Annotated in this window: 58 protein-coding genes and 1 riboswitch (2 of these 59 running past the window's edge); of the genes, 34 read left to right on the top strand and 24 right to left on the bottom strand. The window is 62.3% G+C overall.

Annotated elements, in window-relative coordinates; translation table 11 throughout:
- From rpoB to CWE16_RS09920, 12 genes are all read left to right on the top strand, one after another.
- Positions 1-3,097 carry the 3' portion of a DNA-directed RNA polymerase subunit beta gene (rpoB, locus tag CWE16_RS09870; RefSeq protein ID WP_131595095.1) on the top strand. It extends 197 nt beyond the left edge of the window, so only the last 3,097 of its 3,294 coding nucleotides appear in the window; the start codon falls outside the window, past its left edge; it ends in the stop codon at positions 3,095-3,097.
- Positions 3,098-3,146: 49 nt separating this feature from the next.
- Positions 3,147-5,051 (top strand): DNA-directed RNA polymerase subunit gamma, encoded by a 1,905-nt coding sequence (locus CWE16_RS09875; RefSeq protein ID WP_131595097.1) that lies wholly within the window; start codon positions 3,147-3,149, stop codon positions 5,049-5,051.
- A 49-nt stretch (positions 5,052-5,100) separates the two neighbouring features.
- Positions 5,101-9,195 (top strand): DNA-directed RNA polymerase subunit beta', encoded by a 4,095-nt coding sequence (locus tag CWE16_RS09880; protein ID WP_131456773.1) that lies wholly within the window; start codon positions 5,101-5,103, stop codon positions 9,193-9,195.
- A 71-nt stretch (positions 9,196-9,266) separates the two neighbouring features.
- A complete protein-coding gene (locus CWE16_RS09885; protein WP_131456776.1) occupies positions 9,267-9,419 on the top strand; it encodes a high light inducible protein in 153 nt (50 codons plus the stop codon).
- On the top strand, positions 9,416-10,471 hold the full coding sequence (gene rlmN / locus CWE16_RS09890; protein WP_236629696.1) for a 23S rRNA (adenine(2503)-C(2))-methyltransferase RlmN: 1,056 nt from the start codon (positions 9,416-9,418) through the stop codon (positions 10,469-10,471). The genes CWE16_RS09885 and rlmN overlap by 4 nt, the downstream gene beginning before the upstream one ends.
- 29 nt (positions 10,472-10,500) lie before the next feature.
- Complete coding sequence (locus CWE16_RS09895) at positions 10,501-12,267, top strand: sodium:solute symporter family protein (RefSeq protein ID WP_131595099.1); 1,767 nt, start codon at positions 10,501-10,503, stop codon at positions 12,265-12,267.
- A gap of 33 nt (positions 12,268-12,300) precedes the next feature.
- The gene (locus tag CWE16_RS12365) at positions 12,301-12,426 is read left to right on the top strand and encodes a hypothetical protein (protein WP_255417779.1); all 126 of its coding nucleotides are present in this window, start codon (positions 12,301-12,303) and stop codon (positions 12,424-12,426) included.
- Between the two features lie 16 nt (positions 12,427-12,442).
- Positions 12,443-13,249 carry a HEAT repeat domain-containing protein gene (locus CWE16_RS09900; protein ID WP_131595101.1) on the top strand — a complete coding sequence of 269 codons (807 nt, stop codon included), beginning with the start codon at positions 12,443-12,445 and terminating at the stop codon, positions 13,247-13,249.
- A gap of 88 nt (positions 13,250-13,337) precedes the next feature.
- Positions 13,338-13,541, top strand: coding sequence for a DUF2997 domain-containing protein (locus CWE16_RS09905; RefSeq protein ID WP_131456782.1), 204 nt, complete (start codon positions 13,338-13,340; stop codon positions 13,539-13,541).
- Positions 13,541-13,933, top strand: a complete 393-nt coding sequence (locus CWE16_RS09910) for a DUF1257 domain-containing protein (RefSeq protein ID WP_131456784.1) — start codon at positions 13,541-13,543, stop codon at positions 13,931-13,933. The genes CWE16_RS09905 and CWE16_RS09910 overlap by 1 nt, the downstream gene beginning before the upstream one ends.
- 18 nt (positions 13,934-13,951) lie before the next feature.
- Positions 13,952-14,353 (top strand): ferredoxin, encoded by a 402-nt coding sequence (locus CWE16_RS09915; RefSeq protein WP_131595103.1) that lies wholly within the window; start codon positions 13,952-13,954, stop codon positions 14,351-14,353.
- A complete protein-coding gene (locus CWE16_RS09920) occupies positions 14,350-15,555 on the top strand; it encodes an aldo/keto reductase (protein ID WP_131595105.1) in 1,206 nt (401 codons plus the stop codon). Before CWE16_RS09915 ends, CWE16_RS09920 begins: the two co-directional genes overlap by 4 nt.
- Here CWE16_RS09920 and rsmG read toward each other — a convergent pair.
- Positions 15,552-16,304, bottom strand: a complete 753-nt coding sequence (gene rsmG / locus CWE16_RS09925; RefSeq protein WP_131595107.1) for a 16S rRNA (guanine(527)-N(7))-methyltransferase RsmG — start codon at positions 16,302-16,304, stop codon at positions 15,552-15,554. The two genes, CWE16_RS09920 and rsmG, sit on opposite strands and share 4 nt — an antisense overlap.
- A gap of 58 nt (positions 16,305-16,362) precedes the next feature.
- Here rsmG and CWE16_RS09930 point away from each other — a divergent pair, with 58 nt between their 5' ends.
- From CWE16_RS09930 to CWE16_RS09940, 3 genes are all read left to right on the top strand, one after another.
- Complete coding sequence (locus tag CWE16_RS09930; protein WP_131595109.1) at positions 16,363-16,884, top strand: J domain-containing protein; 522 nt, start codon at positions 16,363-16,365, stop codon at positions 16,882-16,884.
- The gene (locus CWE16_RS09935; protein WP_131595111.1) at positions 16,826-17,092 is read left to right on the top strand and encodes a DUF3143 domain-containing protein; all 267 of its coding nucleotides are present in this window, start codon (positions 16,826-16,828) and stop codon (positions 17,090-17,092) included. The genes CWE16_RS09930 and CWE16_RS09935 overlap by 59 nt, the downstream gene beginning before the upstream one ends.
- 166 nt (positions 17,093-17,258) lie before the next feature.
- The gene (locus CWE16_RS09940) at positions 17,259-17,438 is read left to right on the top strand and encodes a hypothetical protein (protein WP_236629682.1); all 180 of its coding nucleotides are present in this window, start codon (positions 17,259-17,261) and stop codon (positions 17,436-17,438) included.
- A 36-nt stretch (positions 17,439-17,474) separates the two neighbouring features.
- On the opposite strand, the gene CWE16_RS12170 is transcribed toward CWE16_RS09940, so the two are convergent.
- The 5 genes from CWE16_RS12170 to CWE16_RS09960 are packed head-to-tail and all read right to left on the bottom strand — an operon-like array spanning position 17,475 to position 20,913.
- Positions 17,475-17,630: a hypothetical protein gene (locus CWE16_RS12170; RefSeq protein ID WP_164498758.1), complete on the bottom strand. Its 156-nt coding sequence runs from the start codon at positions 17,628-17,630 to the stop codon at positions 17,475-17,477.
- Positions 17,627-18,304, bottom strand: a complete 678-nt coding sequence (gene bioD, locus CWE16_RS09945; protein WP_131595114.1) for a dethiobiotin synthase — start codon at positions 18,302-18,304, stop codon at positions 17,627-17,629. Before bioD ends, CWE16_RS12170 begins: the two co-directional genes overlap by 4 nt.
- On the bottom strand, positions 18,301-19,062 hold the full coding sequence (locus tag CWE16_RS09950; RefSeq protein WP_131595116.1) for a methyltransferase domain-containing protein: 762 nt from the start codon (positions 19,060-19,062) through the stop codon (positions 18,301-18,303). The genes bioD and CWE16_RS09950 overlap by 4 nt, the downstream gene beginning before the upstream one ends.
- On the bottom strand, positions 19,059-19,781 hold the full coding sequence (locus tag CWE16_RS09955) for an alpha/beta hydrolase (protein ID WP_131595118.1): 723 nt from the start codon (positions 19,779-19,781) through the stop codon (positions 19,059-19,061). Before CWE16_RS09955 ends, CWE16_RS09950 begins: the two co-directional genes overlap by 4 nt.
- On the bottom strand, positions 19,774-20,913 hold the full coding sequence (locus CWE16_RS09960) for an aminotransferase class I/II-fold pyridoxal phosphate-dependent enzyme (protein ID WP_131595314.1): 1,140 nt from the start codon (positions 20,911-20,913) through the stop codon (positions 19,774-19,776). The genes CWE16_RS09955 and CWE16_RS09960 overlap by 8 nt, the downstream gene beginning before the upstream one ends.
- A gap of 64 nt (positions 20,914-20,977) precedes the next feature.
- On the opposite strand from CWE16_RS09960, the gene CWE16_RS09965 reads away from it, so the two are divergent.
- Both CWE16_RS09965 and CWE16_RS09970 read left to right on the top strand, forming a co-directional pair.
- Positions 20,978-21,904: a bile acid:sodium symporter family protein gene (locus CWE16_RS09965; protein ID WP_131595120.1), complete on the top strand. Its 927-nt coding sequence runs from the start codon at positions 20,978-20,980 to the stop codon at positions 21,902-21,904.
- A 10-nt stretch (positions 21,905-21,914) separates the two neighbouring features.
- Positions 21,915-24,689, top strand: coding sequence for a DEAD/DEAH box helicase (locus CWE16_RS09970; protein WP_131595122.1), 2,775 nt, complete (start codon positions 21,915-21,917; stop codon positions 24,687-24,689).
- On the opposite strand, the gene fumC is transcribed toward CWE16_RS09970, so the two are convergent.
- From fumC to CWE16_RS09990, 3 genes are all read right to left on the bottom strand, one after another.
- Positions 24,690-26,087 (bottom strand): class II fumarate hydratase, encoded by a 1,398-nt coding sequence (gene fumC / locus CWE16_RS09975; protein ID WP_131595123.1) that lies wholly within the window; start codon positions 26,085-26,087, stop codon positions 24,690-24,692. It lies immediately after the preceding gene.
- 113 nt (positions 26,088-26,200) lie between these two features.
- Entirely contained in the window at positions 26,201-27,496 is a 1,296-nt protein-coding gene (purB, locus tag CWE16_RS09985) for an adenylosuccinate lyase (RefSeq protein ID WP_131595125.1), read from the bottom strand.
- A 68-nt stretch (positions 27,497-27,564) separates the two neighbouring features.
- Entirely contained in the window at positions 27,565-27,705 is a 141-nt protein-coding gene (locus CWE16_RS09990; protein ID WP_236629683.1) for a hypothetical protein, read from the bottom strand.
- A 222-nt stretch (positions 27,706-27,927) separates the two neighbouring features.
- Here CWE16_RS09990 and CWE16_RS09995 point away from each other — a divergent pair, with 222 nt between their 5' ends.
- The gene (locus CWE16_RS09995; protein ID WP_131595316.1) at positions 27,928-28,743 is read left to right on the top strand and encodes a TlyA family RNA methyltransferase; all 816 of its coding nucleotides are present in this window, start codon (positions 27,928-27,930) and stop codon (positions 28,741-28,743) included.
- A gap of 9 nt (positions 28,744-28,752) precedes the next feature.
- Here the strand turns inward: CWE16_RS09995 and CWE16_RS10000 are convergent, their stop codons facing one another.
- The 3 genes from CWE16_RS10000 to CWE16_RS10010 all read right to left on the bottom strand — a co-directional run bounded on the left by CWE16_RS10000 (position 28,753) and on the right by CWE16_RS10010 (position 29,673).
- A complete protein-coding gene (locus CWE16_RS10000) occupies positions 28,753-29,091 on the bottom strand; it encodes a P-II family nitrogen regulator (protein ID WP_131456815.1) in 339 nt (112 codons plus the stop codon).
- Between the two features lie 36 nt (positions 29,092-29,127).
- The gene (locus CWE16_RS10005; protein WP_131595127.1) at positions 29,128-29,355 is read right to left on the bottom strand and encodes a hypothetical protein; all 228 of its coding nucleotides are present in this window, start codon (positions 29,353-29,355) and stop codon (positions 29,128-29,130) included.
- A gap of 69 nt (positions 29,356-29,424) precedes the next feature.
- Positions 29,425-29,673 carry a DUF4278 domain-containing protein gene (locus tag CWE16_RS10010; RefSeq protein ID WP_330848554.1) on the bottom strand — a complete coding sequence of 83 codons (249 nt, stop codon included), beginning with the start codon at positions 29,671-29,673 and terminating at the stop codon, positions 29,425-29,427.
- Positions 29,674-29,703: 30 nt separating this feature from the next.
- A riboswitch (Glutamine riboswitch) is annotated at positions 29,704-29,779 on the bottom strand.
- 114 nt (positions 29,780-29,893) lie between these two features.
- On the opposite strand from CWE16_RS10010, the gene queF reads away from it, so the two are divergent.
- Positions 29,894-30,304: a preQ(1) synthase gene (gene queF / locus CWE16_RS10015; RefSeq protein WP_131595129.1), complete on the top strand. Its 411-nt coding sequence runs from the start codon at positions 29,894-29,896 to the stop codon at positions 30,302-30,304.
- On the opposite strand, the gene CWE16_RS10020 is transcribed toward queF, so the two are convergent.
- The 7 genes from CWE16_RS10020 to CWE16_RS10050 all read right to left on the bottom strand — a co-directional run bounded on the left by CWE16_RS10020 (position 30,276) and on the right by CWE16_RS10050 (position 38,292).
- Entirely contained in the window at positions 30,276-31,571 is a 1,296-nt protein-coding gene (locus CWE16_RS10020) for a cytochrome c biogenesis protein ResB (protein ID WP_131595131.1), read from the bottom strand. The two genes, queF and CWE16_RS10020, sit on opposite strands and share 29 nt — an antisense overlap.
- 49 nt (positions 31,572-31,620) lie before the next feature.
- Positions 31,621-32,289, bottom strand: coding sequence for a cytochrome c biogenesis CcdA family protein (locus CWE16_RS10025; RefSeq protein ID WP_236629698.1), 669 nt, complete (start codon positions 32,287-32,289; stop codon positions 31,621-31,623).
- A gap of 68 nt (positions 32,290-32,357) precedes the next feature.
- Complete coding sequence (locus CWE16_RS10030) at positions 32,358-33,557, bottom strand: FtsW/RodA/SpoVE family cell cycle protein (protein ID WP_236629684.1); 1,200 nt, start codon at positions 33,555-33,557, stop codon at positions 32,358-32,360.
- Between the two features lie 163 nt (positions 33,558-33,720).
- Complete coding sequence (locus CWE16_RS10035; RefSeq protein WP_131456829.1) at positions 33,721-33,921, bottom strand: phycobilisome linker polypeptide; 201 nt, start codon at positions 33,919-33,921, stop codon at positions 33,721-33,723.
- Between the two features lie 5 nt (positions 33,922-33,926).
- Positions 33,927-34,415: an allophycocyanin subunit beta gene (apcB, locus tag CWE16_RS10040; protein ID WP_131456831.1), complete on the bottom strand. Its 489-nt coding sequence runs from the start codon at positions 34,413-34,415 to the stop codon at positions 33,927-33,929.
- Positions 34,416-34,457: 42 nt separating this feature from the next.
- Positions 34,458-34,943, bottom strand: a complete 486-nt coding sequence (locus CWE16_RS10045; protein ID WP_131456833.1) for an allophycocyanin — start codon at positions 34,941-34,943, stop codon at positions 34,458-34,460.
- Between the two features lie 316 nt (positions 34,944-35,259).
- Positions 35,260-38,292 carry a phycobilisome rod-core linker polypeptide gene (locus CWE16_RS10050; RefSeq protein WP_131595137.1) on the bottom strand — a complete coding sequence of 1,011 codons (3,033 nt, stop codon included), beginning with the start codon at positions 38,290-38,292 and terminating at the stop codon, positions 35,260-35,262.
- Positions 38,293-38,456: 164 nt separating this feature from the next.
- On the opposite strand from CWE16_RS10050, the gene CWE16_RS10055 reads away from it, so the two are divergent.
- From CWE16_RS10055 to CWE16_RS10115, 14 genes are all read left to right on the top strand, one after another.
- Positions 38,457-39,662: a class I SAM-dependent methyltransferase gene (locus CWE16_RS10055; protein ID WP_131595140.1), complete on the top strand. Its 1,206-nt coding sequence runs from the start codon at positions 38,457-38,459 to the stop codon at positions 39,660-39,662.
- 101 nt (positions 39,663-39,763) lie between these two features.
- On the top strand, positions 39,764-40,099 hold the full coding sequence (locus CWE16_RS10060) for a hypothetical protein (RefSeq protein ID WP_131457105.1): 336 nt from the start codon (positions 39,764-39,766) through the stop codon (positions 40,097-40,099).
- Between the two features lie 22 nt (positions 40,100-40,121).
- On the top strand, positions 40,122-40,850 hold the full coding sequence (gene atpB / locus CWE16_RS10065; RefSeq protein WP_131456836.1) for a F0F1 ATP synthase subunit A: 729 nt from the start codon (positions 40,122-40,124) through the stop codon (positions 40,848-40,850).
- 153 nt (positions 40,851-41,003) lie between these two features.
- Positions 41,004-41,252 carry an ATP synthase F0 subunit C gene (gene atpE / locus CWE16_RS10070; protein ID WP_006911576.1) on the top strand — a complete coding sequence of 83 codons (249 nt, stop codon included), beginning with the start codon at positions 41,004-41,006 and terminating at the stop codon, positions 41,250-41,252.
- Between the two features lie 86 nt (positions 41,253-41,338).
- Positions 41,339-41,803, top strand: a complete 465-nt coding sequence (locus tag CWE16_RS10075; RefSeq protein WP_131595142.1) for a F0F1 ATP synthase subunit B' — start codon at positions 41,339-41,341, stop codon at positions 41,801-41,803.
- Complete coding sequence (locus tag CWE16_RS10080) at positions 41,803-42,324, top strand: F0F1 ATP synthase subunit B (protein ID WP_131595144.1); 522 nt, start codon at positions 41,803-41,805, stop codon at positions 42,322-42,324. The genes CWE16_RS10075 and CWE16_RS10080 overlap by 1 nt, the downstream gene beginning before the upstream one ends.
- A complete protein-coding gene (atpH, locus tag CWE16_RS10085; protein WP_131456842.1) occupies positions 42,324-42,872 on the top strand; it encodes an ATP synthase F1 subunit delta in 549 nt (182 codons plus the stop codon). The genes CWE16_RS10080 and atpH overlap by 1 nt, the downstream gene beginning before the upstream one ends.
- 58 nt (positions 42,873-42,930) lie before the next feature.
- A complete protein-coding gene (atpA, locus tag CWE16_RS10090; RefSeq protein ID WP_131456844.1) occupies positions 42,931-44,451 on the top strand; it encodes a F0F1 ATP synthase subunit alpha in 1,521 nt (506 codons plus the stop codon).
- Positions 44,452-44,464: 13 nt separating this feature from the next.
- Positions 44,465-45,415, top strand: coding sequence for a F0F1 ATP synthase subunit gamma (locus tag CWE16_RS10095; RefSeq protein WP_131456846.1), 951 nt, complete (start codon positions 44,465-44,467; stop codon positions 45,413-45,415).
- Positions 45,416-45,512: 97 nt separating this feature from the next.
- Positions 45,513-46,220, top strand: a complete 708-nt coding sequence (locus CWE16_RS10100) for a putative 2OG-Fe(II) oxygenase (RefSeq protein WP_131595146.1) — start codon at positions 45,513-45,515, stop codon at positions 46,218-46,220.
- Between the two features lie 38 nt (positions 46,221-46,258).
- Positions 46,259-46,594: a 2Fe-2S iron-sulfur cluster-binding protein gene (locus tag CWE16_RS10105; RefSeq protein WP_131595148.1), complete on the top strand. Its 336-nt coding sequence runs from the start codon at positions 46,259-46,261 to the stop codon at positions 46,592-46,594.
- 23 nt (positions 46,595-46,617) lie between these two features.
- Positions 46,618-46,779 (top strand): hypothetical protein, encoded by a 162-nt coding sequence (locus CWE16_RS12175; RefSeq protein WP_201737991.1) that lies wholly within the window; start codon positions 46,618-46,620, stop codon positions 46,777-46,779.
- Complete coding sequence (locus tag CWE16_RS10110) at positions 46,776-47,855, top strand: DUF3326 domain-containing protein (protein ID WP_131595150.1); 1,080 nt, start codon at positions 46,776-46,778, stop codon at positions 47,853-47,855. Before CWE16_RS12175 ends, CWE16_RS10110 begins: the two co-directional genes overlap by 4 nt.
- Entirely contained in the window at positions 47,855-48,319 is a 465-nt protein-coding gene (locus CWE16_RS10115; RefSeq protein WP_131595152.1) for a YchJ family protein, read from the top strand. The genes CWE16_RS10110 and CWE16_RS10115 overlap by 1 nt, the downstream gene beginning before the upstream one ends.
- Positions 48,320-48,340: 21 nt before the next feature.
- Here CWE16_RS10115 and ald read toward each other — a convergent pair whose 3' ends face one another.
- Genes ald through CWE16_RS10140 form a run of 5 tightly spaced genes read right to left on the bottom strand, consistent with a single transcriptional unit; the run spans position 48,341 to position 54,192 of the window.
- Positions 48,341-49,480 carry an alanine dehydrogenase gene (gene ald, locus CWE16_RS10120; RefSeq protein ID WP_131456856.1) on the bottom strand — a complete coding sequence of 380 codons (1,140 nt, stop codon included), beginning with the start codon at positions 49,478-49,480 and terminating at the stop codon, positions 48,341-48,343.
- Positions 49,481-49,508: 28 nt separating this feature from the next.
- Positions 49,509-51,224 (bottom strand): NAD+ synthase, encoded by a 1,716-nt coding sequence (locus tag CWE16_RS10125; protein ID WP_131595154.1) that lies wholly within the window; start codon positions 51,222-51,224, stop codon positions 49,509-49,511.
- A 6-nt stretch (positions 51,225-51,230) separates the two neighbouring features.
- Entirely contained in the window at positions 51,231-51,821 is a 591-nt protein-coding gene (locus CWE16_RS10130) for a nicotinate-nucleotide adenylyltransferase (RefSeq protein WP_131595322.1), read from the bottom strand.
- The gene (locus CWE16_RS10135; protein ID WP_131595156.1) at positions 51,818-53,182 is read right to left on the bottom strand and encodes a GTP-binding protein; all 1,365 of its coding nucleotides are present in this window, start codon (positions 53,180-53,182) and stop codon (positions 51,818-51,820) included. Before CWE16_RS10135 ends, CWE16_RS10130 begins: the two co-directional genes overlap by 4 nt.
- Positions 53,179-54,192 (bottom strand): CNNM domain-containing protein, encoded by a 1,014-nt coding sequence (locus CWE16_RS10140; RefSeq protein WP_131595158.1) that lies wholly within the window; start codon positions 54,190-54,192, stop codon positions 53,179-53,181. Before CWE16_RS10140 ends, CWE16_RS10135 begins: the two co-directional genes overlap by 4 nt.
- An 11-nt stretch (positions 54,193-54,203) precedes the next feature.
- Here CWE16_RS10140 and CWE16_RS10145 point away from each other — a divergent pair, with 11 nt between their 5' ends.
- Positions 54,204-54,607, top strand: the 5' end (the start) of a protein-coding gene (locus CWE16_RS10145) for an aminopeptidase P N-terminal domain-containing protein (protein ID WP_131595160.1). Its footprint extends 958 nt past the window's final position; 404 of the gene's 1,362 nt are visible here — the first part of the coding sequence; its start codon is at positions 54,204-54,206; its stop codon lies beyond the right edge, outside the window.

Genomic DNA, 54,607 nt, shown 5'->3' on the forward strand with positions numbered 1-54,607 from the left:
CCACGATGTGGAAGAGGCCAAGCGTCGTGATGCGACCTTCGCTTCACAGATGTATGTCACCTGCCGGTTGGTCAACAAAGAGACCGGTGAAATCAAGGAGCAGGAGGTTTTTATCGGGGAGCTGCCCCTGATGACCGAGCGCGGCACTTTCATCATCAATGGTGCCGAGCGCGTGATTGTGAACCAGATCGTGCGCAGCCCCGGCGTCTATTTCAAAGATGAAATGGATAAGAACGGGCGTCGCACCTACAACGCCAGCGTGATTCCTAATCGTGGCGCCTGGCTGAAGTTCGAGACCGATAAGAACGACCTGCTGCATGTCCGGGTCGATAAAACCCGCAAGATCAACGCGCACGTCCTGATGCGTGCCATGGGTCTTTCGGATAATGATGTGATCGATAAGCTCCGTCATCCGGAGTACTACAAGAAGTCGATTGAGGCCGCCAACGACGAAGGGATTAGCTCGGAGGATCAGGCTCTGCTTGAGCTTTATAAGAAGCTTCGCCCCGGTGAGCCCCCCTCGGTCAGTGGTGGTCAGCAGCTGCTGCAGACCCGCTTTTTCGATCCCAAGCGCTACGACCTCGGTCGCGTCGGTCGCTACAAAATCAATAAAAAGCTCCGCCTCACGATTCCCGATGCGGTCCGTACCCTCACCCACGAGGACGTGCTCTCCACTATCGATTACCTCATCAACCTCGAGCTCGATGTCGGCGGGGCCAGCCTTGATGACATCGACCACCTGGGCAATCGCCGCGTGCGCTCGGTTGGAGAACTCCTGCAAAACCAGGTGCGTGTGGGCCTGAACCGCCTCGAACGGATCATCAAGGAGAGGATGACTGTCGGAGAGACCGACTCCCTCACTCCTGCCCAGCTGGTCAATCCCAAGCCCCTGGTGGCGGCGATCAAGGAGTTCTTCGGCTCCAGCCAGCTGAGCCAGTTCATGGATCAGACCAATCCCCTCGCTGAGCTCACCCACAAGCGCCGGATCTCGGCCCTGGGCCCAGGCGGTCTGACCCGAGAGCGCGCCGGCTTTGCCGTGCGTGATATCCATCCCTCTCACTACGGCCGTCTCTGCCCGATTGAGACACCGGAAGGTCCCAACGCCGGTTTGATCAATTCCCTGGCCACCCACGCTCGGGTGAATGAGTACGGGTTCATCGAGACCCCCTTCTGGAAGGTTGAGAACGGCGTGGTTCTCAAGCAGGGAGATCCCATCTATCTCTCCGCTGATCTGGAGGACGAGTGTCGTGTCGCCCCTGGTGACGTGGCCACCGATTCAGACGGTCGCATCCTCGCCGATCTGATCCCAGTGCGTTACCGCCAGGACTTTGAGAAAGTCCCCCCGGAGCAGGTCGACTACGTGCAGCTTTCACCTGTCCAGGTGATTTCTGTGGCCACCTCCCTGATCCCCTTCCTGGAGCATGACGACGCCAACCGTGCCCTGATGGGCTCGAATATGCAGCGGCAGGCCGTGCCTCTGCTCCGACCCGAGCGCCCCCTTGTGGGAACCGGTTTGGAAACCCAGGTGGCACGCGACTCCGGCATGGTGCCGATCTCCCGGGTCAACGGCACGGTCACCTTCGTCGATGCCACCGCGATTGTCGTGCGCGACGAGGAGGGAACGGATCACACCCATTTCCTGCAGAAGTATCAGCGTTCCAACCAGGACACCTGCCTCAATCAGCGACCGATCGTGCGTCAGGGTGATCCGGTGATCGTCGGTCAGGTGCTGGCTGATGGCTCTGCCTGTGAGGGCGGCGAGATCGCGCTCGGCCAGAACGTGCTGATCGCCTACATGCCCTGGGAGGGGTACAACTACGAGGACGCGATTCTCGTGAGTGAGCGTCTGGTCAATGACGACCTCTACACCTCGGTGCACATCGAGAAGTACGAGATCGAAGCACGCCAGACCAAGCTCGGCCCTGAAGAGATCACCCGCGAGATTCCCAATGTTGCTGAGGAAAGCCTCGGCAATCTTGACGAGATGGGCATCATTCGCATCGGCGCCTTTGTGGAGAGCGGCGACATCCTGGTGGGCAAGGTGACTCCGAAAGGTGAGTCAGATCAGCCGCCGGAAGAGAAGCTGCTGCGTGCGATCTTCGGGGAGAAGGCTCGCGACGTTCGCGATAACTCCCTGCGCGTTCCCAGCACTGAGCGCGGCCGCGTCGTGGATGTTCGTATCTATACCCGTGAGCAGGGGGATGAGCTGCCCCCGGGCGCCAACATGGTGGTGCGGGTGTATGTGGCGCAGCGTCGCAAGATCCAGGTTGGCGACAAGATGGCTGGCCGCCATGGCAACAAGGGCATCATCAGCCGCATCCTTCCTCGGGAGGACATGCCCTATTTGCCCGATGGCACTCCGGTGGACATCGTGCTCAACCCCCTGGGTGTGCCGAGCCGCATGAATGTCGGACAGGTGTTTGAGCTCTTGATGGGTTGGGCCGCCTCCAATCTCGACTGTCGGGTCAAGGTGGTTCCCTTCGATGAGATGTATGGAGCTGAGAAATCTCAGCAGACCGTGGAGGCCTTCCTGAAGGAGGCTGCGAGCCAGCCCGGTAAAGACTGGATTTACAACCCGGATGATCCTGGCAAGCTGCTGCTCCGTGATGGACGCACCGGTGAACCCTTTGACCAGCCTGTTGCAGTGGGCTATTCCCACTTCCTGAAGCTCGTTCACTTGGTGGACGACAAGATCCACGCTCGCTCGACGGGTCCTTACTCCCTGGTGACCCAGCAGCCCCTTGGTGGTAAGGCCCAGCAGGGTGGTCAGCGTCTGGGTGAGATGGAGGTGTGGGCGCTCGAGGCCTACGGCGCCGCCTACACCCTGCAGGAACTGCTCACGGTTAAATCCGATGACATGCAGGGCCGCAATGAGGCGCTCAACGCCATCGTCAAGGGCAAGCCGATCCCCCGTCCTGGTACCCCGGAATCCTTCAAGGTGCTGATGCGCGAACTTCAGTCCCTCGGACTGGACATCGCGGTCTTCACTGATGAAGGCAAGGAAGTGGATCTGATGCAGGACGTGAATCCCCGCCGGAGCACGCCCAGTAGGCCCACCTATGAATCCCTCGGCGTCGCGGATTACGACGAGGACTGACGGACCGAACGATCGAACCGACAGACCCCCTCTCTTCCCTTAACCGTCAATGACCAACAGCAACCTCCGCACCGAGAACCACTTCGATTACGTCAAGATCACGCTCGCGTCCCCCGATCGGGTGATGGAGTGGGGTCAGCGCACCTTGCCTAATGGACAGGTGGTGGGTGAGGTCACCAAGCCTGAAACCATCAACTACCGCACGCTGAAGCCCGAGATGGACGGGCTGTTTTGCGAAAAGATCTTTGGACCGTCCAAGGACTGGGAGTGCCATTGCGGCAAGTACAAGCGGGTGCGCCACCGCGGCATCGTTTGTGAGCGCTGCGGCGTTGAGGTGACCGAGAGCCGGGTGCGTCGTCACCGCATGGGCTTCATCAAGCTGGCTGCTCCGGTGTCCCACGTTTGGTACCTGAAGGGCATCCCGAGCTATGTGGCCATCCTTCTCGACATGCCCCTGCGGGATGTGGAGCAGATCGTCTACTTCAACTGCTATGTGGTGCTCGATCCGGGTGATCACAAGGACCTCAAGTACAAGCAGCTGCTGACCGAGGACGAGTGGCTGGAGATCGAAGATGAGATCTACGCCGAGGATTCTGAGATTGAGAACGAGCCCGTTGTGGGCATCGGTGCTGAGGCTCTCAAGCAGCTGCTCGAAGACCTAGAGCTTCAGGCCGTCGCTGAGCAGCTACGCGAGGAAATCGCCGGTAGCAAAGGCCAGAAGCGGGCCAAGCTGATCAAGCGCCTGCGGGTGATCGACAACTTCATCGCCACCAACGCCCGTCCGGAGTGGATGGTGCTGGATGTGATCCCTGTGATCCCGCCAGATCTGCGACCCATGGTGCAGTTGGATGGCGGCCGTTTCGCCACCTCTGACCTCAACGACCTTTACCGCCGCGTGATCAACCGGAACAACCGGTTGGCGCGTCTTCAGGAAATCCTCGCCCCCGAAATCATCGTCCGCAACGAAAAGCGGATGCTCCAGGAGGCGGTCGATGCCTTGATCGACAACGGTCGCAGGGGCCGCACAGTGGTTGGTGCGAATAACCGACCGCTGAAGTCCCTCAGCGACATCATCGAAGGCAAGCAAGGTCGCTTCCGTCAGAACCTCCTTGGTAAGCGCGTCGACTATTCAGGTCGTTCCGTGATCGTGGTCGGTCCGAAGCTGAAGATGCACCAGTGCGGTTTGCCTAAGGAGATGGCAATCGAGCTGTTCCAGCCCTTCGTCATCCATCGCCTGATCCGCCAGAACATCGTCAACAACATCAAGGCGGCCAAGAAGCTGATCCAGCGTGCAGACGATGAGGTGATGCAGGTCTTGCAGGAGGTGATTGAGGGGCACCCGATCCTGCTCAACCGAGCGCCCACCCTGCACCGACTCGGCATCCAGGCTTTCGAGCCGAAGCTTGTTGATGGCCGTGCCATTCAGTTGCACCCGCTCGTTTGTCCGGCCTTCAACGCTGACTTCGACGGTGACCAGATGGCTGTGCATGTGCCTCTGGCCATTGAGGCTCAGACCGAGGCGCGCATGCTGATGCTTGCCAGCAACAACATCCTGTCTCCTGCTACGGGCGAGCCGATCATCACGCCGTCCCAGGACATGGTGCTTGGCGCCTACTACCTGACGGCACTACAGCCCGATCAAAAGCCTGTGGACTTTGGTGATCGCTCCCGCACCTTCGCGGGCCTCGAGGATGTGATTCATGCCTTCGAAGACAAGCGCATTGGTCTGCACGACTGGGTTTGGGTTCGCTTTAGCGGTGAAGTTGAAGACGACGAAGAGCGTGATGAACCCTTGAAGAGTGAGACCCTCAGCGATGGAACCCGCTTTGAGCAGTGGAGTTTCCGGCGCGACCGTTTCGATGAGGACGGTGCCCTGATCAGTCGCTACATCCTCACAACCGTCGGACGCGTGGTCATGAACCACACGATCATCGACGCGGTGGCGGCCACCTGACGCCCTTTTTCGCAACGACTTTTCCCCGATTCTCGAACCGAGCGCTGTCATGACCTCCACCCCTTCCAAATCCCGTAAGTCTTCCGGTAAGGCCGCTAAAGGCAAGCAGGCAGCTCCTGCTGCTGTGACTCCCCCTTTGGCCAAGACCCCACCCCCGTTCCGCAACCGGGTGGTGGATAAGAAAGGCCTCAAGCAGCTGGTGGCCTGGGCCTACAAGACCCATGGCACTGCCGCCACCGCTGCAATGGCAGACCAGCTCAAGGATCTGGGCTTCCGCTATGCCACTCAGGCGGCCGTTTCAATCTCTGTCGACGACCTCAAAGTCCCTGAGGCCAAGCAGGATCTGCTTGGACAGGCCGAGGAGTTGATCACCGCCACCGAGGAGTCTTATCGCCTCGGGGAGATCACGGAGGTTGAGCGTCATACCAAGGTGATCGACACCTGGACGGAGACCAATGAGCGTCTGGTGGATGCGGTCAAGAAGAACTTCAACCAGAACGACCCCCTCAACTCGGTCTGGATGATGGCCAACTCAGGCGCCAGGGGAAACATGTCCCAGGTGCGTCAGCTGGTGGGCATGCGCGGCCTGATGGCTAACCCGCAGGGGGAGATCATCGACCTCCCAATTCGTACCAACTTCCGCGAGGGGCTGACGGTCACCGAATACGTGATCTCTTCCTATGGAGCCCGTAAGGGTTTGGTGGATACGGCACTGCGGACGGCTGACTCGGGCTATCTCACCCGCCGTCTGGTGGATGTGGCTCAGGACGTCATCGTGCGTGAGGACGACTGCGGCACCACGCGTTCGATCCTCGTTAAAGCGGAGGATGGTCGTTATGGCAGCCGTCTGATCGGACGTCTGACTGCCGATCAGGTGCTCGACGCTGAAGGAACGGTGCTGGCGGAGCGCGACACCGAGATTGATCCGCCTCTGTCCAAAACATTTGAGAAGGCCGGTGTCGCTGCGGTCAGCGTGCGTTCACCCCTCACCTGTGAAGCCAATCGCTCCGTTTGTCGTAAGTGCTACGGCTGGGCCTTGGCCCATAACGAGCTGGTGGATCTCGGAGAAGCGGTGGGAATCATTGCGGCTCAGTCGATTGGTGAACCCGGAACCCAGCTCACGATGCGCACCTTCCACACCGGTGGTGTGTCTACGGCCGAGACCGGTGTGGTGCGTTCGAAGCTCGAGGGCACGGTTGAATTCGGTGCCAAGGCTCGGGTTCGTCCGTACCGCACCCCCCATGGTGTGAACGCCCAACAGGCAGAGGTGGACTTCACCCTCACGATTCAGCCCAGTGGCAAGGGCAAGCCCCAGAAGATCGAGATCACCAACGGTTCGCTCCTGTTCGTCGACAACGGCCAGGTCATCGCCTCTGATGTGACCGTTGCTCAGATTGCCGCTGGTGCGGTCAAGAAGAGCGTTGAGAAAGCCACCAAAGACGTGATCTGTGATCTCGCCGGTCAGGTGCGTTATGAGAAAGCAATTCAGCCCAGGGAGGTCACCGACCGTCAGGGCAACATCACCCGCAAGGCCCAGAGGTTGGGTCGCATGTGGGTGCTGGCAGGTGATGTCTACAACCTGCCCCCCAACGCACACCCTGTGGTCAAGCCTTCCGCCCCGGTCCACGAGGGCCAGGTGCTCGCTGAGGCCAGCCAGGCCAGTGAGTATGGCGGCGATGTGCGTCTGCGCGACTCCCTCGGTGATTCCCGTGAGGTTCAGATCGTCACCACGGCGATGACTCTCAAGGACTTCAAGCTTCTGGGAGAGTCCACCCATGCTGGAGAGATCTGGCATCTCGAGGCCAAGGACGGCACCCGCTATCGCCTCAACACCATTCCTGGAAGCAAGATCGGTTCCGGTGAAGTGGTGGCTGAACTCGCCGATGATCGCTTCCGTACCCAGACCGGTGGCCTGGTGCGCTTTGCTCCAGGGCTGGCAATCAAAAAAGCCCGCTCCGCCAAGAACGGATATGAGGTGAGCAAGGGCGGGACCATGCTGTGGGTCCCTCAGGAAACCCATGAGATCAACAAGGACATCTCCTTGTTGATGATTGAGGACGGCCAGTGGATCGAGGCTGGCACTGAGGTTGTGAAAGACATCTTCAGCCAGACCGCCGGCATCGTCACGGTCACTCAGAAGAACGACATCCTGCGCGAGATCATTGTGCGCAGCGGTAGCTTCCACCTCTGCTCCGACAAGAAGGCCCTTGAGCGATTCGAGGGTGATGGAGTGATGGTGAATCCCGGCGAAACGATCGCTAAGGGCATCAGCAGCGATGCCATGGTGTTTGTGCAGTCGGTGGAAACCCCGGAGGGCATGGGCCTTCTGCTCCGCCCTGTTGAGGAATACACCATTCCCAATGAGGCTCAGCTTCCTGAGCTCAGCCATGTCAAGCAGGCCAAGGGGCCCTACCTGGGGCTAAAAGCCAGCCAGCGACTCGCCTTTAAGGATGGCGAGCTGGTGAAGTCTGTGGAAGGTGTGGAGCTCCTTCGCACCCAGTTGATGCTGGAAAGTTTTGACACCACTCCGCAGATGACCGTGGACGTTGAGGCTGTGCCCGACAAGCGCGCCAAGACGATCGAACGTCTTCAGCTGGTGATTCTTGAAAGCATCCTGGTGCGTCGTGACACCATCTCCGACTCCAGCCATGGTTCGACTCACACCGAGCTGCAGGTGGAGGACGGCCAGTCGATCAAGGCTGGTGACGTGGTGGCTACGACTCAGATTCTCTGCAAGCAGCAGGGTGTGGTGCAGATGCCTGAAGAGCAGGATGGCGAACCGGTTCGTCGTCTGATCGTCGAGCGAGAGGAGGACACCACAACCCTCACGGCTAAGGGATCCGTCTTGGTCAGCGTGGGGCAGAGAGTTGTCGATGGTGACGAGATTGCTGCAGGTCAGCCGGCTGGTTGCTGCGGTGAGGTGGAGGCCGTGAATGGCAGCAGCATCACCCTCCGACTCGGCCGCCCCTACATGATCTCGCCCGATTCCCTTCTGCACGTGCGTGATGGTGACCTGGTGCAGCGGGGAGACGGTCTCGCCCTCCTGGTGTTCGAGCGGCAGAAGACCGGTGACATCGTTCAGGGTCTTCCCCGGATTGAGGAATTGCTGGAAGCCCGTCGACCACGGGAATCGGCGATTCTCTGCAAGAAGCCTGGCACCGTTGAGATCAAGCAGGGTGAGGACGATGAATCCACCACCGTCACAGTGATTGAGGCGGATGATGCGATTTCTGAATATCCGATCCTGCTGGGCCGCAACGTGATGGTCAGCGATGGTCAACAAGTGCATGCCGGTGAGCTGCTTACCGATGGGCCGATCAACCCACATGAGTTGCTGGAATGTTTCTTCGAGGATCTGCGCAGCCGCAAGCCGCTGATGGAGGCCGCCCAAGAGGCGATTGCCAAACTGCAGCACCGCCTCGTCAATGAGGTTCAGAACGTCTACAAATCACAGGGCGTTTCGATTGACGACAAACACATCGAGGTGATCGTCCGTCAGATGACCAGCAAGGTGCGGGTCGAAGATGCTGGAGACACCACCCTGCTTCCTGGCGAGCTGATCGAGCTGCGTCAGGTGGAAGACACGAACCAAGCCATGGCGATCACCGGTGGAGCTCCAGCGGAATTCACCCCTGTGTTGCTCGGTATTACCAAGGCTTCGCTCAACACCGACAGCTTCATTTCGGCGGCCTCCTTCCAGGAGACCACCCGGGTTCTTACGGAAGCAGCCATCGAAGGCAAGAGCGACTGGCTGCGCGGTCTCAAAGAGAACGTGATCATCGGTCGCTTGATCCCCGCAGGCACCGGTTTCAGCGGCTTCGAAGAGGAGCTGCGGGCTGAGGCTGGTCCACACCCCGACATTCTGTCCGAGGACCCTGCTGGTTACCGACGCATGCAGAATCTGAGGCCTGACTACACCGTGGAGATGCCCGCTGCCCCTGCAGCCAGCGCCTCTGCAGTGCTCGATGATCCCAGTGAGGAAGATCTGGAAGCCACCCGCAGTCGTCATGGCATCGATGCCGCGGCCAGCAACTTCGCGGCATTCGCCCGTCCCGCTGCTGACGATGAGCTGGCGGAGGAGCAGGTGGTCGATGCTGAGGCCCTCGAGGGTCTGCAGGAAGAGGGGCTGCTCAGCGATGAGTGATCCCTCTGCCCTGAAGGTCCACAGCTGTCGGATCAGCGCCATCAGACTCAATGTCGCTGCAGACCATGGTCATGCTTGAGCCCACCTTGATTCCGAAACGCCGTAAGCCCCGCTACGGCTTTCACCTCCATACGGAACGGCTCAATGGCCGTGTGGCCATGCTTGGGTTTATTGCTTTGTTGGCGGTGGAATTCAAGCTGGGCCACGGTCTACTGACTTGGTGAGCTCGACTCCGGAGCCGGTGGCCCTTCTGGGCCGCAGCGCCGCAGATCTTGAGCAGTGGGCTGTCGACCAGGGGCAGCCGGCTTTTAGGGGGCGGCAGCTCCATGACTGGCTTTACGCCAAGGGAGCCCCTGATCTGGCCTCGATCACGGTGCTCCCGAAGGCCTGGCGAATCGCTCTCGAGGAGCAAGGTGTCACCGTCGGTCGTCTTAAGGAGCAGGACCGACGGATTGCTACTGATGCCACCACCAAGTTGCTGCTGGCCACCAACGACGGTGAGTTGATTGAAACGGTTGGCATCCCCACAGACCAACGGCTGACGGTTTGTGTCTCCAGTCAGGTGGGCTGCCCCATGGCCTGTCGTTTCTGCGCCACCGGGAAGGGGGGCCTCCAACGCTCCCTCGCCACCCACGAAATCGTCGATCAGGTGCTCAGTGTTCGCGAGGTGATGGATCGCCGTCCCTCCCATGTGGTGTTCATGGGGATGGGAGAACCCTTGCTGAATATCGACGCCGTGCTGGGCGCGATTCGCTGTCTTAATGACGACCTCGGGATCGGTCAGCGCCGGATCACCGTGAGCACTGTGGGGGTGCCGCGCACCTTGCCGCAGCTGGCTGAACTGGCGATGAGTCGCCTGGGTCGGGCCCAGTTCACCCTTGCCGTGAGTCTGCATGCGCCTAATCAACGGCTGCGAGAGGAGCTGATCCCCACCGCCCATGCGTACCCCTACGACGCCCTGCTTGATGACTGCCGCCATTACCTGGCGGTCACAGGACGACGCGTCAGTTTCGAATACATCCTTCTCGGCGAGCTCAACGATGCCACGAGTCATGCCGCAGAACTTGCTGACCGGGTTGGTGGCTTTCAGAGCCATGTGAACTTGATCGCCTACAACCCCATCGACGAAGAGGATTTTCAGCGACCCTCCCCTGAGCGGATTGCTGCATTTCGGCAGGTTCTCGAACGCCGTGGTGTGGCGGTGAGTCTGCGGGCCAGTCGGGGGCTCGATCAGGATGCGGCCTGCGGACAGTTGCGGCGGAATCGCACCACTTGATCGAGACTGCCGCCATCCGGCAGGGCTCCATGGCGGCAATTGACTGGCTGATCCTTGTTCTTTATCTGGCGGGGACCCTGGTTCTCGGCCTCTGGCTGGCCCGACGCAATCGTGGAGAGGACGATTACTTCGTGGCCGGTCGCAGCCTCAGTGGCTGGCTGGCTGGGGCCTCGATGGCTGCCACCACCTTCTCCATCGATACGCCCCTCTATGTGGCGGGTCTCGTGGGTACCCGTGGGCTGGCGGCCAACTGGGAGTGGTGGGGATTTGGTCTCGCCCATGTGGCGATGGCCGTGGTCTTCGCGCCGCTTTGGCGGCGCAGTGGTGTGCTGACTGACGCCGCCTTTACAGAGCTGCGCTACGGCGGGCCAGCCGCCGCCTGGTTGCGGGGGATCAAAGCCTTCCTGCTAGCGCTTCCGGTCAACTGCATCGGCATCGGGTATGCCTTCTTGGCGATGCGCAAAGTGGTGGAGGCGCTGGGGATCGTCGCGGATCAGCCGATTCCTGCCTTCGGTGGCCTCTCTGACACTGTGCTGCTGTTGGCGGTTGTGGCAGGCCTTGTGCTCACTTACACCGCCGCCGGTGGTCTCTGGGCTGTTGTGGTCACTGATTTTGTGCAGCTTCTGCTGGCCTTGCTGGGGGCCCTGGCGGTTGCCTGGGCTGCAATCCATGCCGCCGGGGGGATGGATGCACTTCTGAGCAGTCTCGATGCCCTCGGCCGTCCGGAACTGCTGTCGCTGGTGCCTTGGCGCTGGACGGATGCAGGCCTCGACTGGATTGGCGGTGCCGGAATCAGTGTGTCCACGTTTTTGGCCTACCTAAGCGTGCAGTGGTGGAGCTTCCGCCGAAGTGATGGCGGCGGTGAGTTCATCCAGCGCATGCTGGCCACGAAGGATGAACAGCAGGCGCGCCTCGCCGGTTGGGTGTTCTTGGTGGTCAACTATCTCGTTCGGAGCTGGCTTTGGGTGTTGGTGGCGCTTGCCGCGCTTGTGCTTCTGCCGGACCAAAGCGACTGGGAGCTGAGCTATCCCGCTTTGGCGGTTCAGTACTTGCCGCCGGTTGTGCTCGGCCTCGTGGTCGTGTCATTGGTGGCCGCTTTCATGAGCACGGTGAGCACTTCCGTGAACTGGGGGGCCAGTTATCTCACCCATGACCTCTACCAACGTTTTATCCGGCCGGAGGCCTCCCAGCGGGAGCTGCTGTTGATCGGGCAACTGATGAGTGTGCTGCTGGTGGTGCTTGGCGTGATCACCGCTCTCATCAGCGATAGCATCGGCACGGTGTTCCGTTTGGTGATCGCCATTGGGACCGGGCCAGGGGTCGTGCTTGTGCTGCGTTGGTTCTGGTGGCGGATCAACGCCGCCGCTGAGCTGGCTGCCATGCTCTGCGGCTTTTGTGTTGGCCTCAGCACTTCGGTGGTGCCTGTGCTGCAGATCTCGGATTACGGCTCGCGCTTGATGGTCACCACAGCCCTGACTGCCGTGGTCTGGGTGGTGGTGATGCTCAGCACCCCACCCGAAGCAGCAGCGGTCCTCGAGCGCTTCGTGCAACAGGTGCAGCCCCCCGGGCCCGGTTGGCGCCGTTGGCGTCGACCCGATGCCAGCGATGGAGGCGAGTCTCTACCAGCCCTACTCTTCCGTTTCCTTTTGAGTAGTGGCGTGCTCTTCGGCGCCCTGCTCGGATCGGGCGCGTTCCTGCTGCATCAGCAGCTCAGCGGTTGGATCGGGCTGATTGTCACGGTGGTTTGCCTGACGTTGCTGCTGCGTTCGGGCCGCCGTAGGTCTCTGGCCGTCTGATCGCCACCCAGAATGGCCGAAAGCGTTTGTTCCGTGAGTTTCTTTCGCACCACCCTGCTGCCCCTGATGATCGTGGGCTTGTTCGCCTTGGCTTTGTTCGCCGTTAGTGCGCGCATCTGGCTGCCGGGCGACATGCTGGCCCCGGCTCCGGTGGGCTGAGCGTACGATCGGCGCCATGAGCGAGCGATTCACTCCAGACGGTGATGAGGGCCTGGTCAACCTGGCCATCGATCCGGATGTGCTTGCCCGTGAACTGGCTGCGGAGCTGCTCGGCGATCCTCTCGACGAGATTGATCTCGATGATCCGCAGGAGGAAGCTCTCCATGCCGCCCGTGAATGTGATCAGGGGCTGGCCTGGTTGCAGCAAGGCCATGAAGAACGTCTTCAAGGGTTACGCGTGTTCTGTGAGCACCGCGACCCCCGAGCCGTCCCCCTGTTGCTGCCTCTGCTCAGCCAGGCCTGTCCAGTTGTGCGGATGAGCGCGGTCTACGCGCTTGGCCGCAACCCCTCCCCTTCCGCAGTTGAGCCGCTCCTGCAGCTGCTCCAGGTGGACAGCAATGCCTACGTCCGCAAAGCGGCAGCCTGGAGCCTGGGCAATTACCCCGATGCCCCGGTCCTTAACCCCCTGATCCGCTCGTTGCAGGTGGATGTGGCCTCCGTCCGGCTCTGGGCGACCGTGGCCTTGGCTGAAGCTGGAATGACCTCCCCTGCGAAAGCGGATCTTGCTGCAGGACAGCTCCTGATCAGCCTGCGGATCGATAGTGAGCCTGTAGTCCGGAGTAACTGCATCTGGGCGCTCGGTCGCCTTGTGGAGCAGCTCGTTGAGCCGCGTCGGGCTGATGTGATCGAAGCGTTCGTGAACGCCTTGCTCCATGATCAGGAGACTTCCGTCCGCGATGAGGCACGGACGGCTCTGGAGCAACTCGAAAACCCCGAGATTCTGGAGCGCCTGCAGACCTTGGTGGATGAAGGTTTGCTCTGAGTCATTGGGAGCTGACACCGGCCTGTAACAGTCGCCCGTCAGTCGCCAGGCACGTTGCCTAGCATTCTTGTCTCCATGGTTGAGGCGAATGCCCCAGCGCACACTCCGTTTCCGCATTCGTCCTGACGGACGGGTTGAGGAGCGCGTTGAAGGCGTTGAAGGTGAAGCCTGCCTCGGTCTGACTGAGCGATTGGAAGCAGCTCTCGGTTCTGTCGAGCGCCGCGAAGCCACCAGTGAGGCCTATGGCACCCAGGCGGCACAGACCCAACCTCTTCCCGTTGAGCAACTCTGATGTCTCATTTCAGCACGGTTCGTACGGAGCTTCGTCAGCGCGATCCGCTGATGGCTGCGCTTCGCGATCTTGGCTACGAGCCCGAGTCGGGCTCCCGCCCTGTGCGCGGTTACCGAGGTCAGACCGTTGATGCTGATTTGGCGGTCAAGATGACCGAAGGCTCTGACTTGGGCTTTCGTTGGAATGCTTCAACCGGCAGCTACGAGCTGGTGACCGATCTCGACCTCTGGCGCCAGCCCATTCCCGTTGAGCGCTTTCTCCAGCGCTTGACCCAGCGCTATGCCCTTCACACAGTGCTCAGCGCCAGTGTCGAGGAAGGTTTTGCGCTGAGTGAGCAAACGACCACTCAGGATGGATCGATTGAGTTGGTGGTGACCCGCTGGGACGCCTGATTCCTTTCCCATTGCGGCGTGTCATTGCCCTTCGATCCCTCTGCGGCCTATCGCGCCACCGTTGACGGTGGCGATCAGCGCAGTGGTGATGAGCCTCTTCTCGGAGGGGCGTTGCGCGAGCGTGCTGTGTGGGTGGATGAGGCCGTTTGTATCGGCTGTCGTTACTGCGCCCATGTGGCGTCGAACACTTTCGCGATCGAGCCCCGACTGGGCCGTTCCCGTGCGATTCGACAGGACGGCGACAGCACGGAACGGATCCAGGAGGCGATTGAGACCTGCCCAGTGGATTGCATCCACTGGGTTGGTTTTGAGGAGCTCGATGGTCTGCGGGCCCGGCTTGAGGCAACGGAACTGCTTCCGCTAGGGCTTCCTTCTCCAGCCAGGCCCCGACGGCAGTTGCCCCGATCTTCAGGCCCATGAGCGCTGCGCTGCCGACGCGTCGGTTCGGGCGGACCGAACTACCGATGCCGATCCTTTCTCTTGGAGGGATGCGTTTTCAGCAGAGCTGGACTGATCTCGAGGCTGACGCGATCACCGCTGAGTCTCAGCGACTACTCGAGGCCACCTTGGAGCGTGCCGTCGCCTGTGGTTTGCATCATGTGGAAACCGCTCGTCATTACGGCAGTTCCGAGCGCCAGCTGGGCTGGGCGCTCGACAGGGTGCCGGATCGGAGCCGCCTTCTTCAGACCAAGGTGCCGCCCCACGACGATCCAGAGGTTTTCGAAGCTGAGCTCCGACTGAGTGCGGAGCGCCTCGGAGGACGACGCATTGACCTCCTCTCCATCCATGGCATCAACCGTTCGGAACACCTCGCGCAAACCCTGCGTCCTGGTGGCTGCCTTGAGGTTGTGCACCGTTGGCAGCGCGATGGCCGGATCGGCCATGTCGGCTTCTCCACCCATGGACCCACGCCGCTGATCGAGGAAGCGATCGCCAGTGATGCCTTTGATTACGTGAATTTGCACTGGTATTTCATTCGCCAGGACAACGAAGCGGCGATTGCAGCGGCGGCGGACCATGACATGGGGGTGTTCATCATCAGTCCCACCGACAAGGGAGGACATCTGCACACCCCTTCCGTGCCGATGCAGGAGCTCTGTGCGCCCTTGCATCCGATCGTCTTCAACGACCTCTTTTGCCTGGGGGATCCGCGTGTGCATACCATCAGCGTCGGGGCCGCACGATCGGAAGACCTTGATCTACATCTCCAGGCCGTGTCGCTTCTGGACAGGGCTTCTGAACTCGTGCCCCCTGTGGAGCAGCGTCTGGAGCGAGCGGCCAAGGAAGTCCTGGGTGAGCCTTGGGTGTGCAGCTGGCGCCAGGGCCTTCCCGGCTGGGAGGACACACCCGGAGAGATCAATCTGGAGGTGCTGCTCTGGCTCCATGGACTGGTGGAAGCCTGGGGCCTTGAGGGTTACGCCAAAGCCCGATATGGATTGCTCGGCAAAGCCAGTCATTGGTTTCCTGGCGCCAATGCTGACCCCCTTGACCAGCAGGTGTCGGAAGCCGAGCTGCTGAGCGTTTTGGGTGCCAGCCCTTGGGCGACGCAGATCCCCGCGATTCTTCGTTCCTTACGAGCGCGGGTGGGTGGAGCGGAGCAGCAGCGTCTATCGAGCGCTTAATTCAGGTCGAGACCCAAGGGCAGTTTGGCCGGTATCCCGATGGCTCTTGGGTAGGAGGCAGGGCATCTGGCCTGGGGACGTAGACGCAAGAGATGGCGCGGCCCTTTGTCGGCTGGCAGCTCGCAGTGCTGACGTTCCGCAAGGTTCGCCCAAAGGGGCTTGAGGGCGCCCTGAAGCTGCAGCTCATCCTCCGGCGTCCAGCGACCGCGATACAGCAGGGCCTCCCCTTCCTCTCGCAGGAGGGGAACCAGATATTCGGCAACCACAGGAGCTGAGGCCACGGCACGGGCCATGGCTCGATCGAATTGGCCACGGCAGTGTGGATCTTGGCCGGTGCGTTCGATCCGTTCCGTGCGCACTTGGACGCGATCAGCAAGCTCGAGGCTGCGGGCCATCGCCAGCACCGCTGAGGTCTTGCGACCGACGGAATCCACGAGTGTGAGCCGGGCGCCGGGGAGGGCGATGGCGACGGCCAGTCCAGGAAACCCCCCGCCGGTGCCCACATCGATGCAGTCCAGGGGCGCATCTGGCGTCTGCAGTTCCCTTTGGAGGGGCCAGAGACTGTCGAAGACCTGAGCAATCCAAAAATCAGCTCCTTCGAGCAGTCGGGTCAAGTTCACCCTGCTGTTCCATTCCTTCAGCTCCTGCTGCAGCCGGATGAACTGCTCCAGTTGTCGGGCTGAAGGTGTCCAGCCCAGGGCCTCCCAGAGATCCTGTTCCGGTCGATCGAAACGGGACGGGTTCGGCATCGAGATCCGACCGTTGGTTCTTCCTAGGATGCCTCCCCGAGGATGACCCGGTGCGCCCGTGGCTGAGAACCGGACCCTCTACGACCTGCTGGGGGTTGATCCAGGAGTGGATGCAAGCGGTCTTCGTCAGGCTTTTCGTCGTCGAAGCAAGGCGCTGCACCCCGACACCACCCAGTTGCCTGCGGAGCAGGCTTCCCGCGAGTTCCAGCAGCTATGCGAGGCCTATGCGCAGCTGGCAGATCCCCGACGCCGCGCCTGTTACGACGCCGGATTGCAGGAACCAGTCGCCCCTGTGCAACGCGTAACGGCATCGGCTTCAGAGGCTGGATGGGGGCGGATCGGTGAGCGACGTCCTCTCTCCGGGGGCGAGTGGTTGTCGATCGTCCTGCTGCTGGGGGCTCTGCTGCTCTGTCTCGTGCTTGGCCTTGGGATGGGATGGCGTCGGGGGGTGCAGCTGCAGGTCGCGCCCAGCTGGATGCTGCAGGAGCAGACTTGGTCTGATTCAGAGTCCTCCCGCAGTGATGTCCTCCCTGCCCCCGGGCCAGACGCCGCTCAATCAGCACTCCCTTCGCTCCCTTGAGCTCTGGCTTGAGGGGCTTGGGGCCCTACGCAGTGAGGAAGACCCCTGCCTTTGGTGTTGGACGCAGCCTGATTGGTCTGCCGAGATTCGTCTTGACCAGGAGGAGCTTTGGGTGAGCTGGCAGTCTCCGGGGCAGGACGCTCAGCGCAGGTTTTCCTACGGCTTGTCTCGTCTGGATGTCGAGGCGGCCATGAGGGCCGGTCCTTGAAGGGAGCGCCATGATGGACATGACGTTGAGGCCGCCCACCATGGCCACAGCACAGACAACGATTAGACGATCCAATCGTTTTATCGATTCGCCTCGGTCCGACTCAGGCAGGCGTTTTGCAGTTTTCAATTGCAGTCTCGACCCCCGCGCCTGCGGAACACGGCAGATGTTCTTCGAGGGTGGATGGCCCTCGATCAAGGTGCGCCTCGAGATGGGCGGTTGGTCTCCTTGTCAGATCGATCAGATCCACGAGCAGTTGCGACAGGGATGGCCGCTGGCTCTGGCCGTGCGTCATGTCGCTCTTCTCAACGGACTGTGTCCCTTGCGCTCTCGGCCCCTCGGTTGAGGGTGGCCTCGGGAGATCTCTGATTTCCGGCTGGATTCAGCGGCAGACTTCGCTTCGGTCTTCTGATGGCGTGGAGAGAGGGCCGCAGTTGAACCAGCGAACGATGCCGACTTCCACATCGGTGAACAGCACCAGAATGCCTCCGCAGAGCAGGATCACGGCAGCAGTGGCCCAGGTCTGGCGGCTCGTCATTGGGGGCAGTCCTGCTCATTCAGAATCCGTTCGAACTTAGGGCCCAGTCCCTGAATGCGCCATTGCTCCGCCAGGGCCTGGGCATTCAGCGGTGCTAATGGGGGTAACTGGGCCAGTACAGGCACCCCGGCAAGCTCCTCCAGGGTGCGGGGGTTATCGGGATGGATTGGGCCGTTGAGGATGAGTCCCAACACCGGAATGCTCCGTCGGTTGAGGGCCTCCAGGCTGAGCAAGGAGTGGTTGAGAGTGCCCAGGCCGCTACGGGCCACCAGCAGCACAGGTAACTGCCAGTGTTCCAGCTGGTCGATTTGTCGCCATGTGCGTGTGAGTGGCACGTGAAGACCACCGGCGGTTTCGATGACCAGCGGACATTGGTCTTGGTTCGGGGGGGACAGCCGTTCGGGATCGATCTCTTGGTTCTCCATCTCCGCGGCCCAGTGGGGAGAGACAGGGGGCTGAAAGGCGTAGGCCTCTGGCAGCCAGCGCTCCGGCGGAAGGTGCAGCAGGTTCACCAACCAGTCGCGATCACCGCCCTGTTCCAGGCCGCTCTGCACCGGTTTCCAGTAGCGGGCTTCCAGTCCCTGCACCAGCAGAGCACTCACCACGGTCTTGCCCACGTCGGTGTCGGTGCCGCAGACCACCAGACGGGGGCCCGGGCAAGGGCGTTCATTCATCGCCGGAGTAGCAGGATCTGGATCAACCAGGTGAGTCTGATCTGGCCATTGGAGTTGCGGTTCGGCCAGCACCGTTCGAGGCGGCGCCAGCCGCCTACCCCTAGGGGAGTGCAGGGGGAGCTGCCGGCGCCGATTTGGCGCATGGGCCGAAGCAGCGCAACGGCGCTGGAGGCCTGCTGGCTAAAGCGGTAGCACCTGTTGTGCTGAATCGCTTCGACTGGCAGGTTGGCGACCAAATCCTGCGGGTTGGGGAAGGTGTGGGCTGAGCAGCGCTCCCCACTCACCCTTGCCGCTGCGTGCCACTGGGGAAAGCTGCCCTCCACGGGCAGGGCAACCGCCAGCCAGTCGCCAGGGGCGAGGGCCCTGAACCAGTGCTCCAGCTGCAGATCGGGCTGCTCAAGCCAGTGAAGACAGAAGCTGGACGCCAACAACCGCGGTGGCTCTTGCCAAGGGGGCAGTCCGTCCTGAAGGCGCCACAGCAGGGTGGTGCTTCCGGCCGGCTGCAGGCTCAGCATCGCCTGGCTCCCATCAAGTCGGGTGAGTCGCTGTCCCGGATGAAGGGCCTCCAGGGCCTCCGCAAGCAGTCCGGTGCCGGAGCCCAGATCCACCCATAAGCCCCGGCGAATCGGGAGGCGCTGGCAGAGCGCCGCCAGACGCCAGGCGACAGCCCGCTGCAGCCGGGCGTGGGCGTCATAGGACGGTGCCGCCCGGCTGAATTCATGCAGCACGTCCTGCTGCCAGTGGGGCGAATCCCTCAAGATGAGGCCGCTCCATCCAGCCAGCGCTGCACCCTGCAGACCAGGTCAGGAACTGGTAAGGCATGGCCCACATCCTTCAGGGTCCAATGTTCAGGAGCGGCCTGCAGTTTCTGTTGCAGATCCAGCAGCAATTGGCGACTGGCGGCTGACGAGACGATCGCATCGGCACCAGCCTCCACGACGAGCACTCTCGCCTGGGTGGGGATGCCGTCTGGCAGGCCGATGGTCTGGCTGAGCAGTTCGAGATCGCGGCGCAACCGGTCTCGGCCTTCGGAGCTGAGACCTTTCCTTAGGGGGCCGCTGGGCAGTACATCGGGGTCCGCTGGATCGGCAGCCCGGGCGAGAAAGGTCGTGAGCATGGCGGTTTCCCCCTCAGTACCAATGGCTGCATGCATGCCGTTGAGGGCCGTTCGCAGGGCGCGGCCTCCGGCACCTGTTGGGATGAATCTCCCGAAGCTGGCTAGAAGCACCACATCGGTGGCTTGGCACAGCACAGTCGCCTGGACCAGATGAGGGCCGAGGGAATGGCCGATGAGGACCCGACGCTCGCTGTTGGCATGCCATTGGGGCTGCGCAAGGGGACGTCCGCCGTAGCCCCGTTCTCCGCTTTGCCAGTGCCAGCCATGGCGGTCAAAGTGGCGTTGCCAGGGCTCCCAAGCACAGCTGTCTCCACCCCAGCCGTGCATGGCGATCACCTCTTGCCTCGGCAGATCAGCCATCCGCCAGCGCCCTCAGCAGTACCTCCAATGTCTCATCGGGGAGGTCGCGGTGCAGCACAAGCCGCAGGCGAGCCGTTCCCTCGGGCACGGTGGGAGGGCGGATCGCCACGGTGAGCAGGCCTGCCTTCTCCAGTTGATGCTGCCGATCGAGTGCCGCCTGGTCGGCCCCCACGATCAGGGGCAGGATCGGCCCGCAACCGCTAGGCCGCTGCCAGCCTGCGGCCTGGAGATGGTCCCGCCAAAGGATGCTTCTCTCCATCAGTTGCTGACCCCAGTCGGGATGGTGACGGATCAGGTTGAGGGCCGCCAACGCTGCAGCGACCAATGGAGGCGCAAGGGCAGTGGTGTAGCGGAAGGCGCCGCTGCTCTGCAGCAGGACCTCCCCCAGCTGGGTATCAGTGGCCAGGAAGGCACCGCCGCTTCCGAACGCTTTGCCAAAAGTGCCGCTGATCATCGTCACGCCCTCCAGGCCGTAGGCGAGGCCGCGCCCGGCTGGACCAAGAACTCCCAGGGCATGGGCCTCATCCACCAGCAGGCGCGCCCGGTGCTGGCGGCAGAGAGCTGTCAGCTCCATCAGGGCTGGGCTGGTGCCCTCCATGCTGAACAGGCTTTCTGTGATCACCAGCAGCGGTTGGTCAGGGTTTCTGGTTCGGCAGGATTCGAGCAGCTCCTTCACAGCGTTGAGGTCGTTGTGGGCGAAGCGTTTCAACCGTGCGCCGCTGGCCTGCACCCCGACCAGCAGGGAGTGGTGGATCAGGCGATCCGCCAGCACGGTGCAGTGGCGATCCGCCAGGGCGGAAATGGCCGCAAGATTGGCCTGAAAGCCGCTGGGGAAGAGCAGCACCCGATCCCTCCCCAGCCAGTCGGCGAGCTCCGCTTCCAATGCGCCATGAACCGGCCGGCTTCCGCTCACGAGTCGGGACCCTCCGGCACCGACTCCACTGCGCTCGAGTTCCGCTTGGGCGGCAGCGATCAGAACGGGGTGTCGGTTGAGCCCGAGATAATCATTGCTGGCGAGATCAAGGAGTGGGCCGCTCGCCGCTTGAAAGCCATGCGCTTGCAGCCTGGCGCTCCCAGGTGCGGGGACCCAGGTGCGCAGCTGACGGCGACGGGCTGGGGGCAGGCTCTCCATCTCCTCACTCTGCTGCAGTGCCAGGGCAGGACAGGATGGTGAGGTTGCCTGCCTGGTCACTTTGATGCCCCCCCGGCTGCTGGAGCGCTTCACCCTGCTTTTCCCATGCTGGACCTTGCTGGCGGCCGGTCTTGCCCTGGCGTTGCCGGGCTTGTTCGCCTGGGTTGCTGGTCCGGTGATCGTGTGGTCCCTGGCCGTGATCATGCTCGGCATGGGTCTAGGGCTGGAGCCTGCCGATTTCCGTCGGGTCCTGACTCGGCCGCGGCCGGCCCTGCTGGGTGTGCTGCTGCAGTTTGTGGTGATGCCGTCTCTGGCGGCATTGGTGGCCTGGGGCCTGCGTTTGGAACCACCGCTTGCCGTCGGCTTGATTCTGGTCGGCTGTTGCCCAGGGGGCACCGCGAGCAACGTGGTCGCTCTGATCGCTCGCGCGGATGTGGCGCTCTCGGTGGTGATGACGTCCCTCAGCACCGTCTTGGCGGTGGGGCTGACGCCGCTGCTGAGCAGCATTTTGGCGGGCCGCTACGTGCCTGTGGATGGCTGGTCGCTTCTGGCCAATGTGCTCCAGGTGGTGTTGATACCGGTGGCTGTTGGGGTGTTGCTCAAGCAGGGGCGTCCAGGATTGGCTCGGAGGATCGAGCCGCTGATGCCCCCAGTTGCTGTGTTGGCGATCGCCTTGATCGTTGCTGGGATCATCGGTGCCCAGCGGGAGGCCCTGCTCACTCAGGGCTTCCTGTTGCTGCTGGCCACACTTCTGCTCCATGGCAGTGGTTTTCTCCTGGGTCTGGTGCTGCCGGTTCTGCTCGGGGAGTCTCGACGGGCAGCACGCACCATCAGCATCGAGGTGGGCATGCAGAACTCGGGTCTGGCGGTGGTGCTGGCTCGAAGCGGAGGATTCACCAGCCCCCTCACCGCCCTCCCAGGGGCGATCTCCGCCGTGGTGCATTCCCTGATGGGAAGTGCGCTGGCGGCCTGGTGGCGGAAGCGTCCCTAGGATCGCTTCTATGGCGGAAACCGACACCCAGGCTGCTGAGCCCGCGAGCGTGGGGTCGCCAGATCCGGCGCGGATCTTTCCCTTCCCCCTGGATGCCTTTCAACTGGAGGCGATCGATGCCCTGAATCAGGGGCATTCGGTTGTCGTGAGTGCTCCCACCGGCTCCGGTAAGACGCTCGTTGGTGAATATGCCATCTATCGGGCGATGGCCCACGGCCAGAAGGTTTTTTACACCACGCCTCTCAAGGCGCTTTCCAACCAGAAACTGCGTGATTTCCGCAGGCAGTTTGGGGCGGAGAACGTCGGTTTGATGACCGGTGATCTCAGCGTCAACCGGGAGGCCTCCATCGTGGTGATGACCACCGAGATCTTCCGCAACATGCTCTACGCGGAAGCGGACGAGCATGACGATCCGCTTGCGGATGTTGAGGCGGTGGTGCTCGATGAATGCCATTACATGAACGATTCCCAGCGGGGCACGGTCTGGGAGGAGTCGATCATTCACTGCCCGCCAGCGGTCCAGTTGGTGGCCCTGTCGGCCACGGTGGCCAATGCCGGTCAGCTCACCGATTGGATTGAGCGGGTGCATGGGCCCACCCGTCTGGTGCTGAGTGATTTCCGGCCGGTGCCGCTTCAGTTCAGTTTCTGCAGTGCCAAGGGACTGCATCCCTTGCTGAATGAGGAAGGGACCGGACTGCATCCCAATTGCAAGGTTTGGCGCGCTCCGAAGGGCAGCAAACGCAAAGGTCGCTCTCCGAAACCTCCCCAGCCGGAGCCACCACCGATCAGCTTCGTCGTGGCCCAGATGGCCGAGCGCGACATGCTTCCCGCGATTTATTTCATCTTCAGCCGCAGGGGTTGCGATAAGGCGGTTCGCGATCTGGGGGTGCAATGTCTGGTGAGCGATGCCGAGCAGGCTCGAATCCGATCTCGTCTCAAGGCCTATGCCAGCGCCAATCCGGAGGCGGTCCGTGATGGCTTGCATGCCGATGCCCTGCTTCGTGGCATTGCGGCCCACCATGCCGGCGTGCTTCCCGCCTGGAAGGAGCTGATCGAGGAGCTGTTCCAGGAGGGGTTGGTGAAGGTGGTCTTCGCCACGGAAACCCTGGCGGCGGGGATCAACATGCCGGCGCGCAGCACGGTGATTGCAGCCCTGTCGAAACGCACTGAACGGGGCCACCGGCCGCTGATGGCCAGTGAATTTCTGCAAATGGCCGGCCGGGCCGGCCGGCGCGGCCTCGACTCCCAGGGTTATGTGGTGACGGTTCAGAGCCGCTTCGAGGGGGTGCGGGAGGCAGGACAACTGGCCACCAGTCCAGCCGATCCGCTGGTGAGTCAGTTCACCCCCAGCTACGGGATGGTGCTCAATCTCTTGCAACGTCATGATCTCGCCAAGGCGAGGGAGCTCGTGGAGCGCAGCTTCGGGCGCTATCTGGCGAGCCTGGATTTGGTGGAGGAGGAGGAGATCCTCACCCAGCTCAGGCTTCAGCTGGGTCAGTTGCAGGGCACAGCTGGGGATGTGCCTTGGGAAGACTTCGAGGATTACGAGAAGCGTCGGGCTCGATTGCGGGAGGAGCGGCGTCTCTTGAGGATCCTGCAGCAGCAGGCGGAGGAGACCCTGGCCCATGAGCTGACGTTGGCTTTGCAGTTCGCCAGTGTCGGCACCCTGGTGAGCCTTAAGGCCCCGCAGTTGCGGGGCGCGGTGACGCCAGCGGTGATCGTCGATAAGCAGGACGGTCCTGGTCAGTTCCCCCTGCTGCTTTGCCTCACCCACGACAATGTCTGGCTGCTGCTGCCTTGCCAGGCCGTGGTGAGCTTGCATGCGGAGCTGAGCTGCCTGCAGGTGCATGGAGTTGAGGCCCCTGAACTGCGTCGATCGGGTGAGCTCCGCCATGGGGATCAACGCAGTGGCGGTCTGGCACTCGCCGTGGGCCATATCGCCCAACGCCATGACATGACCACTCCCCAGTACGACCTGGCCGGAGAGGTTCTCTCTCAGGCCCGTCTTGTGCAGGAGCTGGAGGCCGACCTCGAGGCTCACCCGGCGCACCGCTGGGGGGATCGCCGCCAGCTCAAGAAGCATCGGCGTCGCATGGAGGAGCTGGAGTTGGAGATCAGCGAGCGTCAGCAGCTGCTTCATCACCGCGCCAACCGCCACTGGGAAACCTTCCTGGCTTTGATCGAAATCCTCCAGCACTTCGGCTGCCTCGATGATCTGGAACCCACCGAGATAGGCCGCACCGTGGCGGCTCTGCGCGGAGATAACGAACTGTGGCTGGGCCTGGCTCTGATGAGTGGCCATCTCGATGATCTGCCGCCAGCGGAACTTGCGGCTGTGTTTGAGGCGATCAGTACGGAGGTCAATCGCCCTGATTTATGGAGCGGATTCCCACCGCCGCCTCGGGCAGAGGAGGCACTCCACGATCTGATGGGAATCCGTCGCGAGTTGCTTCGGGCCCAGGAGCGCGCCCAGGTGGTGGTGCCTGCTTGGTGGGAGCCGGAGCTGATGGGGCTGGTGGAGGCCTGGGCGCGCGGCACGGCCTGGAACGATCTGATCGCCAATACCTCCCTGGACGAGGGTGATGTGGTGCGGATCATGCGGCGCACCGTGGATTTGCTGGCGCAGGTGCCCTATTGCGAGGCGATCAGCGAGCAGCTGCGTAGCCACGCTCGCCAGGCGCTCAAAGCGATCAACCGCTTCCCGGTGGCCGAAGCTGATGATCTGCTGAAGGCCGCGGCGGCGGAATCCGGGGGATTGAACCCAGCCACGGAACGGGCTGCCTAATCAGCTGCCAGGGTGCGTCATGGCAGCTGGATTCACGATCCGGTCAAAATCTGTGGCACTGACGTAGCCGAGTTCCAAGGCGGCTTCCCGAAGGCTGGTGCCATTGGCGTGGGCCTGTTTGGCGATGGAGCTGGCCTTCTCGTAGCCGATTGCTGGGGTCAGTGCCGTGACGAGCATCAGGGAGCGCTCCACTAACTCCTGGATCCGCGGACGGTTGGGCTCCATCCCTTCCACCATCGCCACCCGGAAGCAGCGACAAGCATCGGTCAGCAGCGTGATCGCTTGCAAGAGATTGAAGCCGATCAGCGGTTTTGAGACGTTCATCTGCAGATGGCCGCCAGCACCGGCTAAAGCGACCGCTGCATCGAGGCCCATCACATGGGTGCAAACCATCGCCATCGCCTCGCATTGGGTGGGGTTCACCTTGCCGGGCATGATCGAGCTGCCAGGTTCATTCGCTGGAAGATTCAATTCACCGAGTCCCGCTCGGGGGCCGCAGGCCAGTAAGCGGATGTCATTGGCGATCTTGAGCAGGCTCACCGCCAGCAGTCGCAGCTGCCCCATCGTGTTCACAAGCCCGTCATGGCTAGCCATCACAGCGAATTTGTTCGGTGCTGAATGGAAGCCCACGCCCACCAGCCGGCTTAGTTCCGCCGCGGTCTGCTCGGCATAACCCGGCGGTGCATTCAGACCTGTGCCTACAGCCGTGCCGCCGAGGGGAAGGGCTCGGATCTCCTCAAGGCTCGCCTCGATCCGCGCCCGGCCTGCGCTGATTTGGTCACGCCAGGCCGAAACTTCCTGCCCCAGGGTGAGGGGCACGGCATCTTGCAGGTGAGTACGGCCAATTTTGACGATCTCCTGCCAGGCCTCGGCTTTGGCGGCCAAGGCGCTGACCAGCTGCCCGAGCTCCGGTAGCAGCCTGGATTCGATGCCTGCCACTGCAGCGATGTGGATTGCAGCTGGAAAGGCATCGTTGGTGGACTGGGAGCGGTTGACGTGGTCATTGGGATGCACCGGCCGATGGCTGCCCAAGGGCTCGCCTGCCGCCCTGGAGGCCAGATTGCTGATCACCTCATTGACGTTCATGTTCGTCTGGGTGCCGCTGCCTGTCTGCCAGACGCGCAGTGGGAATTGATCGTCGTGCTGGCCTGATGCCACAGCAGCGGCTGCCGCAACGATCGCGTCCCGTTGGCCGGGCTCCAGCACCCCGAGGCGAGCGTTCACGATCGCTGCCGCTTCTTTGATCCTGGCGAGGGCATGGATCAGTTCCGCCGGGATGCGATCGGAAGCGATCGCGAAGTTTTGGAGCGAGCGCTGGGTCTGGGCTCCCCAAAGAGCCTCAGTGGGAACCGCAATCGGCCCCATGCTGTCGGTCTCGATCCTGGTGGTGTTCGTCATCGTTTTGGATTGGGCCTGAGCACCATGGCGATGATCAGCAGCAAGCCACTGACGCTCACCACCACATAGATCTAGTCTGCGTAGGGGGTCCAGAACATGCCGCGTTCAGGGCGTCAGAGTCCCAGTCGCTCCCAGATCACGCCGAGATTGGACTGGTGTAGATCCGTGCTGAAGCAGTCAGCTAGCTGCTCGGCGCTGAGTTTGCCAGTGACTTCAGGATCTGCCGCCAGGTTGGCCCGGAAGTCGCCGCCGTTGCTGTTCCAGGCGGTGTGGGCGTTGCGCTGAACCACCCGATAGGCATCCTCTCGGCTCATCCCGGCATCCACCAAGCCAAGAAGCACGCGTTGGCTGAAGACCACGCCGCCATACACGTTCATGTTGCGACGCATGTTGTCGGGATAGACCCCCAGACCGGCTACAACGGCCGTCATCTCCCGCAGCATGAAGTGCAGTGTCACCGAGCAGTCGGGAAGCATCATCCGCTCGGTGGAACTGTGGCTGATGTCGCGTTCATGCCAGAGGGCTACGTTCTCGAGAGCGGCTACCACGTAGCTACGCAGCACCCGCGCGAGGCCGCTGATGCGTTCGCTGCGGATCGGATTGCGCTTGTGCGGCATGGCGGAACTGCCCTTCTGCCCTTTGGCAAAGCTCTCTTCCACTTCAAGAACGTCAGTCCGTTGCAAGTTGCGGATCTCGGTCGCGAATCGGTCGAGCGAAGCGCCGACGAGGGCCAAAGTCTGGATGTAATCCGCGTGACGATCACGGGAGATCACCTGGGTGCTGGCGGTGTCTGGAGTGAGGCCGAGGCGCTCGCAGGTGAGGCGTTCAACTTCAGGATCCGTATTGGCGTAGGTGCCCATGGCGCCGCTGATCTGGCCTACGGCCACATCCTTTTCCAGCCGCTCGAGGCGATCGGCATTGCGACGGGTCTCCGCAAGCCAGCCGGCCAGCTTGAATCCGAAGGTGATCGGTTCCCCATGGATCGCATGGGAGCGGCCGATCATCACCGTGGACTTGTGCTCAGAGGCCAACTTGGCGATGGCTGCATCCAGGGCGGCTAGCTCCTGACGCAGCAGAGCCACCGATGCTTTCAGTTGCAGAGCCAAGCCAGTGTCCAGCACATCGCTGCTGGTCATGCCCACGTGGATGTAGCGACCCGCATCGCCGACGTGCTCATTCACATTCGTGAGGAAAGCGATCACGTCGTGACGCACTTCGGCCTCGATCTCCAGGATCCGCTCCGGCTCGAAGGCCGATTTCGTGCGAATGTCCTGCATGGCGTCTTCTGGCACACGGCCAAGGCTGCAGTTGGCTTCGCAGGCGGCGACCTCTACATCGAGCCAGCTCTGATATTTCGCCCGGTCAGTCCAGAGCGCGCCCATCTCGGGCAGGGTGTATCTCTCGATCAAGGCCAGCGCGTGGCAACGACCTCACCAATGTATGGCCTGGGCTGGGTTGCTCAGGAGGAGCACGTCTCTTAGGCCGAGGTCAGGCGTTGATGCTCCACTTCCCACTGCACGTGTTGCCCCCAGGCCTGCTGGCGCACCCAGCAACGCCCTCCACGGCATTCGATCACCTGAAAGGGAGGCAGATCGCTCGGGTGATTGTCGATGGTCACGAAAGTGCCGGGGGGGAGCAGCTCAAGGACGCGGTTTGGCTCGACATTTGGCAGGCTCCGCAAATGTGGGCGATGGGATGTCCTGTTGCGCTTGCTGGAGCGGGGGGGCTGATGGGCTGACACGTCCTTGCGGGCGGCTTGGAACGATCTTCCTGGTGGTCACCGCCGCTCCGGGAGGAACCCTGGTTTTTGTTCGGTTTTCTCCTCTGCTTTTATGACGAAATGGCCCGTAAACAACGACTGGATCTGCATCTGCTGACCCTTGGCCTGGTGCCCTCGCGTCAGCAGGCCCAGCAGCTCATCCGTGCAGGTCGGGTGCGGGATGTCCATGGACAACTCCTGGACAAACCTGGTGTCGAGGTCGCACCTGATCTTGAGGTGATCGTCGAACAGCCCCCTCGCTTCGTCTCCAGGGGTGGCGAAAAGTTGCTGGCGGCTCTGGAAGCTTTCCCCTTGCAATTGGATGGACGCATCTGCCTTGATGGCGGGATCTCCACGGGTGGTTTCACCGACTGCCTCCTGCAGCACGGGGCCGCCAAGGTGTATGGCATTGATGTGGGCTACGGGCAGACGGCCTGGAGCTTGCGAACGGATGAGCGCGTGGTGCTGAGGGAACGAACAAACCTGCGTCGTCTCACGCCAGACGAGCTCTTCGGTGTGGATGACCCCAGGCCCACATTGGCGGTGGCCGATGTGTCGTTCATCTCTCTGGGCCTAGTGCTTCCAGCACTGTGGGGCCTGCTGGATCCGACGAAAGCAGAGGCGGTGTTGTTGGTGAAGCCTCAGTTTGAGGTGGGGCGGGAACGGGTCGGTAAAGGAGGTGTAGTGCGGGACCCTGATGCCCATCGGGATGCCCTGATTGGGGTGATCGATGCAGCATCACCACTGGGATGGAACCCCCATGGGCTCGTGGCATCACCGATCACCGGTCCGGCTGGCAACCACGAATATTTGCTTTGGCTCGCCCAGGGAGCCCCAGTGCAGATGCCTACAGCTGAAAGCTTGCAGGCGCTGGCGAGGGCAACCCTGGGGCTCTAGAAGACTGCTTCAGAGTGCCGAGCCGTCGCGGTCTCCGGTGCGGATGCGCACCACTGTGTCGACAGGTGAAATGAAGATCTTGCCATCGCCGATTTCGCCGGTTTTCGCTGCATCGGCGATCGCGGTGACGACCGTGTCAACGCGGGCGTCATCGACAACCACTTCGATCTTGAGCTTCTGGAGGAATTCCACCGTGAACTCAGATCCTCGATAGCGCTCCACTTGGCCTTTCTGGCGACCGAAACCACGCACTTCACTCACAGTCATGCCAACGATGCCGGCATTGACAAGGGCCAATTTCACGTCTTCCAGCTTGAAGGGGCGGATGATCGCCTCGACTTTTTTCATGACCTGGGGCGGTGGGTGTTGGGTAGGGAAAGTGTGTCAGATCTGGCCGGATGGCGACAGGGCTGGCAGGTACGTCAGTTGCAGACCTGCAGCACTCGCATCGGCGCTGAGGGCGTCGGCATCGGCGGGGGGAAGGGTCACCAAGCCATCGGCCAGTAGCGACCAGTGTTCGCTCTCGAAATGCGTCTGCAACCAGAGCATGCCGTGGATACTGCCCGGTCGGAGCCGGATGGAGCTTTCGGAGCTGTACAGGCAGAGATCCATGAAAAAGCCTGAGCGACCACTCCATTACGGCGTGGAGCCCAGGCAACAGTTGTGCTTTTTGCGACCGAATCAGCGGTTGGCCTGCTGGCTGGCTTCCGCTTGCCTGTGCTGATAGGTGTTGCCGCGGTAGTGCAGCTCGACACTGGCGTCGGCATCGGCGGACTCATGGCGGAGCGGAGCCTCGTAATGCTGACCGCGGTAAGTGTGATCGACCTTGGCTTGGCTTGGCTGCTCGTGTTGGTTGGCGTCATAAGCGACGCCTCGATAGGTGCGTTGTTTGACAGACATGGTGGGAACCTCGAAGGGATGGGAGTTCACCCGAGCGAATCGGGGACCGCTTCGATGGAAGGAGCGTTGCTTCGCCTTGCGGAGGGCTACTTCCGGCTGGTCGACCGGCGCCGAAGCGCCGACCAAGCTCAACGTTTTGTCCTTCAAGAATGTTGTATCCCAAAACCGCTGTTCATAGTGAACAGTTTCGCCCTTTGTTTGTGAAGCTTTTGTGAGTTTGTAGCGTAGTGATCACTTCGCACCTTTTGTCTTGGCTTCCTCCGCCTCTGAAACCACCCGCACTCCCCTCTATGGCGAGCGTGCCATCGCCGAGGCCGAGTTGATTTGCTTCGACAATCCCCGTCCTGGGCGTCCCTATGAGGTGGCGATTGAACTACCTGAATTCACGTGTCTCTGCCCCTTCTCGGGATATCCGGATTTCGCGGTTTTGCGATTGCTTTACCAACCCGGTCCCCGGGTGGTGGAGCTGAAGGCCATCAAGCTTTATGTGAACAGCTATCGCGATCGCACCATCTCCCATGAAGAGGTGGCCAACAGGATCCTTGATGATCTTGTGGCGGCCTGTGCTCCGGTCTGGATGCAGCTGGAGGCAGATTTCCACCCCCGCGGCAATGTGCACACCGTGGTCCGTGTCAGTCACGGCAGCCGCCAGCCGTGCTGATGAGCTCCGGCAGCTCCCGGGCGAAGCCCCCCAGGTTGCGATTGCAGAGGCCGCCCACATGCAGCTTCCTGCCTTCGGGGTCAAGGATGGCCCAGAGCTGACGGGTGGCCACCAGGCTCAGACCGCCCCCAAGCAGGGTGATAGCAAAGCCTGCATAGACCAGAGGGACTCCAGGATCACGTTTCAGCAGCAGACCGCTGGCCGGCATCACCTCCCACACGCGCAGCGGCAGACCATTGATCTCTGCCGCCGCCCCCCCTGGGCGGAGATTGGCCAAGGAGTCGCCGCCGCTGCCAAACACCTGCACAGGGCCCTCTTCGCTGCTGAGGGCTAGAAGCACTGGTTCGCTGCCATCCGGCCGGGTGGGGAGCACCAGGCCCCAGAGCTGATCTCCGAGTTCCGGAAAGGTCTGCAGAGGAAGTTGCAGCCTTGGGCTGTTGCCCAATTGCACCGTGATTGCCGCCAGTGACCAGTCGGCCTGATACACCGTCATCCCGCGAAAACGGAGTGGGTGGTTGACGCTGATCTCGTGGATGGAGGGGCTGGCGTCGTTAGGCGCCTGAAGCTCTAAAACCGAGCGGAACTGCTCGGGCCGCCCAGCGGGATCCCTTTCGATCGCGAACTGCTCGAGGGTGAGGGTGAGCTGGCTCTCTCCCTGGCGATTCAGAAGGTCGAGACTGCGACCAGGTGCCAGATAGCGCTCGAGGCGATGACCAGCCAGTGCCCCCCAGGCGGCACCCAGCATCAGCAGGACAAGCCCCGTGTGCACAAGTAGCGGGCCAACGCGGCCTACCACTCCCCGGCGTGCACTGAAACGTTCCCCGTGCTCCTGAACTTGCCAACCACGCTCCCTGAGGCTGCTCGCCAGCCGGCGGAGCCCTGTGCTCGCGTCATCGAGGCTCAGGCTCTCGGCCAGGGCCAGTTTGCTGAGCTGACGCGGTTCCCGGTAATCAATCCAACGGAGTGCGGTCTGGAGTGCGGGCCATTGGCGTCGCCAGCTGCAGAGGATTAAGGCCAGCCCGAGCCAGCCGAGAAGACTGAGAAACCAGAAGCTGCTGTAAACATGATCCAGCTGGAGGGCGAGCATTCGATCGCCGTTGATCAGTCCCAGCCAGGGATCGTTGTTAAAGCGATCGAGGTAAAGCGCAGGATCTTCCCCCTGAGGAAGGATGGTGCCGACGGCACTGGCGATCGCGATCAGCAGCAGCAGAGTAATGGCCAGCCGTAGATCGGATAGCAGAGCTGCCAGACGTCGAAGCGCTGTCATGGCTGAGGGGTCATGGCTGAGACGTCATGGGTGTGAGGTCATGGCTGGTTCACAGCCAGCGCGAGAGCAGGGTGAGTGCACCGGTGGTGATGAGTACAACGCCGCTAACCGGTGGCACCCAGCGGCCGATTGGGCGTAGGGCCAGCAGGTTGGGAACGCTCGCTGCTGCGCTTCCTGCCAGCAGCAGCGGAAGCACCTGGCCGAAACCGAAACAGGTGAGCAGCAGCATGCCGATCAAGGGGCTGCCGCTGGTGGCGATCCATCCGAGCAGAACAGCGAGTACCGGGGTTGTGCAGGGGGAGGCGGCCAATCCGAAGGCGAGGCCAGCAGCCACTGGTGCCAAGGGTGCCGGTATACGGCGGCTCCACTGGGTCGGGTCCGGTCCTGCAGGAAGAGGCACCCGCAGGAGACCAAGCAAGTTAAGCCCCATCACCACAGCAAGCACCGCGACCACTGTCGGCACGGCATTCGGCACCTGGCCGTAGATCCTCCCCAGCAGGCCGCTGAGGCTGCCCAGCAGCACGAGTGCAACAACAATCCCGCTGCAGAAGAGCAGGCTTCGCTGCCAAGGGCTTTGGCGGCCCTCAAACCCCGCTAGGTAAGCCAGAGTGACGGGAAGCAGGGAGAGAGAGCAGGGACCGAGGCTCGTGAGTGCGCCACCGGCAAAGACCAAGCCAAGGGTGATGGGCCCAGGGTGGGTCAGGGCCTGGGTCAGCAGCTGCTCACTGCTCTGTGCAAGACCGGCAAGATCGAGGTTGATGGCTGCCTCGGAGGTTGATCGTCACCTTATCGAGAGGGCTGCCTTGGCTGGTGCCTCCGCCCCCCGTTTTGTTTCAGCCTGCGACCTCCGACCAGACCGCTGGATTCAAGGGAGCAACGGATCAGAAGGCCGGCGATCAAAAGACTCGACATCAAAGAGTTGCCCCCATAGCTGATCATCGGTAACGGCAGTCCCGTTGTGGGCATGGCTCCAGAGGCGACGGCCAGGTTCATCAGCGACTGGCCAATCAGCAGGATGGTGCATCCGATCGCCGTCAGCCTGGCCTGGTTACTCCGGCAGCGCAGGGCGACGCGCAGGCCGATGAAGCCGATCAACATCAGGAACATCAGCAGCATCAACGAGCCGATGAAGCCGAACTCCTCTGCGTAGACGGCAAAAATGAAATCTGTGCTCTGAATGGGCAGATACTGCAGCTTCTGGGTCGAGAGTCCGAAACCCTGGCCGAACAGCCCCCCTGAACCGATGGCGAGCAGACTCTGCACCAGTTGATAGCCGTCTCCCTGGGGGTCCTGCCAGGGATCCAGGAACGAGATCACCCGTAGACGCTGGTATTCGTTGATCATGATGCTGCTGACTCCCAAGGCGGCGCCCGCCAGGGCGGTACCGAACAAGGTGCGCAGGCGTAGCCCGGCAGAGAATGCCATGAGCCAGAGGAGTAGGCCCGTTAAAGCTGCTGTGCTCAGGTTCGGTTGTTTGAGGATCAGCAGAATCAAAGTCGCGAAGCTGCCCAGCCAGAGCAGCTTTTGATCAGGAGCGCTCCGTTTCCAATGGGCAAAGAGGTTCGCGGCCTGAAGCACCACGAATGGTTTGACGAGTTCCGACGGTTGGATCTGAAGAGGGCCGATGACGAGCCAGCGGCTCGCACCATTCACGGTGCTGCCGAACACGAGGGTGGCCGCGACAAGCAGGGTTCCGATCCAGAGAGCCGGGCCGGCGAGCTTCATCCAGCGCCGAAGGTCACTGCTGATTGCGGTGGCTAAGAGTCCCCAGCTGGCCACCATCCAGATGATCTGTCGCTTGAGGTAGTAAGCCCCTTCTCCCATTTCCCGGCTGGCAACCCACCAGCTGGCGGACGCGAGCACCAGCAGTCCCGCCAGGCTCCAGATTGCCGTGAGGCTGATCAGCAGCCTGGCCTCCGCAGGCCAGAGCGACCAATCCAGTGGCAGCTGGCGTTGCAGGAACGGCCCCTGGACCGCTGTGGTCACGGTGCGTGGTTTCCTTCTGGAAATCGCACTGGTGCTGGTCAAGGAAGGAGAGACAAATGGTGATGCTCCATTCAGCCGTCTCAAGGGGATTTTGCCAAGTCGTAGAAGACAAAAAAGCCCGGTCAGAGACCGGGCTTTTCAAGAATCTGAGGAGGCTTCAGGTTCAGTTGCCGACGTTCACCTGAGGGCGACCGCTGCAGAGCTCAACTTTAAGGATCCGCCCCCCTTGCTTCATGATGCGCTGCTGCTCAGCGAACCAGCTCTCGTAGGGAACCCATTTCGTGAAAAAGGTGTTTTGCAGCTCACGCTGACTACGCACTTTTTCAGGACAGGGGATACAGGCGGTGACTTTGAACAACCGCATGAGACTCAGTTCCCGAGACCGGAACAGATGTAATCGAAATAAACACCCATTTCACGACCTGCATCAGGACCAACCAAGGAAGCAGTGACTTCCTTCATGGCTTGAATGGCCTGGACGGTGGCGCCGATGGGCACTCCCAGAGAGTTGTAGGTCTCCTTGAGGCCATTCAGAACACGCTCATCCAGGATGGAGGTGTCACCAGCCAGCATGGCGTAGGTGGAATAGCGCAGGTAGTAATCGAGGTCGCGAATGCAAGCTGCATAGCGACGGGTGGTGTACATGTTGCCGCCGGGACGGGTGATGTCCGTGTAGAGCAGAGCCTTGGCGACAGCGTCCTTGATGATCGCAGAAGCGTTGGCGCTGATGGTGGCAGCAGCCTTGACGCGGAGTTCGCCGCTGGCGAAGTAGCTCTCAAGGTTGCTCATCGAAGTGGTGTCCAGGTAAAGACCCTGGACATCCGACTTATTGATGACGTTGGTGATGGCGTCTTGCATGGATCCGTGAAGAGGGCGAAAAGGCTGAAAAACGGCTTGTGATCAGGCGAGAGCGCCCACCACATAGTCGAAGTAGGTGCCGGCTTCCTCGGCATCGCTGCCGGTGAGAATGCTCATGGCAACGGCTTTCATTTCGCGGATCGCTTCGGCCATGGCCTCCAGGGGAGTGCCGAGGGCGCGATACATTTCGCGAGCGCCGATCACGCCGATCTCTTCAATCGGAGTGACATCGCCAGCGACCACGCCGTAGGTCACGAGACGGAGGTAGTAGTCCATGTCGCGCAGGCAGGAGGCTGTCATTTCCTCGCCGTAGGCATTGCCGCCGGGGGAAATGACGTCAGGGCGCTTCTGGAAAAGCTGGCCTGCGGCCTGCTTCACGATGCGCTCACGGCTCTCGCTGAGAACCTGGGCGACGCGAAGACGACGCTGACCGCCGGCCACGAAGGCCTTGATCTGGTCGAGTTCGCCAGGACTGAGATAGCGGGCTTCGGCGTCCGCGTTGATGATCGAGTTGGAGACGATGCTCATGCAGTTCTGCCTCGAAACAAGCGGCCGCCCGTAGGAGACCGATATCCGGTGAGTGGTTGACGCGACCAGTGTGCCCGATCGCCACAGCATTCTGTGCCAACGCTGAGAGGCAATCGCTGCCCCGGTAACAGTTCTTCACGGCGACGGTAAAGCTTAAGAGTCATTGCGGTGCAAGGGATCTGGCGGACGTTGCTCAGCAATAGGGTATGGCGTGTTTCTGACATAATTTTCACAAAAATTGCTCGCTATTTGTGACAAAAACGCCCCACGCCCGGGATGGGCGTGGGGCGTTTTTGCCTTCTCTCGGCTTTAGGGCTTAGATGGCGCCTTTCAGGGGTGGGTTAAGGGCTGCATTGCCCCCATAAAGGGCTGCACCACGGTTGATTGTTGCCGTAGTGGTGCCGTCCAGGCTCACCATTCCCTGGAAGCAGGGAATGGAATCGGTTCCGAAGCTGCTGGCATAGGCCTTGGAGTTCAGCAGATCATCAATCGCAGCCTGTTGGCCATGCTTGGCTCGGGTTGCCAGGAAAGCGCTGACTTCACGGGGAAGTGGAGCGCGACCCAGGAGTGCGATGTGGGCTGCGGCGGCAGCACGCAGGGGTGCCATTCGCCAAAGCCGCTGCTGGAAAAGCTCACTGGCGCTGACGCGGGCCACAAATTCAGCCACGCTCAGTCGACGCTGGGTGAACAGGGACTCAGCGTCTCCAAGGCGCTCAGCCTCAACCGGCATACGGTTGAGAAGCTGTCGGTAAACGGCTTGGATCGCCGCCTCGATTTCGCTGGTGCTGGCTGCTTCCGCCAGACGGAGAGGACGGTTTTGGCTAGCCCGTCGTTTCATGCCAGAGGGGCTGGCGCCCTCAAGGGCCTTGCGCATGGCCGTTTCGGCAGTTTCAGGCAAGCCGAATCCACCACTGCTGCCGGTGCTGCTCCAGATCGCTGGGGCAGATCCCACCTGAGCTAGGGGTTGAATTGGTGCGGCACTGGTGCCACTGCTCCAACTGCGAACCTGGCCAACGCCTGGCTGCCAGCGAGGTTCACTCCAGCGACGGGTTGGAGTGGGCTGGTTGCGCACGCTGTCTGGGCCCTGGCTCTGGCCTGTGCTCGATTGAGCGAATTGCCCACCGCTGAGTGCCACGCTCCAGTTACCGCGGACCAGAGGTCGGGCAGGCAGATTGCGGTTGGTCAGGTCACCGGTGGTCCGCAGGGTCGGTGACTTGGGCACGTTGGGACGCTGATAGGCCGTTGCCGCCGAGGCGGCGATCAGATCGACTGGCCGTTTGAGAGCGGGCACCCTGCGGCTGCGGAGATCGGTGGGAGTGATGAAGCGTTCGTAGGGAACGGTGTCCTCACCGAAGCAGTCGTTGTATTCCGGGCTATTGATCAGAGCATCCACAACTCCGTAGAAGCCATGGCGGGCTGCGGTGTCGAAGAGAGCATCGATTTCCCAGCGTCCGAACGTGGGTCGACCCAGCAGACGACGATGCATCACCTCGATGGCCTTGGTGATGTAGAGGCCGCTCCAGTACCGACGACGGAAGGCCTGAGATCGAGCCACTTGGCGCACGAATTCGCGAAGGCTGATGTCGCCGTTCTCGAGCTTGATTTCCTCGACCTTGTTGCGCTCCCCGGCGTAGCCAGCGCTACCGAGCACCTGCACGTACACCGCATTGATGACGGCCTGGGTGCTCGATTCTGTGCCGCGCACACTGGGCTGACCGGCGCGGCGTGGCATGGAGCTTCCGCCCGTTGCTATCTGTTGCAGACGCATCACCTTCGGGCCGACGCGGCGGGGCTGACTGCCGCGGAATTGGGGGCTCGCCATCTGGCCTGGTTCACGCATGCCATTGCCCACAAGGATGCGTCGGCTGTCGTAGCCGAACGGTGCGGGGCGCGTGGCCACGGAGGCTGTGGCTGAAGGGAAGATCGCCCCGTACTGGAGGCCCAGAGGGTCATTGCTACCTCCGTAGACGTGCTGGTCTCCGAAGGGTTGGCGGTAGGAGGCGTAGAGGGTGACGTACTGAGGTGCTCCTTCGAACGGTGCACTGAAGCGGAAAAGCTTGCGGTTGGATCCCCAGCCGGCACTCTCCTGAGCTTCCTCGCCGAGATCGCGGAGGAAGGGGACTGTTTCCTCGCCAAAAACGCGCGCATATTCCATGGTGTTGACCAGGGAATCGACCAGTCCGTTGAGCCCCTGAGCGCTCACGATGTCGAAGTAGCGGGTGAATTCCTCACGGGAACTGATGCCGCGACCGAGGAAGTGGCGGAAGGCCAGTTCTACCGCCCGACTGTTCGAGAAGCGTGCGTAAAACTGCTGCCTGTACTCCTTGCTCCGACCCAGGCTGCGGATGAATTCGCGCATGGAGATGTCGCCCTGTCGCACCTGGGTGGCTTCGACTGGGCAGGGCATCTGGGAGTAGGCCTTGCTGATGTCGCGCTCGAACACCTGGCGGTAAGCAGCACGGACTACCTCGGCCTTTTGGGCACCGGTCATGGCCGGCTTCATCGTGTACCGCAGCGCTTTGCCCTTGGCGGCCAGGGCATAGATCGCAGGCAGTTGCAGGCCTTGATTTTCAGGACTGCCCAGTCGCTGGCGTGCGGACGGGGTTGGAATGGAGAGTTCTTCGAGCAGCACGTTGAAGCACTGCACGGTGAGACGCCGGGCTTCCGGGCGCTCTTTCAGGAGGGTTGCAGCGGCAGCGCGCATTTCCTGGAGAGCCACGTTTGTAGCCGCCAGTGAGCAGCCCTTTTCAAGAACGTCACGCAGCCCGCGGGTGTTCACGGCAAGGATGCTGGGGTCGCCAGCTACGAGCGCATAGCCCACATAACGCAGGAACCAGCCCAGATCACGGATCGACTTGCGCATCCGATCTGGGCCGTATTTGGCCACACTGATGGGGCTGAAGCCTGTGGGAAGCACCACCCGCACGTCGGCTTCTTCGCCGCCGCCCTGGAGAAGCCGGGAGAAAAAGTTCCCACGGCTGGTGGAGCTTGCTGCTCCGGTGAAAGTCTCGATCGACTGGGCAAAAGCCGCTTGGTCGGCCGCTAGTAGCTCTCGGCCAGGACCGCCGGATTCACCGGTGCTCAACGGTGCATCCAGGAAAGAGAGTGGGGTTCCACCCACAAAGATCCTGTTGGCGGCGCGGGCAACGATCGCCTCAGCATTGGCGGCAAGCACCTGGGCGGCCTCCAGGCGGTCGCTGCCGCTCCTGAAGAAGGTCACCAGGTTGTCAAGTTCCGCTCCGTCGGGGAAGCGATCCTGTTGTTCAGCCTGACGAACGCTGGAGAGCGGCAGGGTGTCGAACAGCTGGGGGGAGACCCTGGGGCTGCCGCTGCTGGCGGTCACGGTCATGAACGAAAGCAAGCCGGATCCGGCCACGTTACGGCTCGTCTTTAGGCCTCCAGGAACGGCATGAACAAATGTTTGCAGGGGCTGGTCGTTTTCTTCGGATTCCGCCCTTGCCCATGAAAAGCTCGCCGCACGCCCCTGCCGGCGTCCCGTCCATCCAGTAGCGCATGCACGACAGCTTCAGTGACGCCGCCACGCCGGTGGTGAGCGCCTTCTACGACCGCTTTCCCTATCCAGGAGATCCCCTCCAGGATGGCCCGCCGCCCGGATACAACTGGCGGTGGTGCCTGCGCAGTGTTGAAGCGGCTGTCCATGGTCAAGTGCGTCCCCAGGGGAATGGGCAACGCCCGAGCCGCTTGCTCGATGCAGGCTGTGGCACCGGCGTCAGCACCGACTACCTCTGCCACCTCAATCCCGGAGCCGAGGTGCTCGCGGTGGATATCAGTGCTGGTGCTCTGGAGGTGGCGCGCGAACGTCTGCGCCGCTCCGGTGGTGCCGGGCAGGTTGCGTCTCTACGGCAAGAGCAGCGCAGCCTGCTTGACCTTGCTGGTGAGGGGCCTTTTGACTACATCAATTCCGTCGGGGTGCTGCATCACCTCCGCGACCCCCTCGCTGGATTGCAGGCGCTGGCCGGATTGTTGGCTGATGACGGTCTGCTTCACCTGTTTCTTTACGCGGATGGTGGGCGTTGGGAGATCCATCGCTGCCAGAGAGCGCTCGAGCTGCTGTCGGTGGGGAACGGAGCCGAGGGGCTCAGGCTCGGCCGAGAGCTCTTCGAGGTGCTTCCAGAGACGAACCGGTTGCGACGGCACCACGCTCAGCGCTGGGCGCTTGACACCGTGGCGGAGGCGAATTTCGCCGACATGTATCTGCATCCTCAGGAGACCAGTTACAACCTCACCGGTTTGATGGCGCTCATCGAGGCGGCCGGCCTCCATTTCGCTGGTTTCTCCAATCCTTCGGTCTGGGATCCTGCCCGGCTGCTGGAGGGTGAGCTCCTGGAGCGTGCCCGTTCCCTTGCACCTCGTGAGCAGTGGGCCCTGGTGGAGGAGCTGGATCCAGACATCAGCCATTTCGAGTTCTTCGTGAGCCGTCAACCGGTCCATCCCGAGTCCTGGACAGAGGACAGTCGCCTGCTGGAGGCTGCAGGAGAGGTGCAGCCCTGTCTTTGGGGGTGGCCTTCGGCGAGTCTTCTGGGACCCGACCTCGAACCACTCACTCTCAGCGATCAAGATTTGGCGCTCCTAAAGGCGGTGGAGGCCCAACCGGGAGCAGCGCTTCAATCCCTTGAACTTGAGGGAGAGATCGCCTCCACTGCAAGGGATCTGTGGCGAAGACGTCTGCTGTTGCTCCAGGCTCCCCTGGGGGGGTGACCTGTGAACGCGTGATAGATTCCGCGCGCTTTCTCAGGCGTTGTTTGCAGGCTCTGTCCTCCACCGAAACGGCTCTGTCCCCAGGTCAGGTCGACAACGGAATGGAGGACTACGCCAGGCTCCAACGACGCCTGATGCTGGCCACCTTGATCCTTTCTCTGGTTGCAGCCTTGCTTGCAGCCTGGCGATTTGACCTCTTGGTGGCTCGCAGCCTGTTGGTGGGAGCTGCTGCAGGTCTTCTGTACCTGCGGTTGCTCGCCCGCAGCGTGGCCCGGCTCGGCGGAGGATCCCGTCAGGTGGGTCGGTTTCAACTGGTGGTACCGATGTTGCTGATTGTGGCTTCTTCGCGCCTCCCCCAGCTGGAGCTGCTTCCTGCCTTTCTCGGTTTTCTTCTCTACAAGCCTGCCCTGATCCTTCAGGCCGTCACAGACGCCTGAGTCCGCGCAACCCCCTGCATTCATGGCTCTGTTGCCCTTCCCACTTCCTTTCGCCGAACTGGAGGTGGGCCAGCATCTGTACTGGCAGATCGGCAATCTCAATCTTCACGGCCAGGTCTTTCTGAGCTCCTGGGTTGTGATCGGCTTGCTTCTGGCTCTCGTGGTCAGCGGTACCCGCAAGATGGAGCGTGACCCCCGTGGCGTGCAGAACCTTCTGGAGTTTCTCTGGGACTATCTGCGGGATCTGGCTCGGGAGCAGATCGGCGAAAAGGCTTATCGCGACTGGCTCCCGTTTGTGGGCACCCTCTTCCTGTTCATCTTTGTGTGCAACTGGGGCGGTGCTCTCATCCCATGGCGTCTGATCGAACTGCCCAACGGTGAGCTCGGCGCTCCCACCGCTGACATCAACACCACCGTGGCCATGGCCCTCCTGGTGTCGCTCTCTTATTTCTATGCGGGCCTGAGCCGCAAAGGCCTCCGGTACTTCGAGTACTACGTGGAGCCCACGCCGATCATGCTCCCGTTCAAGATCATCGAGGACTTCACCAAGCCCCTGTCACTCTCCTTCCGTCTGTTTGGAAACATCCTGGCTGACGAACTGGTTGTGGCAGTGTTGGCCTTCCTCGTGCCGGTGCTCGTGCCCCTGCCGGCCATGTTCCTTGGCTTGTTCACCAGCGCCATTCAGGCTCTGATTTTTGCCACTCTCGCCGCCAATTACATCGGTGAGGCTGTGCACGAAGAGGCCCACTAGGCCGCTTCATCCTTTCGCCGGTCCCCGGCGATCTGCTAAACACTTCGCGCGCAGGTCCGGGTGGAACCGGGCCCACTCTTCCTCGGAAGAGTGTCCCGGGCGCGCCCTGCCCTTTCCGCGCTCATCCTGCGCAACCCCAACCGCTTTCCACCAATGAGTGATCTGACCTCCGCCGCCTCCGTCCTGGCCGCCGCTCTCGCGGTGGGCCTCGCCGCCATCGGTCCTGGCATTGGCCAGGGCACCGCAGCCGGCCAGGCTGTGGAAGGGATCGCCCGCCAGCCTGAAGCTGAAGGCAAGATCCGCGGCACCCTGCTGCTCTCCCTGGCCTTCATGGAAGCTCTGACCATCTACGGCCTGGTTGTGGCTCTGGTGCTCCTGTTCGCCAACCCCTTCGCCGGCTGATTCAGGTATGGAGGAATCGCTTAAGCGCGATTCCTCCAGTCTTTTTCTGAATCCATTGTCCCGCTTCCACCCAGCGCTCCTCTTCCATGACCTGGCTTCTGCTCGCTGAAGCAGGGGTACCGGAGGGAGGTCTCTTTGACCTCGATGCCACCCTTCCGCTGATGGCGGTTCAGGTGGTGCTCCTCACCTTCCTGCTTAATTCCCTCTTCTTCCGTCCGGTCGGCAAGGTCGTGGAAGATCGTGAGGGTTACATCTCCACCAGCCGTGCCGATGCCAAGCAGAAGCTGGCTCAGGTTCAGCGTCTGGAAGCCGATCTCACCGATCAGCTCCGCGGTGCTCGTCAGGCGGCTCAAGCCGCCATTGTCGAAGCCGAACAGGAAGTTGATCGTCTCTACCGCGAGGCTCTGGCCACGGCTGAGACAGAAGCCAATCGCACCCGCGAGCAGGCTCGCCGCGAGATCGAGGCCGAGCGCGAAGGAGCGCAGGCCAAGCTGATGGCTCAGGTCGATCAGCTCAGCTCCCAGATCATTCAACGACTTCTGGCAGCGTGATGATGCTCTCTCTTTCCCTGCTTGCTTCCGAAGGTGGATTTGGGATCAACCTCAATCCACTCGAAACCAACCTGATCAACCTGGTCATCGTGATCGGTGTTCTCGGTTGGTTCCTTAAGGGCTTCCTCGGTGGAATCCTGGAGCGTCGCCGTCAGGCAATCCTTCACGACCTTGAGGATGCCGAGACCCGTCTGAAAACTGCGACGGCTGAACTGGCTAAGGCCCAGGCCGATTTGGCTGCTGCTCAGCAAAAAGCCGAGCAGATCCGTTCAGACGGCAAGGCGCGAGCCGAATCCATCCGTCTGGATGGTGAGAAGCGCACGATCGAAGCTATGGCTGCCCTGAAACAGGATGCCCTTGCCGATCTCAATGCTGAGGGTGCCCGCCTCACCGAGCAGCTCCGTCGTCAAGCGGCTCTTGCCGCCATCGACAAGGTTTTGGCTGATCTCCCTGGTCGCCTCGATGAACAGGGCCAAGCCCGTTTCATTGATGCCTCCATTGCCAATCTGGAGGACGCCTGATGCCCCTTCTCAACTCCCTGGCCACTCCTTACGCCGAAGCTCTGCTTCAGGTGACGGATTCTCGTAAGGAATCCGATGATGTGGCAGTCCAGTGCAAGCAGTTACTCGCTCTCTGGGACCAGTCCGCCGAGCTCCGGGATGCGATGACCTCTCCAGTGCTCGAGCCTGAAAGTAAGAAAAAGGCCCTCACCACTCTCTTGAGTGATCAGTTGAAGCCTTCTCTGCTCAACCTTCTCAAGGTGCTCGCAGATCGTCAGCGTTTGGCCGCGTTTGATGCAGTGCTGCTGCGCTATCTCGACCTCTATCGGGAATCCCGCCGCATCTCTCTGGCCAAGGTGGCCACTGCTCAGGCCCTGACCGATGACCAGCAGGCCGCTCTGGCCAGCAAAGTTCAGGCCATGGTCGGATCCGGCACGGTCGAGATCGACCTCAGCGTTGACCCCAGTTTGATCGGTGGATTCGTTGTGAACCTGGGCTCCCAGGTGATCGACGCCAGCCTGGCCGGTCAGGTCCGTCGACTCGGTTTGTCGCTCGCCAAGGCGAGCTGAGCCTTCCACCTTTCTTCATCGCTCCTCCACCCACCACTCCCCGCAGGGACTTCCCGCCATGGTTTCCATCCGTCCTGACGAGATCAGCGCCATCCTCAAACAGCAGATCGAGGACTACGACAAGTCCGTATCGGTCAGCAACGTGGGCACCGTCCTCCAGGTTGGCGACGGCATTGCCCGTGTGTACGGCTTGCAGCAGGCCATGGCCGGTGAACTCCTTGAGTTCGAAGACGGCACCGAAGGCATCGCCCTCAACCTTGAGGACGACAACGTCGGCGCCGTGCTGATGGGCGAGGGCAATGGCATCCAGGAGGGCAGCACCGTTCGCGCCACCGGCAAGATCGCTTCAGTTCCCGTTGGAGAAGCTCTTCTCGGCCGCGTGGTGAATCCTCTCGGACGCGCGATCGATGGGAAGGGTGATCTGGCCACCACCGAAACCCGCCTGATCGAATCCCCCGCCCCTGGGATCATCCAGCGCAAGTCGGTGCATGAGCCCATGCAGACCGGCATTACCGCAATTGACGCGATGATCCCCATCGGTCGCGGTCAGCGTGAGCTGATCATCGGTGACCGCCAGACCGGCAAAACCGCCATTGCGATCGACACCATCCTCAACCAGAAGGACCAGGACGTCGTCTGCGTTTATGTGGCCGTCGGCCAGAAGGCCGCTTCCGTGGCCAACGTCGTCGAAGTCCTGCGTGAGCGCGGCGCTCTCGACTACACCGTCGTTGTGGCTGCTAACGCATCCGAAGCCGCAGCCCTCCAGTATCTGGCTCCTTACACCGGTGCCTCCATTGCTGAGTACTTCATGTACAAGGGCAAGGCCACGCTGGTGATTTACGACGACCTCACCAAGCAGGCTCAGGCTTACCGCCAGATGTCTCTGCTGCTCCGCCGTCCGCCCGGTCGTGAGGCCTATCCCGGAGACGTTTTCTACTGCCACAGCCGTTTGCTTGAGCGTGCCGCCAAGCTGTCTGATGCGATGGGCAAGGGTTCCATGACCGCCCTGCCGATCATCGAGACCCAGGCCGGCGACGTTTCGGCCTACATCCCGACCAATGTGATCTCGATCACCGATGGTCAGGTCTTCCTGAGCTCCGACCTCTTTAACTCAGGTCTTCGCCCCGCCATCAACGTTGGTATTTCCGTGAGCCGTGTTGGTGGTGCTGCCCAGACCAAGGCCATCAAGAAGATTGCCGGTACCCTCAAGCTCGAGCTGGCACAGTTCGACGAGCTCGCCGCTTTCTCCCAGTTCGCATCCGACCTCGACGCTGCCACTCAAAAGCAGCTTGGCCGCGGTAAGCGTCTGCGTGAACTGCTCAAGCAGCCTCAGTTCAGCCCGCTGATCCTGGCTGAGCAGGTTGCCATCGTCTACGCCGGCGTGAAGGGTTTGATCGACGACGTTCCCGTGGATCAGGTGGTGCAGTTCTCCCGTGAGCTGCGCGAGTACCTCAAGAGCAACAAGCCTGAGTTCATTCAGAAGATTCAGGACGAGAAGGTTCTCAGCCCTGAGGCCGAAACCATGCTCAAGGAGGCCATCGCTGAAGTCACCTCCACCATGCTGGCCACGGCCAACTGAGGGATCTTCACTCATGGCGAATCTCAAGGAGATCAGAGACCGAATCAAATCGGTCAAGAACACCCGCAAGATCACTGAGGCCATGCGTCTCGTGGCTGCGGCCAAGGTGCGCCGGGCTCAAGAGCAGGTGCTGCGCAGCCGTCCCTTTGCGGATCGGCTGGCCCGCCTGCTCGAGAACCTTCAGGCCCGCATGCGCTTCGAAGATGCAGATGCCCCTCTGCTGGAGCAACGCACCGTCGAGTCCATCACCCTGGTGGCCGTGACCGGCGACCGCGGCCTTTGCGGTGGCTACAACACCAACATCATCAAGCGCACCGAGCAGCGCTTCGCTGAACTGAAGGCCCAGGGCTACAAAGTCGATTTGGTGCTGATCGGCCGTAAAGCCATCACTTACTTCACCAACCGTAGTTACCCGATCCAGGCCACGTTTACCGGTCTGGAACAGGTGCCAACGGCTGATGAAGCCGGCTCGATTGCGAATGAAGTGTTTGCCGAGTTCCTCTCGGAAAGTACTGATCGTGTCGAGATCATCTACACGAAGTTCATCAACCTCGTGAGCTGCAAGCCTGTGGTCCAGACCTTGCTGCCCCTCGATCCTCAGGGAATTGCTGAGGCCGATGATGAGATCTTCCGCCTCACCACCAAGGAAGGTCAGCTTCGAGTCGAGACCGGCAGTGGTCCGGGTAATACCCAGCCTGCTGTTCCCTCCGACATCGTGTTTGAGCAGAGTCCTGAGCAGTTGCTCAATGCACTGTTGCCCCTTTACCTGCAGAATCAGCTCCTCCGCTCACTGCAGGAAGCTGCGGCTTCAGAGCTGGCCAGTCGCATGACGGCCATGAACAATGCGAGCGACAACGCCAAGGCTCTCGCCAAGTCCTTGACCCTCGACTACAACAAGGCCCGTCAGGCAGCCATCACCCAGGAGATTCTTGAGGTGGTTGGCGGTGCTGCAGCAATGGCCTGATCCTGCGGCAATCCAGCGATCAGTCTTCACCGGTCCCCTTGGGGGCCGGTTTTTTTATGGTCTCTTGCGCTGACTGTCAGCGCTGGATGATGGAGCGATGGTTCTCCAACTCCATTCCCTCTTTCCCACGTTGGTGGCAACCGAGCATTTGCCGCTCGATCCCCTTGACCATGCCGGCCTGCTGCAGACGCTGCATCAGCTACGCGGAGAGGCGAGCGGGAATCCCAGTCCAGGTTGTGCCTGGACTGGGGACCTGAATGGCATCTGGCAACTGCACCGTCATCCCGATGTGGCTCCGCTCGCCGATTGGGTTACCCAGCAGGCCTGGCGCTATCTCGAGGCGACTGGGTTTGACCTCACCCGTGTCTCCCTTCATCTGCAGCGTTGCTGGCCGGTGTTGAGTGAGTGGGGGCAGGTGGTGGGGCGCCACCACCATCCGAATGCGCATCTCAGTGCCGTGCTTTATCTAAGCGGTGATGGGTCCGCCCAGGAGGGGGCGCTTTGTTTGCATGCGCCCCACCAGCTCAATGAACTGGTGCCCGGCCTGGCCGTCGGTCACGGGGGGCCAATTGCGCTCGATCATCCGCACAATCAGACGCGCTGGACCTTGGCCCCCCAGCCAGGTCTGCTGGTGTTGTTCCCCTCCCGGCTCGAGCACAGTGTTCTTGAGAACAGCGTTGAGGATGCATTGCGGGTCTCGATCAGCTTCGACTTTGTGCTGACGGCCGTCGCTGATGGGCTCCCACCTGAATACTTGGCTCCCGATCCCTCGCATTGGACCTCCTGTCAACGGCCTGTGCCCTGAGAGGATGCTGGCTCCTGGCACTTCTTCTGGCAGCAAGGATGAGCGACACCACTGCGGGCACCTACACCATTACGGTTGAGTTGGATGGGCAGCAGCATGCCTTTCAGTGCAGAGCCGATCAGACGGTGCTCGCCGCCGCTGAAGCGGCTGGCGTGCTGATTCCGAGTTCTTGCTGCGCTGGGGTTTGCACCACCTGTGCAGCCCAGATCCGCGAGGGTGAGGTGCATCAGCCCGATGCGATGGGCGTTAAGGAGGAGCTGCGCAAGGACGGTTTCGCGCTGCTCTGCGTGTCCTATCCCCGCTCTGATCTCAAGGTGGTGGCTGGCCAGGAAGATGCGCTCTACGAAGCGCAGTTCGGGCAGTATCAGAAGTGAGGCTGACCTCCCTTCGCTTGACGATGTGCGCACCTGCTGAGCTGCAGGCCCAGTGCCTGCGGCCATGGCTGCTCGATCAGCTGCGCGTGCACGGTGAGCCCCTGCGCTGGGCCATTACGGCCGCAGAGCCCAGTGCAGGAGGGGCTGGGCTCCAGTTGCAAGTGGAGGCGGTGCTGATCCCATGAGTGCCGCCTTGGCTCCTGGGGATGCTCTGCCCACTCTGCTGTTGGTTCCTACTGGGATCGGCTGCGCCATCGGTGGCTATGCCGGTGATGCCCTGCCCAGTGCCAGGTTGTTGGCGGCAGCATCCGGCTGTTTGATCACACATCCGAATGTGATGAACGGCGCGGCCCTTTACTGGCGCGACCCAAGGATCCATTACGTGGAGGGTTACGGGCTCGATCGTTTTGCTGTAGGCACTTGGAGCCTGAGGCCTGTGCGGCAACAGCGCATCGGCCTGTTGCTGGATGCCGGGATTGAGCCGGGGTTGCGCGAGCGTCATCTGCAGGTGGCTGAAGGCTGCCGGGCCACTCTTGGCCTGGAGATTGGCCCGGTGCTGACCACCGAAGTGCCGCTTGGTGTGCATCTGGAGCTTGGCGCCAGTGGCATCAGCTGGGGCACGCTTGAGCGTCCGGATGCGCTGCTGAGAGCGGGCGAGCAGCTCAAGGCTGCTGGGGCTACTGCCATCGCTGTCGTAGCCCGATTTCCGGAGGATCCCGAAAGCGAAGCCTTGGCGGCCTATCGCCACGGCAGCGGCGTGGATGTGCTGGCCGGTGCGGAGGCGGTGATCAGCCATCTGCTGGTGCGTCATCTCCAGATCCCCTGTGCCCATGCACCAGCCCTTCAGCCTTTGCCCCTCGATCCCCAGCTCGATCCGCGGGCTGCAGGCGAGGAGCTCGGCTACACCTTTCTGGCTTGCGTGCTTGTGGGATTGAGTCGCGCTCCGCAGCTGCTCGCTTCAGGCACTCAGCTCCAACCCCAGGACTTGCACGCCGATCAATTGGGTGCCGTGGTGGTGCCGGACGGTGCCCTTGGAAGCGAGGCTGTGCTCGCTTGCCTCGAACGGAGGGTCCCTGTGATCGCGGTGGCCAACCCATCGTTGTTAAAGGTCAGCGCGTCGGCCTTGGGGCTGGAGGGTGTCGCTGAGCTGTTATCAGCAAGCTCCTACGCGGAGGCAGCCGGGCTGGTGCTGGCCCTTCGCGAGGGGATTGCGCCGGCCTCTTTGCGGCGTCCATTTCCCTCGCTGCATCGGCTTGAGTGATGGCGGCTGGTTTCGGATTCGCGGCTGCCACAGGCTCATGGCTTTGTCCCTGTGGCTCTGGGCTGGCCTTTGCCGCCTGCTGCCGCCCTCTGCATCGTGGCGAGCAGCAGGCGCAGACCGCAGAGCAGCTGATGCGTTCCCGTTACGCCGCCTATGCCTGCGCCGTTTTCGACTATCTGATTCAGACCCATCCCATCCCTGGGGAACCCCTCGCAAAGCGCCGCAAGGATCTGCGCGAAAGCTGCCGCCAGACCCGTTGGCTAGGGCTCGAAATCATCGCAGTGGAGCGTGGAGGCTCCGCTGATCTGGAGGGGACCGTGCAGTTCAAGGCCAGCTTCCAGGTCGGAGGGCATCGGGGCGTGTTGGAAGAAACCTCCCTGTTTCAGCGGAGAGACAGGCAGCTCGGCGGTGAGTGGCTCTACATCAAGCCCCTGGCCTTGGATTCCGGTGGTACGTTGGCGTAACGAAGTCGTTCCTTTCCCGTGTCAGCGCAGGCAGGCCATCGGGTGGCGAGGTGGCACTCCCAGGGCTTTGGCGACTCCGGGATGGCAGACCGCGCCTTGCACGGTGTTTAAGCCTGAAAGCAATTCGGGCCGCTCCGTGACGGCTTCCTCCAGTCCGCGGCCAGCGATGCCGAGGATGTAAGGCAGTGTCACGCTGACCAGGGCCTCGGTGGAGGTGAAAGGCACGGCCCCAGGCATGTTGCCCACGGCGTAGTGCTGCACCCCATGGATCGTCACGGTTGGGTCGGTGTGGGTGGTCTCCCGGCTGGTGCCGACGCAGCCCCCTTGGTCGATCGCCACATCCACGATCACTGACCCCGGTTTCATCTGCTGCACCATGCCTTCGTCCACCAGGGTCGGCGCTCGGCCCCCTGGTGTGAGCACGGCACCAATCAGCAGGTCGGCGGTTGGCACCAGTCGCTCCAGTAATCCCCGGCTGCTCACCACGCTCATCAGGCGTCCGCGCCGGTCGGCTTCCAGGCTGCGCAGCCGTTCTGGGGAGCGATCCAGCAGCATCACCTCTGCATCCATCGCCGCCGCAAGCCGCGCTGCATTCCAGCCCACCGTGCCGGCGCCGAGCACCACCACCCGTGCTGGACGAACCCCGGTGCAGCCCCCGATCAGTACGCCACGGCCACCGTTCGGTCGTTCCAGAAGCCGGGCACCTACCTGGGCTGCGAGCCGACCGGCGATCTCGCTCATCGGTGCCAACAGCGGCAGGCTGCCGTTCTCCAGCTGCACGGTTTCGTAGGCCACGCCGGTGGTGCCTGCATCGAGGAGCGCCTGACCCACCTTTGGGTAGGCGGCCAGATGCAGGTAGGTGAACAGCACCATGTCATCTCGCAGGAATGGGAATTCCTCCTCCTGCGGTTCCTTCACTTTCACCACCAGGTGGGCGGCCCAGGCCTCCTCACGGTCCACCACCCGGGCACCCGCGGCAGCAAAGGCGTCATCGCTGATGCCGGCGCCAGCCCCTGCGCCGCTTTGCACACGCACTTCAAGGCCCTGCATCACCAGCTCTCGCGCACCGTCTGGGGTCAGGGCGACCCGTTGCTCATCCGACTTGATCTCGGTTGGCACCCCGATGCTCGCCATCGGGGCGGAGAGAACGGAGTGGGCCATGGCTGCCGGAATCTCTCCTCAATCTGGCTCAGACGGCCGCGATCGGCAGCCGCCAACCGGTTCCGAATGCCTGACCGCTCACTTTCAGAAGGGGCGGCGCCTGACGGCGTTTGAACTCCGCTCGCTGGAACAGCCGTTGCACACGATCCACATCGCCGGTGGCATGGCCCCTGGCCAGCAGGTCTTCGCGGCTGCAGCGTTCTTCGATCATGTCCCGCAGCAGCGGATCCAGCACGGCGTAATCCGGCAACGAATCACTGTCTTTCTGGTCGGGCCTGAGCTCGGCGCTGGGGGGTTTCTCCCTGATCGCCCGTCCCACTAGCTCCCCTGCGCTGGGAAGCCCCAGGTCGCGGCGGCAGGCCTGGCTGGCATCGCTGTCAAGCCAGGCGCAGAGCGCGAACACACTCGATTTATAGAGATCGCCGATCACCGCCAAACCGCCGTTCATGTCGCCGTAGAGGGTGCAATAGCCCACGGCCAGTTCCGATTTGTTGCCCGTGGAGAGCAGCAGCTGCCCCTGCTGATTGGCCATGGCCATCAGCAGGGTTCCGCGGATGCGGGATTGCAGGTTTTCTGCCGTCACATCGGTCGGTCGACCCCCTAACACCGGTTCGAGAGTGGTGGCAAAGCCATCCATGAGGGATTGGATCGGGGCGATTTGCGTGCGGAGCCCAAGGCGTTCTGCCAGCGTTTGGGCATCGTCGATCGACCCCTTGGAGCTCCAGGGGGACGGCATCAGCAGGCCCTGCACCTGCTCGCCGCCAAGGGCTGCACAGGCGATCACCGCCACCAAGGCCGAATCGATGCCGCCACTAAGGCCAAGTAAGGCTTGCTGGAAGCCGCATTTGCGGGCGTAATCCTTCACGCCCAGCACCAGGGCACGGAAGAGGGGCTCGAGCTCGTTCTGTTCTGAAGGAGTGATCAGGGCCGTCCTCCGCTCAAGCTGCTGGTCCGTCGCCCAGATCTGCACCGCTTCCCTGCAACTGGGCAGTTGCAAGGCGGGCGCGCTGGGCTCCGGCGCTGGGACCGCTACGAAACTGGCTCCGTCAAACACCAGTTCATCGTTGCCGCCTACCTGGTTCACATAAATCACCGGACAGTGCAGCCGTTGAGCTGCCTGCCCCGCCAGCTGTTGACGCTTGCTCGTTTTGTGGCGACCGAAGGGGGAGGCTGAGAGATTCAGCAGCAGATCCACATCCTGTTCCGCTAAAGCAGCGATCGGGTCCGGTCCGCGCAGGCGTTCTTCATGCAGAGAGCCATCCACCCAGAGGTCTTCGCAGATGGTGAGACCTAGGCGCCAGGTTCGCTCTTCCGTGGGGAAATCCAGCACGGAGGGCCCTTCAGCGGCTCGGAAGTAGCGCGTTTCATCAAAGACGTCGTAGCTGGGCAGCAGCTGTTTGCGGCCCACCACCCTCCAGTGACCACCACGGATCAGGGCCACCGCGTTAAACAGCCTCGGCTGCTGTTGATCGGAGGCCGGTTCCACCAGGCCCACCAACACCCCCAGGTGTGGAGCTAGGGCTGCGAGTTCTCCGCTGAGCCAATCCATTTCCCTGCTCTGCGCGCTGACGCGGGATCGGTTCAGCAGTAAGTCCCGAGCCGGATAGCCCCAAAGGGCTAGCTCTGGAGTGACCACCAGATCGGCCCCTGCACGGTGGGCGTCCTGGCAGGCCCTGAGGATCCGCCTGGCATTGCCGGCGAGGTCACCCACCAGCGGATTGATCTGGGCCAGGGCGATACGCATGGCGCTTCAGTCGTTGCCGCGGGTGAAACCGTAGAAATTGTGCTTCAGCAGCAGCGGCTCCAGCGCATCGGGGATCTGAGAGGCTGCCGCTCGCGAGCGAATCTCGGAGCTGGCGGTTCCTGGAATCCCGAGCGGCAGGATCTCAAGACGGCCCCCGAGGCTGCGCAAGCGCTTGAGGTCGGCGTCCTGCAAGGGCCATCCCTGCCGGGGCACGATCGCCAGTCGACAACGGCCCAGCAGGGTGGAGGCGTCTTTCCAGCGGGGGATCTGGCTGATGAGATCACTGCCCACCACAAAGCAGAGGTCCAGCCCTGGCCAGCGCTGCTCGGCCCGGGTCACCGTGGTGACCGCAAAGGGGCTGCTGAGCTCCTGCACCAGTTCCAGTCGGGGGTTATTGATCGCCTGCACCAGGGCGCCGAGCAGTTCCAGGCGTTGGTTCAGTTCGATGACATGCTGTTTGGAGGGATTGTCACTGGCCCAGGTGGCCACCCTGGGGAACTGTTTGCAGAGACCTTCGAGTAAGGCCTGATGGCCCCGGGTCGGTGGGTCGGCGCTGGTCCCCAGCAGCGCGATTGTGTCCGTGGGCGAATCGCTCAAGGCAGGAGCTCCTGCACCGCCGTTCTCTCCAGGGGTTGAGGCCACTCCGCAAGCAGGCGCTGCAGGGTGGAGTCCTGCCAGGCCAGGCGCCTCAGCAAGGTGGCGGGTAGGGGCCGAGAGCGCTTGCCTCGGCCCTTCTGCTCCAGCAGCCAGCGGGCCGTCAGCCGACCGGTTCGACGGGTGGTGTGTACGGCTAGGGCTGCTTGGGCCAGGGCTACGGGTGCGGCGGGAGCCAAGGAGAGCCCGGCGGTGAAGGGGGCCGCCAGCATCAGCAGCTGTCGCACTCCGCTAAGGGCGGCTTGGATACCGAGCTGGGCTCCGCCGATCAGGGCGTTGTGCCCAGACAGGCGCTGGAGCAGACGTCGCGCTCCCGGTCCTCCCATCGGTAGGTCATAGAGCTGGCAGAGCTGCACCACCAGGGCTGTGTCGCAGGCCAAGCCACCGGCTAGATCCAGCAGCATCAGTGGGTTGGCGGCCAGGCCGGCCGCCTTGAGGGCGGCGTAGCGGCCGATCAGCCCCTGCGCCGCCTGGCGGCGTCGCAGCAGACGACCCGCCTCAAGGCGTTGCTGCAGCCGTTCCGCTTGACGCAGGCTATTGAGGACAAGCAGGGCTTGCCCCTGCTCATTCAGCAGGCTGCGAAGGGCTGTTTCCAGGTCATCAACCTCCGCTGGCAGAGGGCGGCTACGCACCCGGCCGTCGCTGAGGACCACCGCCCCACGGGGGGCAGCTGCCACCGCGATCGGCGCCAGCACCCGCCGACTGGTGCGGCACAGCCCCGAGACAGCTAAGTGTTCACGAATTCTGGTCTCGATGCTCCGGCACAAGGTCTGGCGCTGCGGTTCCGGCCAGCAGTCGCTGCGGTTGAGCACCGGCAGCACCGGTTTCCCCCAGCTCAGCAGGGTGTCGAGCGCCTCCAGCTCCACCCGGCTGATGTCGGCGTCCAGCACCATCAGCACCAGATCTGACTGCAAGGCGACCCGAGCCGCGAGCCTGGCCCTGGCGTCAGCGGCAACTTCATCGATGCCTGGGGTGTCCACCAGCTCGACCGCTTCGAGCGCTTCGATGGTCAGCGGCCAGGTCACCGCCTGCTGGCGTCGGGTGCAGCCATGGGCCACATCCGTGGCCATCAGCGCTTCCCCCACGAGAGCATTCACGAGGCTCGACTTGCCAACCCCCACGCGTCCGAACACGGCGATCCGCAACCGTCGCTGGGCGAGACGTTCCATCTGGCGCTCTAGGGTTTGGAGATGGCCAGATAGCAGGCTGCGGTCCCGCGCCGTTAGTTCCAGCGTCTGGCGCCATTGCTGGAGCAGCAGCTGGCAGCGTTCGAGGGTTGGGCGAGAGGCGGCAGCGACGGTCATTCCAGCTGACCTCCCACGCCTCCCTTGCGCCACCAGCCCGCCAGGACCGCCAGGACCGCCTCGGCGCCAATCACGCCGACGAAGCCTCCGAATTCATCGACCACCACCCGGACGCCGCTGTTGTCGCGACGGAAGCTGGTCAGCAATCGGTCGGCCCTGATCATCTCGGGGACGAATTCCACAGGTTCACAGAGATCGGCGGCACTCAGTTGTCCGCGTTGCTCGAGCAGGGCGGTCAGCAGTTGCTCCCGACTGGCAATCCCCAGAACGCGATCCACCTCGGCTCCAAGCACAACCCACCAGGGGGCTGCCTGGGCCATCAGCTGGGGTCTCAGCTGCTCGAGAGAGAGGGCCCCCTCCAGGGTGGGTGCCGCCACGCGGGGGGTCATCAGATCACGGGCGGTCAGATCGTTGAGCTGAAAGACCTTGGCGATCATGGCCGCTTCATCGGCTTCGATCTGTCCTTTCTGGGAGCCAAGCCTGGCCAGGAGTCTGATTTCGTTCTCGTCGGTGCTGATCTCGTTCTCTTCGCTGATCGCCGGCAGCAGGCGCTCGAGCAGCAGCACCAGCGGGCGCATGATCACCCCTAACCAGTGCAGCACTGGTGCGCTGGCAAGGGAGACCGGCAGGGCCAGCCGGCTGCCGATCGCCTTGGGAAGGATCTCCCCCAGCAGGATCACCAGCACGGTGAGGGCCACCGAGAACAGCGGAAGGGCCACCTCGCTGAACTGGTTCTTCTGAAACACCCAGGCGGCATAGCCGCCCAGCATCATGCTGCCGAAGATGTTGAAGCCGTTGTTGGCGATGACCAGCACGGAGAGGGTGCGTCCCAGTCGTTGACGCAACTGTTCCAGCCGCCGCGCCCCGGCGGGTGGTCGACTGCGCCCAGTCAGTTCATGCACCCGCACCGGGTTGACCGTGAGCAACGCTGCCTCGACACCCGAACACAGGGCGGATCCGGCGAGTACCACCACCACCATCAGGATCAGGATCAGAAGGTCGCTGGTCATGCCCGGGTGCTTTGCCTGCCATCCTGACGTTTCCCCGTCCTTCTGTCTCCGCCGTGATTGATAAGCAGCGTTATGCCGAGCGGCGTCAACGATTCCTTGAGCAGCTCGGCGGTGCTGCGGCCGTCATTCCGGCAGCGTCCCTGGTCACCCATCACGCTGACTGCGAGTGGCCCTTCCGCCAGGACAGTGACTTCTGGTATCTCACCGGCTTCGATGAACCGGATGCGGTGGCGCTGCTGCTTCCGCATCGTCCGGAAGGGGAGCGCTTTGTGTTGTTCGTGCATCCGCGGGAGGCAGGCGCCGAGGTCTGGACCGGCCGTCGCTGGGGGTGTGAGGGGGCGGTGGAGCATTTCGGTGCGCAGATCGCCCATCCACGCGATGAGCTGGAAGAGCGTCTGCCGGAGTATCTGAAGGG

Source organism: Synechococcus sp. BS55D (genome assembly GCF_004332415.1).
Taxonomy (GTDB): Bacteria; Cyanobacteriota; Cyanobacteriia; order PCC-6307; family Cyanobiaceae; genus Synechococcus_C.

Excerpts from the sequence above, each read along its gene's own strand:
- CWE16_RS10005 (WP_131595127.1), bottom strand. The coding sequence starts at position 29,355 with ATGGATCTCTGCCTGTACAGCTCCGAAAGCTCCATCCGGCTCCGACCG.
- CWE16_RS09940 (WP_236629682.1), top strand. The coding sequence starts at position 17,259 with ATGTTCTTCGAGGGTGGATGGCCCTCGATCAAGGTGCGCCTCGAGATG.
- atpE (WP_006911576.1), top strand. The coding sequence starts at position 41,004 with ATGAGTGATCTGACCTCCGCCGCCTCCGTCCTGGCCGCCGCTCTCGCG.
- CWE16_RS10105 (WP_131595148.1), top strand. The coding sequence starts at position 46,259 with ATGAGCGACACCACTGCGGGCACCTACACCATTACGGTTGAGTTGGAT.
- fumC (WP_131595123.1), bottom strand. The coding sequence starts at position 26,087 with ATGACGAACACCACCAGGATCGAGACCGACAGCATGGGGCCGATTGCG.
- CWE16_RS10095 (WP_131456846.1), top strand. The coding sequence starts at position 44,465 with ATGGCGAATCTCAAGGAGATCAGAGACCGAATCAAATCGGTCAAGAAC.
- CWE16_RS09880 (WP_131456773.1), top strand. The coding sequence starts at position 5,101 with ATGACCTCCACCCCTTCCAAATCCCGTAAGTCTTCCGGTAAGGCCGCT.
- CWE16_RS10000 (WP_131456815.1), bottom strand. The coding sequence starts at position 29,091 with ATGAAAAAAGTCGAGGCGATCATCCGCCCCTTCAAGCTGGAAGACGTG.
- CWE16_RS09910 (WP_131456784.1), top strand. The coding sequence starts at position 13,541 with ATGTCTCATTTCAGCACGGTTCGTACGGAGCTTCGTCAGCGCGATCCG.
- CWE16_RS09895 (WP_131595099.1), top strand. The coding sequence starts at position 10,501 with ATGGCGGCAATTGACTGGCTGATCCTTGTTCTTTATCTGGCGGGGACC.
- CWE16_RS09900 (WP_131595101.1), top strand. The coding sequence starts at position 12,443 with ATGAGCGAGCGATTCACTCCAGACGGTGATGAGGGCCTGGTCAACCTG.
- CWE16_RS10045 (WP_131456833.1), bottom strand. The coding sequence starts at position 34,943 with ATGAGCATCGTCTCCAACTCGATCATCAACGCGGACGCCGAAGCCCGC.
- CWE16_RS10110 (WP_131595150.1), top strand. The coding sequence starts at position 46,776 with ATGAGTGCCGCCTTGGCTCCTGGGGATGCTCTGCCCACTCTGCTGTTG.
- atpB (WP_131456836.1), top strand. The coding sequence starts at position 40,122 with ATGGCTCTGTTGCCCTTCCCACTTCCTTTCGCCGAACTGGAGGTGGGC.
- CWE16_RS09885 (WP_131456776.1), top strand. The coding sequence starts at position 9,267 with ATGCTTGAGCCCACCTTGATTCCGAAACGCCGTAAGCCCCGCTACGGC.
- CWE16_RS09935 (WP_131595111.1), top strand. The coding sequence starts at position 16,826 with ATGTCCTCCCTGCCCCCGGGCCAGACGCCGCTCAATCAGCACTCCCTT.
- CWE16_RS09960 (WP_131595314.1), bottom strand. The coding sequence starts at position 20,913 with ATGGAGAGCCTGCCCCCAGCCCGTCGCCGTCAGCTGCGCACCTGGGTC.
- CWE16_RS10035 (WP_131456829.1), bottom strand. The coding sequence starts at position 33,921 with ATGCGGTTGTTCAAAGTCACCGCCTGTATCCCCTGTCCTGAAAAAGTG.
- CWE16_RS10140 (WP_131595158.1), bottom strand. The coding sequence starts at position 54,192 with ATGACCAGCGACCTTCTGATCCTGATCCTGATGGTGGTGGTGGTACTC.
- CWE16_RS10075 (WP_131595142.1), top strand. The coding sequence starts at position 41,339 with ATGACCTGGCTTCTGCTCGCTGAAGCAGGGGTACCGGAGGGAGGTCTC.
- ald (WP_131456856.1), bottom strand. The coding sequence starts at position 49,480 with ATGGCCCACTCCGTTCTCTCCGCCCCGATGGCGAGCATCGGGGTGCCA.
- CWE16_RS12175 (WP_201737991.1), top strand. The coding sequence starts at position 46,618 with ATGTGCGCACCTGCTGAGCTGCAGGCCCAGTGCCTGCGGCCATGGCTG.
- CWE16_RS09875 (WP_131595097.1), top strand. The coding sequence starts at position 3,147 with ATGACCAACAGCAACCTCCGCACCGAGAACCACTTCGATTACGTCAAG.
- CWE16_RS09920 (WP_131595105.1), top strand. The coding sequence starts at position 14,350 with ATGAGCGCTGCGCTGCCGACGCGTCGGTTCGGGCGGACCGAACTACCG.
- CWE16_RS09970 (WP_131595122.1), top strand. The coding sequence starts at position 21,915 with ATGGCGGAAACCGACACCCAGGCTGCTGAGCCCGCGAGCGTGGGGTCG.
- CWE16_RS09905 (WP_131456782.1), top strand. The coding sequence starts at position 13,338 with ATGCCCCAGCGCACACTCCGTTTCCGCATTCGTCCTGACGGACGGGTT.
- atpA (WP_131456844.1), top strand. The coding sequence starts at position 42,931 with ATGGTTTCCATCCGTCCTGACGAGATCAGCGCCATCCTCAAACAGCAG.
- CWE16_RS09995 (WP_131595316.1), top strand. The coding sequence starts at position 27,928 with ATGGCCCGTAAACAACGACTGGATCTGCATCTGCTGACCCTTGGCCTG.
- CWE16_RS10115 (WP_131595152.1), top strand. The coding sequence starts at position 47,855 with ATGGCGGCTGGTTTCGGATTCGCGGCTGCCACAGGCTCATGGCTTTGT.
- CWE16_RS10080 (WP_131595144.1), top strand. The coding sequence starts at position 41,803 with ATGATGCTCTCTCTTTCCCTGCTTGCTTCCGAAGGTGGATTTGGGATC.
- bioD (WP_131595114.1), bottom strand. The coding sequence starts at position 18,304 with ATGAATGAACGCCCTTGCCCGGGCCCCCGTCTGGTGGTCTGCGGCACC.
- CWE16_RS10060 (WP_131457105.1), top strand. The coding sequence starts at position 39,764 with ATGGAGGACTACGCCAGGCTCCAACGACGCCTGATGCTGGCCACCTTG.
- CWE16_RS09965 (WP_131595120.1), top strand. The coding sequence starts at position 20,978 with ATGCCCCCCCGGCTGCTGGAGCGCTTCACCCTGCTTTTCCCATGCTGG.
- CWE16_RS12170 (WP_164498758.1), bottom strand. The coding sequence starts at position 17,630 with ATGACGAGCCGCCAGACCTGGGCCACTGCTGCCGTGATCCTGCTCTGC.
- CWE16_RS10135 (WP_131595156.1), bottom strand. The coding sequence starts at position 53,182 with ATGACCGTCGCTGCCGCCTCTCGCCCAACCCTCGAACGCTGCCAGCTG.
- CWE16_RS10125 (WP_131595154.1), bottom strand. The coding sequence starts at position 51,224 with ATGCGTATCGCCCTGGCCCAGATCAATCCGCTGGTGGGTGACCTCGCC.
- CWE16_RS10050 (WP_131595137.1), bottom strand. The coding sequence starts at position 38,292 with ATGACCGTGACCGCCAGCAGCGGCAGCCCCAGGGTCTCCCCCCAGCTG.
- apcB (WP_131456831.1), bottom strand. The coding sequence starts at position 34,415 with ATGCAAGACGCCATCACCAACGTCATCAATAAGTCGGATGTCCAGGGT.
- CWE16_RS09955 (WP_131595118.1), bottom strand. The coding sequence starts at position 19,781 with ATGGCTGATCTGCCGAGGCAAGAGGTGATCGCCATGCACGGCTGGGGT.
- atpH (WP_131456842.1), top strand. The coding sequence starts at position 42,324 with ATGCCCCTTCTCAACTCCCTGGCCACTCCTTACGCCGAAGCTCTGCTT.
- CWE16_RS10020 (WP_131595131.1), bottom strand. The coding sequence starts at position 31,571 with ATGACAGCGCTTCGACGTCTGGCAGCTCTGCTATCCGATCTACGGCTG.
- CWE16_RS10055 (WP_131595140.1), top strand. The coding sequence starts at position 38,457 with ATGCACGACAGCTTCAGTGACGCCGCCACGCCGGTGGTGAGCGCCTTC.
- CWE16_RS10100 (WP_131595146.1), top strand. The coding sequence starts at position 45,513 with ATGGTTCTCCAACTCCATTCCCTCTTTCCCACGTTGGTGGCAACCGAG.
- rsmG (WP_131595107.1), bottom strand. The coding sequence starts at position 16,304 with ATGCCGAACCCGTCCCGTTTCGATCGACCGGAACAGGATCTCTGGGAG.